General features: G+C 39.3%; 49 protein-coding genes and 1 tRNA gene (1 of these 50 only partly in view). 27 read left to right on the forward strand and 23 right to left on the reverse strand.

What is annotated here, in order from left to right; translation table 11 throughout:
• Positions 1-23: 23 nt before the first annotated feature.
• On the forward strand, positions 24-845 hold the full coding sequence (locus tag ABEA36_RS11120; RefSeq protein WP_345492153.1) for a hypothetical protein: 822 nt from the start codon (positions 24-26) through the stop codon (positions 843-845).
• 20 nt (positions 846-865) lie between these two features.
• On the opposite strand, the gene rtcR is transcribed toward ABEA36_RS11120, so the two are convergent.
• Entirely contained in the window at positions 866-2,479 is a 1,614-nt protein-coding gene (gene rtcR, locus ABEA36_RS11125) for an RNA repair transcriptional activator RtcR (RefSeq protein WP_345492155.1), read from the reverse strand.
• A gap of 318 nt (positions 2,480-2,797) precedes the next feature.
• On the opposite strand from rtcR, the gene ABEA36_RS11130 reads away from it, so the two are divergent.
• The 4 genes from ABEA36_RS11130 to ABEA36_RS11145 all read left to right on the forward strand — a co-directional run bounded on the left by ABEA36_RS11130 (position 2,798) and on the right by ABEA36_RS11145 (position 7,801).
• Positions 2,798-2,870 (forward strand) — tRNA-Leu (locus ABEA36_RS11130).
• A 727-nt stretch (positions 2,871-3,597) separates the two neighbouring features.
• Entirely contained in the window at positions 3,598-4,740 is a 1,143-nt protein-coding gene (locus tag ABEA36_RS11135; protein WP_425571944.1) for a slipin family protein, read from the forward strand.
• Between the two features lie 57 nt (positions 4,741-4,797).
• Positions 4,798-6,018, forward strand: a complete 1,221-nt coding sequence (locus ABEA36_RS11140; protein ID WP_345492157.1) for an RtcB family protein — start codon at positions 4,798-4,800, stop codon at positions 6,016-6,018.
• Positions 6,019-6,199: 181 nt separating this feature from the next.
• Positions 6,200-7,801 carry a hypothetical protein gene (locus tag ABEA36_RS11145; protein WP_345492159.1) on the forward strand — a complete coding sequence of 534 codons (1,602 nt, stop codon included), beginning with the start codon at positions 6,200-6,202 and terminating at the stop codon, positions 7,799-7,801.
• A gap of 23 nt (positions 7,802-7,824) precedes the next feature.
• Here ABEA36_RS11145 and ABEA36_RS11150 read toward each other — a convergent pair whose 3' ends face one another.
• Positions 7,825-8,613 carry a hypothetical protein gene (locus ABEA36_RS11150; RefSeq protein ID WP_345492161.1) on the reverse strand — a complete coding sequence of 263 codons (789 nt, stop codon included), beginning with the start codon at positions 8,611-8,613 and terminating at the stop codon, positions 7,825-7,827.
• 1,149 nt (positions 8,614-9,762) lie between these two features.
• Between ABEA36_RS11150 and ABEA36_RS11155 the strand changes: the two genes are divergently transcribed.
• Positions 9,763-10,743: a hypothetical protein gene (locus ABEA36_RS11155; RefSeq protein WP_345492163.1), complete on the forward strand. Its 981-nt coding sequence runs from the start codon at positions 9,763-9,765 to the stop codon at positions 10,741-10,743.
• 405 nt (positions 10,744-11,148) lie between these two features.
• Here the strand turns inward: ABEA36_RS11155 and ABEA36_RS11160 are convergent, their stop codons facing one another.
• A complete protein-coding gene (locus ABEA36_RS11160) occupies positions 11,149-11,841 on the reverse strand; it encodes a JAB domain-containing protein (RefSeq protein ID WP_345492165.1) in 693 nt (230 codons plus the stop codon).
• A 366-nt stretch (positions 11,842-12,207) separates the two neighbouring features.
• Between ABEA36_RS11160 and ABEA36_RS11165 the strand changes: the two genes are divergently transcribed.
• Both ABEA36_RS11165 and ABEA36_RS11170 read left to right on the forward strand, forming a co-directional pair.
• Complete coding sequence (locus tag ABEA36_RS11165) at positions 12,208-12,432, forward strand: hypothetical protein (RefSeq protein WP_345492167.1); 225 nt, start codon at positions 12,208-12,210, stop codon at positions 12,430-12,432.
• 65 nt (positions 12,433-12,497) lie between these two features.
• On the forward strand, positions 12,498-12,953 hold the full coding sequence (locus ABEA36_RS11170; RefSeq protein WP_345492169.1) for a hypothetical protein: 456 nt from the start codon (positions 12,498-12,500) through the stop codon (positions 12,951-12,953).
• A 3-nt stretch (positions 12,954-12,956) separates the two neighbouring features.
• On the opposite strand, the gene ABEA36_RS11175 is transcribed toward ABEA36_RS11170, so the two are convergent.
• Entirely contained in the window at positions 12,957-13,514 is a 558-nt protein-coding gene (locus ABEA36_RS11175) for a hypothetical protein (protein WP_345492171.1), read from the reverse strand.
• Positions 13,515-13,902: 388 nt separating this feature from the next.
• On the opposite strand from ABEA36_RS11175, the gene ABEA36_RS11180 reads away from it, so the two are divergent.
• The 3 genes from ABEA36_RS11180 (at position 13,903) to prfH (ending at position 16,651) form a co-directional block, all read left to right on the forward strand.
• Positions 13,903-14,295 carry a YgiW/YdeI family stress tolerance OB fold protein gene (locus ABEA36_RS11180; protein ID WP_345492173.1) on the forward strand — a complete coding sequence of 131 codons (393 nt, stop codon included), beginning with the start codon at positions 13,903-13,905 and terminating at the stop codon, positions 14,293-14,295.
• A 644-nt stretch (positions 14,296-14,939) separates the two neighbouring features.
• Positions 14,940-16,028 carry an RNA ligase RtcB family protein gene (locus ABEA36_RS11185; protein WP_345492175.1) on the forward strand — a complete coding sequence of 363 codons (1,089 nt, stop codon included), beginning with the start codon at positions 14,940-14,942 and terminating at the stop codon, positions 16,026-16,028.
• The gene (gene prfH / locus ABEA36_RS11190; protein ID WP_345492177.1) at positions 16,028-16,651 is read left to right on the forward strand and encodes a peptide chain release factor H; all 624 of its coding nucleotides are present in this window, start codon (positions 16,028-16,030) and stop codon (positions 16,649-16,651) included. The genes ABEA36_RS11185 and prfH overlap by 1 nt, the downstream gene beginning before the upstream one ends.
• A 163-nt stretch (positions 16,652-16,814) precedes the next feature.
• Here prfH and ABEA36_RS11195 read toward each other — a convergent pair whose 3' ends face one another.
• From ABEA36_RS11195 to norV, 5 genes are all read right to left on the reverse strand, one after another.
• Positions 16,815-17,822: a FecCD family ABC transporter permease gene (locus tag ABEA36_RS11195; RefSeq protein ID WP_345492179.1), complete on the reverse strand. Its 1,008-nt coding sequence runs from the start codon at positions 17,820-17,822 to the stop codon at positions 16,815-16,817.
• A gap of 3 nt (positions 17,823-17,825) precedes the next feature.
• Complete coding sequence (locus ABEA36_RS11200) at positions 17,826-18,776, reverse strand: ABC transporter substrate-binding protein (protein WP_345492181.1); 951 nt, start codon at positions 18,774-18,776, stop codon at positions 17,826-17,828.
• A 17-nt stretch (positions 18,777-18,793) separates the two neighbouring features.
• Complete coding sequence (locus tag ABEA36_RS11205; protein WP_345492184.1) at positions 18,794-19,567, reverse strand: ABC transporter ATP-binding protein; 774 nt, start codon at positions 19,565-19,567, stop codon at positions 18,794-18,796.
• 190 nt (positions 19,568-19,757) lie between these two features.
• A complete protein-coding gene (norW, locus tag ABEA36_RS11210; RefSeq protein WP_345492186.1) occupies positions 19,758-20,891 on the reverse strand; it encodes an NADH:flavorubredoxin reductase NorW in 1,134 nt (377 codons plus the stop codon).
• A gap of 10 nt (positions 20,892-20,901) precedes the next feature.
• Positions 20,902-22,326, reverse strand: coding sequence for an anaerobic nitric oxide reductase flavorubredoxin (gene norV / locus ABEA36_RS11215; RefSeq protein WP_345492188.1), 1,425 nt, complete (start codon positions 22,324-22,326; stop codon positions 20,902-20,904).
• A gap of 164 nt (positions 22,327-22,490) precedes the next feature.
• Between norV and norR the strand changes: the two genes are divergently transcribed.
• Positions 22,491-24,044 (forward strand): nitric oxide reductase transcriptional regulator NorR, encoded by a 1,554-nt coding sequence (gene norR, locus ABEA36_RS11220; protein WP_345492190.1) that lies wholly within the window; start codon positions 22,491-22,493, stop codon positions 24,042-24,044.
• A gap of 110 nt (positions 24,045-24,154) precedes the next feature.
• On the opposite strand, the gene ABEA36_RS11225 is transcribed toward norR, so the two are convergent.
• Positions 24,155-24,955: a helix-turn-helix domain-containing protein gene (locus tag ABEA36_RS11225; protein WP_345492192.1), complete on the reverse strand. Its 801-nt coding sequence runs from the start codon at positions 24,953-24,955 to the stop codon at positions 24,155-24,157.
• A 126-nt stretch (positions 24,956-25,081) separates the two neighbouring features.
• Here ABEA36_RS11225 and ABEA36_RS11230 point away from each other — a divergent pair, with 126 nt between their 5' ends.
• Positions 25,082-25,987: a DMT family transporter gene (locus ABEA36_RS11230; protein ID WP_345492194.1), complete on the forward strand. Its 906-nt coding sequence runs from the start codon at positions 25,082-25,084 to the stop codon at positions 25,985-25,987.
• Positions 25,988-26,019: 32 nt separating this feature from the next.
• Here ABEA36_RS11230 and ABEA36_RS11235 read toward each other — a convergent pair whose 3' ends face one another.
• Complete coding sequence (locus tag ABEA36_RS11235; RefSeq protein ID WP_345492196.1) at positions 26,020-26,913, reverse strand: LysR family transcriptional regulator; 894 nt, start codon at positions 26,911-26,913, stop codon at positions 26,020-26,022.
• A 188-nt stretch (positions 26,914-27,101) separates the two neighbouring features.
• On the opposite strand from ABEA36_RS11235, the gene ABEA36_RS11240 reads away from it, so the two are divergent.
• From ABEA36_RS11240 to ABEA36_RS11255, 4 genes are all read left to right on the forward strand, one after another.
• The gene (locus ABEA36_RS11240) at positions 27,102-28,190 is read left to right on the forward strand and encodes an alpha/beta hydrolase (protein WP_345492198.1); all 1,089 of its coding nucleotides are present in this window, start codon (positions 27,102-27,104) and stop codon (positions 28,188-28,190) included.
• Between the two features lie 427 nt (positions 28,191-28,617).
• Complete coding sequence (gene allB / locus ABEA36_RS11245) at positions 28,618-29,985, forward strand: allantoinase AllB (protein WP_345492200.1); 1,368 nt, start codon at positions 28,618-28,620, stop codon at positions 29,983-29,985.
• Between the two features lie 124 nt (positions 29,986-30,109).
• Complete coding sequence (locus ABEA36_RS11250; protein WP_345492202.1) at positions 30,110-31,504, forward strand: NCS1 family transporter; 1,395 nt, start codon at positions 30,110-30,112, stop codon at positions 31,502-31,504.
• A 123-nt stretch (positions 31,505-31,627) separates the two neighbouring features.
• Positions 31,628-32,902, forward strand: a complete 1,275-nt coding sequence (locus ABEA36_RS11255; protein ID WP_345492204.1) for an MFS transporter — start codon at positions 31,628-31,630, stop codon at positions 32,900-32,902.
• A 64-nt stretch (positions 32,903-32,966) separates the two neighbouring features.
• Here ABEA36_RS11255 and ABEA36_RS11260 read toward each other — a convergent pair whose 3' ends face one another.
• Entirely contained in the window at positions 32,967-33,602 is a 636-nt protein-coding gene (locus ABEA36_RS11260; protein WP_345492206.1) for an NAD(P)-dependent oxidoreductase, read from the reverse strand.
• A 144-nt stretch (positions 33,603-33,746) separates the two neighbouring features.
• Here ABEA36_RS11260 and ABEA36_RS11265 point away from each other — a divergent pair, with 144 nt between their 5' ends.
• Positions 33,747-34,079 carry a winged helix-turn-helix transcriptional regulator gene (locus ABEA36_RS11265; RefSeq protein WP_345492208.1) on the forward strand — a complete coding sequence of 111 codons (333 nt, stop codon included), beginning with the start codon at positions 33,747-33,749 and terminating at the stop codon, positions 34,077-34,079.
• A 221-nt stretch (positions 34,080-34,300) separates the two neighbouring features.
• Entirely contained in the window at positions 34,301-35,008 is a 708-nt protein-coding gene (locus ABEA36_RS11270; protein WP_345492210.1) for an outer membrane protein, read from the forward strand.
• Positions 35,009-35,193: 185 nt separating this feature from the next.
• On the opposite strand, the gene ABEA36_RS11275 is transcribed toward ABEA36_RS11270, so the two are convergent.
• From ABEA36_RS11275 to ABEA36_RS11285, 3 genes are all read right to left on the reverse strand, one after another.
• Positions 35,194-36,111 (reverse strand): PRD domain-containing protein, encoded by a 918-nt coding sequence (locus tag ABEA36_RS11275; RefSeq protein ID WP_345492212.1) that lies wholly within the window; start codon positions 36,109-36,111, stop codon positions 35,194-35,196.
• A gap of 87 nt (positions 36,112-36,198) precedes the next feature.
• Complete coding sequence (locus tag ABEA36_RS11280; RefSeq protein WP_345492214.1) at positions 36,199-37,596, reverse strand: glycoside hydrolase family 1 protein; 1,398 nt, start codon at positions 37,594-37,596, stop codon at positions 36,199-36,201.
• A 12-nt stretch (positions 37,597-37,608) separates the two neighbouring features.
• Entirely contained in the window at positions 37,609-39,477 is a 1,869-nt protein-coding gene (locus ABEA36_RS11285) for a beta-glucoside-specific PTS transporter subunit IIABC (RefSeq protein WP_345492216.1), read from the reverse strand.
• 275 nt (positions 39,478-39,752) lie between these two features.
• Between ABEA36_RS11285 and ABEA36_RS11290 the strand changes: the two genes are divergently transcribed.
• Positions 39,753-40,913 carry an MFS transporter gene (locus ABEA36_RS11290; protein WP_345492218.1) on the forward strand — a complete coding sequence of 387 codons (1,161 nt, stop codon included), beginning with the start codon at positions 39,753-39,755 and terminating at the stop codon, positions 40,911-40,913.
• A 99-nt stretch (positions 40,914-41,012) separates the two neighbouring features.
• On the opposite strand, the gene ABEA36_RS11295 is transcribed toward ABEA36_RS11290, so the two are convergent.
• The 3 genes from ABEA36_RS11295 to murQ all read right to left on the reverse strand — a co-directional run bounded on the left by ABEA36_RS11295 (position 41,013) and on the right by murQ (position 44,602).
• Positions 41,013-42,044 (reverse strand): AI-2E family transporter, encoded by a 1,032-nt coding sequence (locus tag ABEA36_RS11295; RefSeq protein WP_345492220.1) that lies wholly within the window; start codon positions 42,042-42,044, stop codon positions 41,013-41,015.
• Positions 42,045-42,230: 186 nt separating this feature from the next.
• Entirely contained in the window at positions 42,231-43,679 is a 1,449-nt protein-coding gene (gene murP, locus ABEA36_RS11300) for a PTS N-acetylmuramic acid transporter subunit IIBC (protein WP_345492222.1), read from the reverse strand.
• Between the two features lie 17 nt (positions 43,680-43,696).
• Positions 43,697-44,602 carry an N-acetylmuramic acid 6-phosphate etherase gene (gene murQ, locus ABEA36_RS11305; RefSeq protein ID WP_345492224.1) on the reverse strand — a complete coding sequence of 302 codons (906 nt, stop codon included), beginning with the start codon at positions 44,600-44,602 and terminating at the stop codon, positions 43,697-43,699.
• 221 nt (positions 44,603-44,823) lie between these two features.
• On the opposite strand from murQ, the gene ABEA36_RS11310 reads away from it, so the two are divergent.
• Positions 44,824-45,687, forward strand: coding sequence for a MurR/RpiR family transcriptional regulator (locus ABEA36_RS11310; RefSeq protein ID WP_345492226.1), 864 nt, complete (start codon positions 44,824-44,826; stop codon positions 45,685-45,687).
• 58 nt (positions 45,688-45,745) lie between these two features.
• On the opposite strand, the gene ABEA36_RS11315 is transcribed toward ABEA36_RS11310, so the two are convergent.
• On the reverse strand, positions 45,746-46,294 hold the full coding sequence (locus ABEA36_RS11315) for a YagU family protein (RefSeq protein WP_345492228.1): 549 nt from the start codon (positions 46,292-46,294) through the stop codon (positions 45,746-45,748).
• A 262-nt stretch (positions 46,295-46,556) separates the two neighbouring features.
• Between ABEA36_RS11315 and ABEA36_RS11320 the strand changes: the two genes are divergently transcribed.
• From ABEA36_RS11320 to ggt, 3 genes are all read left to right on the forward strand, one after another.
• Positions 46,557-47,078 carry a DUF6630 family protein gene (locus ABEA36_RS11320; protein WP_345492230.1) on the forward strand — a complete coding sequence of 174 codons (522 nt, stop codon included), beginning with the start codon at positions 46,557-46,559 and terminating at the stop codon, positions 47,076-47,078.
• 205 nt (positions 47,079-47,283) lie between these two features.
• Positions 47,284-47,763 (forward strand): YehS family protein, encoded by a 480-nt coding sequence (locus ABEA36_RS11325; protein WP_345492232.1) that lies wholly within the window; start codon positions 47,284-47,286, stop codon positions 47,761-47,763.
• A gap of 146 nt (positions 47,764-47,909) precedes the next feature.
• Positions 47,910-49,658, forward strand: a complete 1,749-nt coding sequence (ggt, locus tag ABEA36_RS11330) for a gamma-glutamyltransferase (protein ID WP_425571940.1) — start codon at positions 47,910-47,912, stop codon at positions 49,656-49,658.
• 179 nt (positions 49,659-49,837) lie between these two features.
• On the opposite strand, the gene ABEA36_RS11335 is transcribed toward ggt, so the two are convergent.
• The 4 genes from ABEA36_RS11335 to ABEA36_RS11350 all read right to left on the reverse strand — a co-directional run bounded on the left by ABEA36_RS11335 (position 49,838) and on the right by ABEA36_RS11350 (position 54,693).
• Positions 49,838-51,190: an FAD-dependent oxidoreductase gene (locus ABEA36_RS11335; protein ID WP_345492234.1), complete on the reverse strand. Its 1,353-nt coding sequence runs from the start codon at positions 51,188-51,190 to the stop codon at positions 49,838-49,840.
• A 271-nt stretch (positions 51,191-51,461) separates the two neighbouring features.
• Positions 51,462-51,932, reverse strand: a complete 471-nt coding sequence (locus tag ABEA36_RS11340; RefSeq protein ID WP_345492236.1) for a hypothetical protein — start codon at positions 51,930-51,932, stop codon at positions 51,462-51,464.
• 68 nt (positions 51,933-52,000) lie between these two features.
• Complete coding sequence (locus ABEA36_RS11345; protein WP_345492238.1) at positions 52,001-53,452, reverse strand: alkaline phosphatase; 1,452 nt, start codon at positions 53,450-53,452, stop codon at positions 52,001-52,003.
• A gap of 299 nt (positions 53,453-53,751) precedes the next feature.
• The gene (locus tag ABEA36_RS11350; RefSeq protein WP_345492240.1) at positions 53,752-54,693 is read right to left on the reverse strand and encodes a hypothetical protein; all 942 of its coding nucleotides are present in this window, start codon (positions 54,691-54,693) and stop codon (positions 53,752-53,754) included.
• 513 nt (positions 54,694-55,206) lie between these two features.
• Between ABEA36_RS11350 and ABEA36_RS11355 the strand changes: the two genes are divergently transcribed.
• The 3 genes from ABEA36_RS11355 to ABEA36_RS11365 form a co-directional block, all read left to right on the forward strand.
• Positions 55,207-56,247, forward strand: a complete 1,041-nt coding sequence (locus tag ABEA36_RS11355; protein ID WP_345492242.1) for a methionine ABC transporter ATP-binding protein — start codon at positions 55,207-55,209, stop codon at positions 56,245-56,247.
• The gene (locus tag ABEA36_RS11360; RefSeq protein ID WP_345492244.1) at positions 56,240-56,917 is read left to right on the forward strand and encodes a methionine ABC transporter permease; all 678 of its coding nucleotides are present in this window, start codon (positions 56,240-56,242) and stop codon (positions 56,915-56,917) included. Before ABEA36_RS11355 ends, ABEA36_RS11360 begins: the two co-directional genes overlap by 8 nt.
• A 76-nt stretch (positions 56,918-56,993) precedes the next feature.
• Positions 56,994-57,671, forward strand: the 5' portion of a protein-coding gene (locus ABEA36_RS11365; protein WP_345492246.1) for a MetQ/NlpA family ABC transporter substrate-binding protein. Its footprint extends 156 nt past the window's final position; the window shows 678 of its 834 coding nt (coding positions 1-678); the start codon lies at positions 56,994-56,996; the stop codon falls past the right edge of the window.

Consider the following 57,671-nt stretch of genomic DNA (forward strand, 5'->3'; position numbering starts at 1 on the left):
AATAGACAATATACGGTGATTAAATGGATAAAAAAGCAAAAAAGATTCTGTTTCAAACCTATTGGAAAAATGGCTGGAAAGACGAAAAAGAGGTAAAAACAGAGCCTAGCGACTTCGCGTATGCGAAAGAAAAAGGATTAATGTTTGATCCCATTACCATATCACACGATAATTGTGTCAATAAAATCATAAACATCGTCGCCACAATGACACTTGAACACGTTGCCAAGGCCTTTTTGAGCAGCTTATCAACGCGACGACTTGATTGGCGCTCTGGTATTGCGTCATACTTTATCGCCAAATTAATGACAGCGCATCAATATACGCCAGTAGTGTCTGGTCAATCTTATCAAGATGGCCAAATTAGCCATTCATCCTATACGTGTCAGGTCTGCCGTGATCTCAAATATGGCATAATAGGTAATGAAAACTACGCCAAAGCAGATTTAAATATCTTAAACTTTGAACGAATCAAGTGGGGGGGAGTGCGTCATGGTGATTTACTTTATACCTACTTTGATCTCATGCAATTCACTAAACAGGCAATCTCTGAACCGACTAAAGATGATAGAGCTATTTTAAAAGGGATATTAGCCATTATTGCATCATGTCAGCGAGATGATTATCCGGGTTCACTGAGTGATAAACTGACGGATGTGCCTAACTTTAAATCCAATCAGAATGAACGTAACACCGTTATTGAGATTTTGGCTTGTGTGGGGATTTTACAACCCGCTTCCTATGAGCGCTCAACAAGGGGAAAACACGATTGGGTATATGCCACTTATTGGCGTGGTCAGGATAAATACAATCAACAAATGGTGAAGCAATTATTTGGTCTTTAATTCATGATCTCTAATTTGGTCTAGGGGCTGTTAATCTCATCCCAACTCAGCCCAAACTTCGCCAAATACTTTTTGAGCCTGTCGGCATCATTGCTCTTTTGTTTTTTGGTTCTTGATACCGCAAACAGTTGCCTACCTGCTTCGGATAATGTCGAATTTTTTTTGCACACCTCAATCACTTTTTCCAGCTGATAGCGATCAAATTCATCGATTTCGAGTGGGATTAATGCATTATGTTGCCTATTTTGATGCCAATTAGCTTTAAGGCGTTTAATCTCTTGTTGAACTTGCTCAACCGTAATATTCCCTTGTGGTGCCAGCGTTGCCATACGGGTAATGGATGCGGTGAGTTCACGAAAGTTGCCTTGCCATAATGCTTCATGTGAGGTGGCGAACTGCAAATAGGCACTGCGCGACTCGCGATTAAAACGCGGCATTAAGCCATATTCTTTAGCATAACGCGCCAGTTCATAATCGATATTGGGTTCGATATCCTCTTTTCGTTCAGCTAATCCTGGCAAGGTATAATTCCACAGATTAATACGGGCATACAGATCCTCACGAAACTCGCCTTGGCTGATTGCCTGTTTAAGGTCTTTATTGGTACCGGCAATTAGCTGAAAATCACTCTGTATGGGTTTATCACTGCCGAATGGATAAAATTGCTTTTCTTCAATCGCTTTTAATAGCATTGCTTGTTCATCTAGCCCAAGCTCTCCGATCTCATCTAAAAACAGTAACCCACCATCGGCACTTTTTAACAAGCCAGTTCGCGCCAGATTGGCACCGGTAAACGCGCCTTTCACATGACCAAATAAGGTCGACATTGCACTATCGCCACGTAAGGTGGCGCAGTTAATCTCAACAAATTGACCGCTGATTTGATGGTTACTTTGTTTAAGTAAATAGATCTGTTTCGCTAAAAATGATTTCCCCGCGCCAGTTGGCCCACATAATAACATCGGCGCATAAGAACGGCTGGCCACTTGCTCGATTTCAGCAATTAACTGGTTAAACTGTTTATTACGTGTGGCAATGCCCGATTTTAACAGTTCGGTAGCTTCACTGGCATACTGCTGAAAACGGGTGAGAATTTGATCATAGCGATTAAGATTCAAATCAATGGTGCTGGCTTTTCCTCGAGGACTATTGGCAATCAGTTCCGCTTCATTATGATAAACTTTTTCTTCAACGTCATTTGATTTTACTGGCGGTGACGTTTGCAATAACTTAGCGGGGTAGTAACGTGATTCTGCTAATAAAAACCAACAAATTTGCGCCACATGGGTTCCGGTTGTGATATGCAAATAGTAATCTTCTTTATCTGGATCAAAAGAATAGCGTTTAGCAATATCAAATAAACACGTATAAACCTGCTCAAAATCCCATGGATCAGCAATATTGATGGCAATGGGGTTAACGTCGGTATTGGGGGATAGAATTTTGATATCATTAACAATATCACAAAGTAGCTGCTCATCATTTGCAAAATAAAGCAATTCTAAACGAGCAATCGCTAAATCAGCTTGTCGGCATAAATCAAGGGTTGGCCGCCAACGCGCCCAGCGTTTTTTACCTCTACCTCGGTTATCCAACACATTACCTAAAAAACCAAATACCACGTTATTTTTCATGATTAAGTTTATAATATTATATAAATGATTTGATAAAATTATAAAATTTATGGCCATTAAAATCTATTTATATTTCCTGTGCATAAATGATATTGATTTTTTATATTTATAAATCAATGAACTAAAAAATATTTTTATTCCTTTCTATTTTTTGGCACGCTTTTCGCAATATCAAATATACCTAAGCAAGCAAATGCTGTTTTTTATAGCAGCAAGGTACATCGCGAATCCTTTACGGGTTTATCTACGGGATAAAAGGACGGAAGATTATCAACATGTATTCCTTATTGTGTGATTAGGTGACTGTGTAAAAGTCTATTTTGAATAGTTCATCTGGTAGAACAATCGACTCAGGATCGATATGTAGTGGGTTCGAATCCTACTTCAAAAACCGTAAAACAAAAGTAGAAAAAACAAACAAACACAGTCAGTGATCGACGTTAGATAAGCTCAGTGACAAAGCACCGTACCAAGCTTATCCGCAAAAACAACCGGTTAACTTGTCAGGTCACTACGACTTTCAAGGTAAACAAACTGGATAATAGGCAGAATATTAAATACCAATAAGTGACGCTCTATTTTTCTTATTGCTTTTAACCTTCACCCTACTATTTCGTTACTTAACCCGTTTCTATTGTGCAAAACGCGGTTGCTGATTGTGCTAACAAGGAAAAGTAAAAATGATAAAAACCATTAAAGTTAAAAAACATGAAATCGCGATGTTATATAAAAACAATGAAATTGAAAAAGTACTAACCGCGGGTGTACACCGAATTTTTGACCCATTAAATACCATTGGTTACCAGTTGATTAATTTAGCGGAGACAAAAATCGCTGCCAACATGGCAGAGCAGTTAATCAACTTCTATCCGCAAATTATTAACCAACACTGTTATTTAGTGGATGTGGCAGACAACGAAATTGCCTTACGTTATGAAGAGCAAAAATTGGTGGAAGTGATTTTACCGGCAACCAAATCATTATATTGGAAAAGCTACAAAGCACATGCGATTAAAAAAGTAGTATTACAACACGGTTATGCACTGCCAACCGATATCGCACAAGCATTGATTGAAGCTAAAAATAGCAATAACGCCATTGTGAATATCGAAAAATTAGTGCTACATCACTTTATTCATGAACAAATTGGGACTTTATTTGTTGATAACCAGCTAATACAGATTATTGCGCCAGAATCGATCGTCGGTTATTGCCAATTTAAACATATGATTGTACTGGGTAAATTTAACTTACGCGACAACCGCATTGATGACCGTATCGCTGATACCATCGAACAACGTACGCCGCAGCAGTTAGCACAGTTTTGTTTACAGATGGAAGTCGGTGCAAATCAGGCTGGTTTGCGTTATGAAAATGACCTATTGGTAGAAATTTTATCACCGGGTACCAAGCGCCTTTACTGGAAAAATAGCCATAAACAGCATATGGTAACCGTGGATTTACACCAAGGCTATACCTTAAGTGATGAAATGGTACAGCAATTACTGCAACCAAAATTACGCCAAAAAGAAGTGCTCGGTGATAACAGCGTATTAATTGCTCAAGTGCCGGCTTATCATGTCGGGGTATTAAAAGTGAACGGTAAAATTGAGCAGTTATTAACGGCTGGCATTACCGCTTATTGGCGTTTTAACCGTGAAATCTCGGTGGATATGGTGGATACTCGCCTGCAAGCATTAGATGTGGCTGGGCAAGAGATTTTAACCAAAGATAAAGTCAATTTGCGGGTAAACTTAGTAGCTAATTGGCACTATACTGACGTATTAACCGCGTTTGAAAAAACAGCACAGCCAGTTGATTTGTTGTATCGTGAATTACAATTTGGCTTACGTGAAGCGATTGGTACTCGTTCATTAGATGAATTATTAGAAAATAAAAACATCATCGATGACGTGGTGACCCAACACATCAAAGCGCGTTTACACGGCTTTGGTTTACAAACCGTCTCACTGGGGGTAAAAGATATTATCTTACCGGGCGATATGAAGGCGATTTTATCGCAAGTGGTTGAAGCGGAAAAAGCGGCGCAAGCCAATGTGATCCGCCGCCGAGAAGAAACCTCGGCAACCCGTTCATTATTGAACACCGCAAAAGTGATGGAAAACAACCCAGTTGCTTTGCGGTTAAAAGAGATGGAAACGTTGGAACGTATTGCCGAACGTATCGATAAAATCTCGGTAGTAGGCGGGCTTGACCAAGTGTTACATGGCTTGGTGAATATCCAACCTAAAAACGCGTGATAAAAAGAAAATATTAAGCCGCCATGTACAATCGCATGGCGGTGTAAGGAATAAAAAATGACACAATATAATCTATTACAAGCAGAAAACGCCAAACCCATCAAAATGTGGACGAAGGGCGTGCCGGTTGAACCCGAGGCTAAAGAACAGCTAACGAAAACGGCTAAGTTACCGTTTATTTTTAAACATATCGCGGTGATGCCCGATGTGCATGTGGGCAAAGGCTCAACCATTGGCAGTGTCATTCCAACTATGGGGGCAATTATTCCTGCCGCGGTTGGGGTGGATATAGGCTGCGGTATGATAGCGGTACAAACCTCGCTGATGGCGGCGGATTTACCGGATAATTTATTGCCATTACGTACCGAGATTGAAAAAGCGGTGCCACATGGACTTACCCCAAAACACCGTGGACGGGATTATGGTAGCTGGCATGACGCCCCAGCGATTGTCGAACAGTACTGGCAACAGTTAGTCCCCGGCTTTGATAAGCTGACGGAAAAATACCCACGCTTTTTAAAAACCAATCACTACCGTCATTTAGGCACATTAGGTACTGGCAACCATTTTATCGAAATCTGTTTAGATGAGGCAGATCGTGTTTGGATTATGTTGCACAGTGGTTCACGCGGCGTGGGTAATGCCATTGGCAGTTTTTTTATTGAAATGGCTAAAAAAGACATGGAAGTGCATATCCAAAACTTACCGGACAAAGATTTAGCCTATTTGGAAGAGGGCACCGAGCACTTTCACGATTATGTTGAGGCGGTGCATTGGGCGCAAGAATTTGCCCGGCTAAACCGAGAAGCGATGATGCATAATGTGATTTTGGCAATGCGCAAAATTATCACTAAACCGTTTACCACGCACATGTCAGCGGTGAATTGCCACCACAACTATGTACAAAAAGAGCAGCACTTTGGCGAAGACATTTTTGTCACCCGCAAAGGGGCGGTATCGGCACGCAAAGGCGAACTCGGCATTATTCCCGGTTCAATGGGAGCAAAAAGCTATATTGTGCGGGGTTTAGGTAATGAAGACAGCTTTTGCTCCTGTTCGCACGGTGCCGGCCGCGTAATGAGCCGAACGGCGGCCAAAAAGCAATTTACCATTGAGGATCAAATCAAGGCCACGGCCCATGTTGAATGCCGTAAAGATGCCAATGTGATCGATGAAATCCCAATGGCATATAAAGACATTGATGCCGTGATGACCGCGCAAAATGAACTTGTCGAAATTGTGCATCAATTACGACAAGTGGTGTGTGTGAAGGGATGAAAAACATATCGAGGGGCCCCTCGCTATTAATGAAGATGGAAATATGATAAATCTTATATGGTATGCAACACGTTGGTGTGATTTAGTTATCGCATATCAAAATGACTATTACTTATTACATTTTGATTTAGATGACTAACGATTACCATAGAATATAAAAATAATAATTAAAGGAAAACAGATGAAAAAATGGCTAAAAGACTTGTTTGCCAGCAAAAAAAGAATGCAAGACGATAACGGGTTTCCTATTGTTTGGGATAAATCACTGATAAGTATTTATCAGTTTCTATTACCTTATAAAGATGCGGACAAACTTCCTGACACAGCCCAAAATTTACCCGACGAATCACATGATGACTCAAAAATAAAGTGGGCAGCGGGCGCCATGGATGGTGTGATGAATCATCATTCATCATCCTCTGAACAAGCATGTGCTGAGCAAATTTTAACATTGCTTAGAACAATAACAGCTCAACCAACTCAACAAGACATTGCAAAACTGTATACCTTAATTAAAGAGCAAGGCACTTTAAGTTATATTGATGAATTAACAGAAAAAATGGCAAAAGCTGAAGTTAACTTCAATAAATTATATGAATTTGTTTATTGGTTACTACTCAATAGCCCAGATCGCGAAGTGATTAAATTTAGTATTGCCATGCTGGGGCGTTTTAATACCCAGCAGACGGAATTATTTTTGCTATTTGGTATGCATGAAGAGTTTACGTTGTACTCGGCTGTGGCGTTACAAAATACGTTATCATCGCCGATTGAAGTCGAAAATGCCTTACTTACATTAGCCAAAAAAGTTGATGGTTGGGGGCGCATTCACTTAGTGGAACGGTTAGCAAAAAATCCTTCTCAGGAAGTCAAAAACTGGTTATTAAGGGAAGGGTATAAAAATAGCGTGATGTATGAATACCTTGCCTATACCTGCGCAACTGCGGGTGATCTGCAAACCGCATTAGCACAGCCATCTGTTGATATGGCATTACTTGTGGCAACGGGTGAGATGATTGAAGCGCTAATAATGGGTGGGCCGGCCGAGGATATGCGTGATTATGATCAAGGTGCCAGCGTTTGTTTATGTTATTTAGCACAATTACAAAAACAGCCGATAAACGATCTGAATATTCTAAGAACGCTATTAGCAATTCGTGATTTTATTGTAGATGAAGTGGATGATAGTTATCCTAATTGGGATCAGAAGATTAAAATAACATTAACTGATACTGTAAATAATCTAATCACACAAGAACACTGGTTACCATTGATTCAGCAAAGCTTACAAACAAACGATAAGAAACAGTTTGGAATAGCGATTAATCTTTATGATCGTCTTGGATTTGACGCATGGCCACTTCGTTTTGAGCATCAAAAATATAACGACAGTAGTCAATGGTATAATTTAATGCAAACTGATGATGCACAAAGAGTACAAGAAACGATACAACTCGCTAAACAAAAGTATGATTTTTTTTCTATTGCAACAGGACCAGAATTAGTAACAGGGTTTGGTACAACATTCCAAGAACATTATGTATTAGATTTTATTCTTCAGGATCTTCATCGTTTTCCTGGTGTTGGCGAGGATTTAATAGTGGTGGGTTTAAATAGCCCTGTTATACGTAGTCGAAATCTGGCATTAAATGCCATAGAAAGTTGGGATAGGCAGCTATGGTCACCTGAACTCAAGCATGCGCTTAAAAGGTTAGCAAAAATCGAACCGAATGAAGATACAAAACAACGTGTGATGGCATTATTAAATTCACTTGGTGCTTGATAAAATAGTGGGGAAACGAGAATTTACAACCGTTGACACCAAATGGCCAAACTCTCAAATCCCCACAATTGCATGGTATAACACCATCTGCGTCGCCATGTCCCGATGGTGCCACTATTCATGCAAAGCTGGCTGGCAATCGCGTAATTACTGTGTTTGGCAACCAGCAAATCAAGATAGGTTAACCATAAATCGGCATGAGGTAAGCGCATAATCGGCGTATCACGCAGTAAACTAAAACCGCGCCGGCAACGATCACAACGAAACGTAGCCCGTTGCCCGACTTTAACGGTGTGAGGCGAATGGCAATACAAACACGGGCTGTTCGTGGTGGTCAAGATCTCGCTAAGTTTTTGTTTGAATGCCTGATGTTGTGCCGAAAGGGCATCGTTGATCGGATTAGTGTTAAACTGCCCAGCCACATCATTATGCGCGCAATACCACTGATACACGTCAGGGAAATGTAATTGCATCTGCTTTTTTATCGCCTTATCACGGCGCATGATCTTTTTAATATCGCAGTCTAATGTATCGGCAATCTCTTGATAGGTTTTGCGATTGACCCGATCGCATAAAATGCGGGTTAGCCACGCCACTGGCTGTAAACGATTAAAGGGGGTATGGGTTAAAGGGTTAAAATATTTTAAGCACGCTTTACAGCGAAACGTTAACGGTTCTGCTCGGGTTTGGCTAAAGGTTTGATTTTGACAATAAGGGCAATGCGTCGGCACGTGTTGGCCTAATTGCATTAGCTCATGTAAAAACTGATTAACATCGCTGTGTAACGCCTGCGGAATCAAATCGTTTAGCATCGTTATTCCCTTTGAAAAACCATGTATTAGAGTTTAAGGTATTTTGATTTAAATGGGTAGGTTACAGTAAAGATATTTGCAAGGTTTTTTATTTGTCGCTTCGTGCGACTCACCTATTAAGATGCTATTTTAAAATGTTGCAGACATTTTTTCGCCTCTAAAAGTGTGGATGAATTTATAGCATTTGATGCTCAGGCGACCGAGGGTTTCCAACGAAACCCTCCGGCTCCCCGTTCCACTACGCGTGGTGCGTAAGGGCGAATATTTGACAGATTTAGGTTTTTTTAGTTCATCTATATGCTAATGACATGAGTTAAGAATAGAGGTTAATAAATAGTGATTTTTTGCGAGATGGCTCGCAAATTTTGATTTAAATGGGTAGGTTACAGAAAAAATATTTGCAAGGTTTTTTTATTATGTATGTGCTATTTGTTTATTCGTCGCTTCCTGCGACTTACCCTTCGGGCCAACGGGCAAGCCTTTTTCGAAAAGGTTCCGGGTATTTGTTTCGCCTTTAAATCAGTCGTGCAATATTGATGTTCAGGTGCTCAGGCGACCGAGGGGTTCAAACCAACCCCTCCGGCTCCCCGTTCCACTACGCGTGGGGCGTAAGGGCGAATATTTGACAGATTTAGGGTTTTTTAGTTCATCTATATGCTAATGACATGAGTTAAGAATAGAGGTTAATAAATAGTGATTTTTGCGAGATGGCTCGCAGAATTTGATTGAAATGGATAGTGTTCAGCAAAGATATTTGAAGTGGTTTTTATTATGATTGTGGGATATTTTTTCGTCGCTTCGTGCGAATTATCTATTAAGATGCTATTTTAAAATGTTGCAGACATTTTTTCGCCTCTAAAAGTGTAGATGAATTTATAGCATTTGATACTCAGGCGACCGAGGGTTTCCAACCAACCCCTCCGGCTCCCCGTTCCACTGCGCGTGGTGCGTTAGGGCGAATATTTGACCGGTTTGGGGTGGGTTAGTTGGTTTATATGTTAATGGGATTGTTAAGATGTTTTATAGTTATTTTGTCTTCTATTTCGTTAAAGATCAGTTTTCAGTCTTTTAGGAACATTTCATTACGCTGCTTTATATATAAATAGAAGCTAAAATATAGTTACAAAAGATAAGTTGAGAGGATAGTTAATGAAAAAATCATATAAATTAAATAATTCTATTTCACAATACCCTGTTTTATTTTGGGGATTATTTCTACCTTATATCATAAGTATAATTATTCTTACTATGACCAAAAGAGAAATGAATATTTATCCTTTTATCATCTCTTTTGCTATTGTCTGTATTGGACTAATGATTTATTATCGAATTTTTGCCAGTGACAAACAAAAGCAATTAACAATAAAATGGCTTAAGCTTGTATTTCTACTATCAAAAAACAATAAAAAAAAAGTATTACACCGAATATTATTTTTATCTGGTTGGGGAGCGACATTTGGCTCTTTAGCCTTTCTTTCATTCCTGTTTAGATTTCACTGGATCGTTAGTCTCATTCTATTTTTATTACAAATCATCATATCTATAATCATATTAGGAAATTATATAGGTAATAAAAGAATTGCGAACATGGCAGTAAAAATTCAAAGTGGAGTTATTTTGGGGGCAGTCTATATACTACTAGATTTCATTAGTCAAAATTTAGGACGTAGTTTTGTAACTGAATTTATATCAGTCCCTCCTGAACAAATTCCAACTATAACTCAGGGATTATACTGGTTTAGCTTTATTTTAATAGCAAGTATATTTTTGCAATTGATCGCGATATTTTGGACAGATCTAGCAAAGAATCGAAAACTTTCATATAAATTACCATTTATCACTTACTTTCTTGTTTTCATGAGCATTGCATTACCAAGTCAATTAATCATTTTCAATGGAGTTAGTATTATTGAAACATCAGTTGTTAAAACATACATTGCAGACACAATGATTTATTTTAAATGTAATAATAAAATTATAAAAAACGTTCCTAATACTAGTGCCCGATATTTAAAAGTCGATGAACAAGAATTTCGAGTATTTTATTTTGAAGAAGATAAAAGTTCTATTCAATTAACAACACTACTTTGTGATGGTTCAAATTATATTGAGGAAAATATTCATAAATAAAAGAATAATAAGCCTTCATTTTGTAATCATGAATGCTGAAAATATTAATGACTGATATTAAGTATTCATGATTACAATTTAAATGTATATTTCAATCCTAAATTGTATCAAAAATAGCTTTATTATTTGTTTTTATTGAATTTTTCTATTAAGTACGGTATAATAAAAGCATCAAAAAGTGATTTGATAAATTCAGTAAAATGACCATTAGAGGAGTTATAAAATATGAAAAATAAAATAGAAAAAGCGAGAAAATTTTTAAATTTAAACTTGGTTAACCATTGCTTTAGCTTAGTGTTGATAAGTTCAACCACTAAGCTAAAGCAATGGTATTAAGTGTACCATATTTTGAGGGAAAAATCAACTAAACACTGTAAATTAAATCAGTATTATCGATAGTCTCAATCACATTTGTTCTATTCGCTTTCTAACTTTTTTCTCTGGTATTTCCATTATTTTTGCGATACTTTCTATGGAAACTCCTTTATCTAGCAATACTTGAATCATTGTTTGTTCAAGTTTCTCGCGTCGTTCTTTTTCAACTTTGGCTTTATCTTGAGCTGTTTTAGTCTTATCCTTTTCAATCGCCAACTTCTCTTTGGCGATTTTCTTTTCTTCTTTGCGGATTTTTTCGATCACTTGGTAAGTGGGCACGTATTTTAGGCTTTGCTCGAGTTCGTCCATCAGGTTGATCGCACGAAAACTGACATAGTGTTCTGGGGTGATAATCAGGTGGTCGACGAGTTCGATATTTAAAATGCGGCCGACTTGGATTAGGCGATCGGTGATGTCTTTGTCGGCAGGCGATGGGGTGAGCGATCCGCCTGGGTGGTTGTGCACTAATATGACGCGTGAGGCGTTTTTCATCACGGCAACGCGAAATACATTCATTGGCTCAACATCGACCGAGCGGTACGAACCTAGCGCAATCAGTTCAATGTACAAGATGTAACCGCCCTGGTTCATACCTATGATCCAAAGATGTTCCTTTTCTTGGTCGATTTTGTTTTCACGCAGTAACACGCGTTGCATAATGCTATACACATCTTGCATGCCTTCAATATTGCGTTTGTCATGCTTAGTCAGTTTAATATCCATCGTATCACCTTGTAACATCACCCGAAAATACTATAGCATATTCCGCCAGTGCTTGGCAGTAGTTAATGAAACCGATAATGCTAGACGCGTCGCAACATCGTTTATTTTATCTCTTCTGTTTTGCAAATTTTATCAGTGAACGCTACCCATTTAAATCAAACTCTGCGCCGATATTGAACATCAAAGTACCGTATTTTATCTTTTCATAGTCTGCTTTGCATGGTTTGCTTAGCTACATCAAGTTCCAGCAAATTCTGCTGTGATGCATAAACCATTTTATGTTGAATTAGATTCTGATTTATAATAAAAGAGTTAAATTTTAGTCTATTTGGTTGTTTGGTATATTTAATCAATAGGGGATGTGTTATGAAGCATAAAACCGGTATTTTTGCCATTGGATTATTTGTTGTTTTAGGTGTGCTGTGGCTTTTTTTGAATGGGTCAAGTCAACATATGGAAAAATCAAACCAATTTAGTTTGAGTGAAATAAAATATGATGATTCCACTTACCGCTATGTTAAAGAAAAGTGTGATAGCGGCTTTTTTGAATATAATAGTGAAAATTGTATTAATCTTAGACAAGCAAGATAGCGGCTTGATTGCAGGTAGCCTTTACTTAAAAGGTATCTTAACTCGATTGATGATGAGGATAAATCATGAGTATGATGTTTTCTAAACGACGTAACGATGTCAATATTGGTCATAAAGTGCATGTTGGTAAAATGAAAATGATGGTACTAGCTAGTGTCATGGGCTTGCTCGTGGGGTGTGTTAGTGAAGCGGGTTATCAACGAAAATTAGACCGTTCTGTTGGCATGACTAAGCAAGAGTTGATTAGTGAATGGGGCGAGCCGTTAACCGTATTTGAACATGATGAATTAATAATTAAAGGTAAAGTTGTTCGAAAAGCAGAGACGGTCATTTCTTTTTATAAGGTTATGTTTGTTGATAATCCAGGAAAAGTGACGGTTAATCAAATTAATGATAATACGATAACCTATGACATCAAACCACAAACTAAAACAAAGTATTCATGTTCAACAAAATTTTGGCTTGAAAAAGATCGTGTGGTTAGCTACAAACATGAAGGCAATAATTGTGTTGCTTACTAGTGATTATCCCCTTCGCCAGATTGTCACATCACTTGATGTGGCAATGGCAATAAATTCGCCATGCCATGAAAACCCAAAGCAACGCACATCGTCAGAAAAAATACGATAACAGTCCGTTTGGTGACGTTCACTGAAAATAGATTTACCCGCTGGGCAAAAGTAAATATCATTCACAGGCCAATGTAAAGAGACTAACTCAAGGCTTTCGCCATATTGATTACACGTCGGTAATCCCCCACCGTGCAAACCCGCAATCAAAAGTGTTTCATCTGCGATGGGGCCAATTCCCTGGCAAGTTAAGTTGATAGGATTATACCAATCACCATCTTCTTCATAATCACGCGCTACTTTTTCACCATTGATACAGTTGATTAGACTACGTCCACTACTTGAAATAATTAATAATTGATGATTCACTTTAGAAAAACCGATTTCCAGCAAACCGCCAACAGCAAGGGTTGTCACTGTCTTCCAGCCGAGTGGCTGATCTTTATTTGCTATTTTATTTAATAACGTTGCTAAACGCTGACGATTGTCACTGTGTATTTTAGCCAGTTCCATGATTAATCTCATCTTAGGTGTAAAATAAAAACCATAGCCAAAAAATTAACATCAATATGATAAGGTTAATGTCGAGATTTTATTTTTTGGCTTATCTCGAACTATAATCCTAACATTAACACGATAAAAAAACGATTATTGAGAATGGAAAAGAGAATAAAACAAAATATCCCCTAAAATGAATCTCATAAAATATGAGATGAATGAATTCAATAAGAGTATACCGTTAGAAAAAGTTTATAGCATAGGGCTATAGAACGATAAAGGATATGTAAAATCAAATAATTATAAATTTTTTAAATTAAGAAAAATTAATAATTACTTAATGTTTTTTTGATTAAATAACACCTATCAAAACGAGACGTTAATTTAAGACAAGGAACTTATTATGAAAAAACTGATCCCTTTATTTTTAATTACAACCTTAGGTTTTACAGGTAGTGCCTTCGCTGAAGGCTTTAATAATGGCATCAATCAACCTGTAAACAGCGGTTTTACTGGCGGTGTTCAAAATATTACGGCCGCTGCACAAGCTAAACAAATGCATGACGATTCATGGGTGACTTTACAAGGTAATATTGTTCAGCGTTTGGGTGATAAAATGTATCTGTTTAGAGATAGTAGCGGTGATATCAATGTTAAAATTAAAGATAAATTATGGCAAGGCCGCTCGATAACGCCAAATGATACGATCCAAATAACGGGTGAAGTTGATACTCATCGATACAAACCAACTGATATCGAAGTTAAAAACCTTCAAGTCATTTCAGTTGCAAAATAATTTGTGTGATCTATCGGGATCGTTTGAATATCGCGATTCCTAAATCGCATGAGTATCTTTAATTTGCCCTTTATCTCCTATCTTTTCCTATGCGCTTAGATGAATGCAAAAAAGCAGCAATAGCGTTAACGAATGAACATCCTCAAAAAGACAAACACCATCCGTGTGAATATTGTGAGGCGTTAGAATTTTGTGAATGTTTCAAGGGCTGTGACGTTTCAAAAGCATTACCTTGCGACTGTGACTGTGATTTTAGTATCAGAAGTAAGTCTAAAAAACGCAATATGTTCTCTTTTTCGCCCTTTTTTATATTCATATGGTTATATAAAAGGCTGCGAATTAAACAGCGTCAATAATGGTCATTATGCCTAGCTTGTTGACCATTTATACGAGGTATAGCCACGATTTGATAACAAAAATAGTATAAAAAATGATTTACAATATTTAAATATACCCCTATCATGCGTGCCACTATTAACTGCAAAGGAGAATTTATTATGATTTGTTTACATCACCTTTGCAGGCTAATTGCAGAATAATTTGATATCTCATCCTTTCAATTTTCGATTCAATTCGCTTTTCTGATTTAGCCTGCCAATCTAAAAACATTTTTATTTTTAATTATTCAATTAATGGATTGGTATATGGACAATTCTATACAGATGTTGTCAGAGAAGGTTTCTTTGGTGGCATCAAAAAACACCTGGATCGATGGGCTTGCCATCGAACAGTTATTCACGACTGCAAATTTGCCGGATATGGTAAAAGTGGTCGGTATGCCCGATTTACATCCGGGGCAAGGTTACCCAATTGGAGCGGCTTATTTTTCCGCTGATTTAATTTATCCGTCTTTAATTGGCAGCGATATTGGTTGTGGTATGGCTTTATGGCAAACCGAGATCCCACTGGCCAAATTAAGTATTGATAAGTTAGAGCGCCGCATTGGTAATATTGATCAGCCAATAACGCGCGGGAAATACAATTTGGGTACAATTGGGGGCGGTAATCATTTTGCTGAGTTACAAAAAGTCAGTGAAATCTATGATCACGATTTGTTTGCACAATACCAACTGAGTAACAAAAATCTGTTTTTATTGGTGCATTCCGGTTCTCGCGGGCTGGGGCATGCGATTTTACAGCAACATGTTGCCAAGTTTGGCGAAAAGGGGCTAGCGCAAGCCAGTCCGGAAGCACAAACGTATCTAGAGAAGCATAACAATGCATTGGATTTTGCTCATTATAATCGGCAAACGGTGGCGGAGCGATTATTTGATAATCTCAATACCACCGGCCGTGAGATTTTAAATGTGCATCATAACTTTTTAGAACGAGTGAATGATGAGGGGCAGCAAGGTTGGTTACATCGCAAAGGTGCGTCACCGGCGACAGCCGGATTAGTGATTATCCCCGGTTCACGCGGTGATTATAGCTATTTGGTTAACCCGATCGCCAATGCCGATTTGTTATCTTCGCTTGCCCATGGCGCGGGCCGCAAGTGGCGACGCGCCGATTGCAAAGCAAAATTGGAAAATCGTTACTCGACTGATCAAATGCTGCGCACTAAGCTCGGTGGTCGCATCATTTGTGAGGATCGTGATCTGGTTTATGAGGAAGCGCCACAAGCTTATAAATCGATCGACAGTGTGATTGAATCGATGCAGCAAGCGGGTTTAATCCAAATCGTTGCACAATTAACGCCGGTACTGACCTATAAAACGCAAGGAGGTGACTAATGTTACTCTTTCAGTTTTCTGCGGCGAAAGGCCCAGATGAGTGTTGTTTAGCAGTAGCAAAAGCACTGAAACGATTTTTACAAGACGCGATAAAGTACAGCCTTGAAGTGGACATCTTAGCGTCGCAATCCGGCGATAAGCAAGATACGCTGCATTCTGTGCTGCTTTCGATTAAGGGTGAACATACTGAGTTATTAACTAACCGCTGGCAAGGTTCGATTCAATGGGTGTGCCAAAGCCCTTATCGACCGAGCCATAAACGTAAAAACTGGTATATTGGTGCGATGTGCTTACCGGATTTACAACCGATAGGTGAGAGTGAAATTCAGTTTACCACCACAAAATCATCGGGAGCCGGTGGACAGCATGTTAATAAAACCGAGTCAGCAGTTAGGGCTACGCATATGGCAACAGGGATTTCAGTTAAAGTGCAATCACAGCGTAGCCAGCATGCCAATAAACGATTGGCGGCAATATTGTTGGCGCATAAGTTAGCTGACTTGAATGACAACCACTATCAGCAACATAAAGCGGCAAGGCACCAATTTCATCAGCAGATTGAGCGAGGAAGCGCTAAGTTAGTATTTTATGGCGATCAGTTTGTTGAAAAAGAGTGCCAATGAGTAAATCGTCATTATTCGCAGCACAAGTATTATCTTGTGCTGTTTATGTTATTAAGTCATAAACATAATCCAACGTTTGCGTTTCACTCCCCTATATCGTACATATCCGCTAATTATCCATTGCAATCATCAAATAATCATGACGTTTGTTTTCTAAGTCGGGCTACCAACTGCGTTTGATCTGTAAGCCAATCACAAAAATTCCGCCGATACCTGCGGTGATGACGCCAATCGGTAACTCTTGATTTTCAATCACCGTTCGGCTAATGATATCGCCGATACATAACAGTAGTGCACCAAATAGGGCCGATAACGGGATTAATAAACGGTGTTTGACACCGACAAAAAAGCGGGCAACATGGGGGACTAATAATCCCACAAAGCCAATCACGCCGGTAATTGAAACCAAACAGGATGTTGCTAATGCACAACAAAGGAACGTCTCAATCCTTAATCTTGCAACATGAATACCTAATGAGATTGCGGTCTGCTCTCCAGCAAGGAGTCCATCGAGCCATTGCCAGCGTTTGATCACAAAACCACTTAATAAACCAAAACTCATCAGTGGAATAAGTAAATTATCCCATCGAGCAAGGCCAAGTCCGCCCAGTGACCAAAATATAACGGAGCTCGCTGCTCGCTGATCGCCTGAAAAAATAAAATAGCTGGTTAATGCACTAAAAAGAAATGATACAGATAGGCCACACACGATTAGGTGTTCAGAACGGTGTGATTTGCTCATATAAAACAGCATTAAAACCACTATCGCAGATAAAATACCCCCACTGAACGCCGCGAGTGGTAAGGTGAATTCACCAAAATGGTTTCCAAAACGGGTGATCACAAAAACAGCACCGGCAGATGCGCCAGAAGAGAGGCCAAACAAGAAAGGATCGGCAAGTTCATTTTTGGTTGTTGTTTGCAGTAAGGTACCAACGATAGCTAGGCTTGCCCCGCAAAGTAGGGCGAGTAGCGCGCGAGGGATGCGTAAGTCGATAATAATGATTTTAAGCATTTCAGGGATCGGTTTAGAGGTAAACCCCAAGGCGGATAACACTTGATCATAAGTGATTAACACATTGCCTTGCATGATCCCCCAAAACATTAATCCTAACAGCAACAAAACTAACGCGATAAAAAATAGCATAAAACGGCGTATTGAGTGGCGCATGCTTTAGTCCTTTAAATATAAAGCATTGGCGAGTTTTTCAATCGCTTTTATATTTGCTGGACCCGGTGTTAATTCTGCATATTGAAGTTTTAGATATCGATGATTCCTCACTGCGGGGGTTAATTTCATTAAAGGGTGTGATTCAAGAAAAGCCTGTAAATGGTTGGCACTTAAACCGTCTTGATAATCCAACAAAATAATAAAATCAGGTTCAGCCATCGAGACTGATTCCCATGTGGTGGTTGTCCAACTGGCCTCAAGTGAGTCCATAATATTTCGGGCACCGGCGGCTTCAATTATGGCTGTCGGCATAGCATATTTACCGCTGGTAAACGGTTTATCTTCCCCTGAATCATAGACAAATACCTTTATTTTATCGGATGGATTGGCTGATTGAGGCAACACAGAGAGTTGGTTTTTCCATTCATTCACAAGTGTTAAGGCTTCGTGTTCTTTATTGAATATTTTACCGAGCGTGACCATGTCGTGATAGAGTAAACCCATACTGGCTTTATTGGTGTTGTGATTCACTACTGCGCAGCTTTCACTTAAAACTAAGGTTGGTATTCCATATTGCCGTAATTTGCTCGGTGTCACCTCACCACCAACGGTCATGCCATAATTCCAGCCAGCAAAGAAAAAATCCGGATTGGCGCTGAGTATGGTTTCTAATGATGGGTATTTGGGTGCAAGTTCGGGAATGTTGCCCATTTTTTGTTGAAATTCAGGCGTCATTTTATACCAACCACTTATCCCAGTCAGTCCAACAATACGATCTTGCAGATTTAAGGCAAACGCCATTTCAGCCATATTGATATCATGAATAATGGCTCTTTGTGGCGGGTGTTCAAAATAGAGCGGTTGGCCGCAGTTCTCGACGGTTATAGGCGACCCAGCGCTGTAGTGAGAAAAAAAGAGTAAAAGGCTAAATATAAATAGGCTTGTTTTTTTCATGTGGCATTTACCTTACGTTATATCTGGATTGGTGTGTCAAAAATCTTCATTGCTTTACCTGTTTTGGGATGGGCTACCGAGTAGCATTCCAGTCCGAACAGCGGGAATATTATTTCACTTTGTAGTACCTTATCAGGGCTATCGAAAATGATTTGATGACCTTCATTCAACATGAGCACTTTATTGGCAAAGGACGCGGCAAGTTGTAAATCATGTAAAACCGCAATGATCGTGGTATCTTGTTTTTTTACTAAGGATAACAGTTCGCTACGTGCCAGTGGGTCAAGGTGATTCGTCGGTTCATCTAATAATAAAAGATGCGGTTTTTGTGATAAAGCCCGCGCTAATGCGGCGCGTTGCCTTTGCCCTCCCGAGAGTTTTTCTAAGGGGACATGTTTAATTTTACTTAACCCTAAATCTTGAATCGATTGCGTGATGATATGTTTGTCTTTGCTATTTACGACATGTGGCAATAATCCTAAAGCAACATATTCTTCTAATGTTAAACGTAAATCGGGGACATCAATTTGTGACAGTAAAGCAATTTGCTTAGCTCGCTCTTTGGCCGGTATGGATTCAATCGGATTTTGTTTAAAATAGATTCGGCCTTGAGTATGTTTTAACTCCCGAATGATGGTACGTAATAGTGTCGATTTGCCACAACCATTAGGGCCGATTATCGCAATGCGATCGCCATCATTGACCGTAAAGTTAATGTTATTCAGCAATTTGATGTTCTTATTATTAAGATATACGCCCTCAAAGCTTAATACAGTTTGTTTTCTTTCCATGGTGATCATCATTGCTGAATTAATGTTATGTTATAACGTAACATTGTTTAATGGGAGGGTCAATACAAAGGCAAAAAAGAGCGAAAATTAGCCCGGTTGATTCCGTGCAGCATTGCTTGCTTTTGCAGTATCGTTAAACGGCTAACCGATACTGCAAATGCGTACTATTTGTGACGTTAGATGAGATGAGCTAATGAGTGAGCTCACGCAGTAACATAAAGGCTTGTGGGGTCTGTTCTTCACTGGTGATGAAAGCGCGTAGCTGCTTAAGTGGATCAAATCCTTTCGCCACCATTCCATCCGGGTTTAACGTAATTTGCCATTGGAGATCATGACGATGCGTTTCCCCTGCTAAAAACAGCGGTAGGTCGGGGGTTTTTACTTTAACTAACATTGCTGGTAGTGTTAAGGTTTCTGTCGCACCCAATACATTTTTAGCCAAAACAATCGCACCAAGTTGGATCGGTTGTAAAAATGATTGCACCTTACCCATCACTTCAGCACAATCACCTAAGGCATAGATATTGGCATCTGTAGTTTGTAATTGCGGATTAACCTCTATGCCACGATGGGTCGATAATCCAGCCGCTTTTGCCAAGGAAATATTGGGTTTTAGGCCTATGGCTGAAATGACGGCATCAACATCCGTCACCCAACCATTACGCAGTGTGGCTTTTAACCCTGTCACGGTTTTTTGCAGGTCGAGTAATTCATTATTCAGTGCTAGCTCGATCCCGATTTGGCTGAATTTTTCAGATAAGCGGCTGCTGAGCTCGGCTGGCATCAACAGTGACAAAATGTGGTGGGCACGATCGACTAATATCACGTGTTTTCCTGAACGTTGCAAATCCATGGCTAATTCACTACCGATTAAGCCTGCCCCAAGCACCATAACGCGTTTGGCGGACTGCAATGTTTCTTGATGGCGTTGATACTCCTCTTGGCTATTGAGCGTTATCATTAAATCGTTTTCCGGTATAACGGGAATCATGGGGGTTGCACCAGTGGCAATCACTAATTTTTGGTATCCGATAGACTGTTTGTCACAAATAAGCTGCTTCGTTTGGCGATCTATCGCCATCACGTGAGTATTGGCGTAGACGTGTACGTCATGCTCTTGGGCAAATTGGGCAACAGTTTGCCGAGTTAAATCTTCAGCGCGTTGTTTTAAGCTAAAAACATGGCTTAAATCAGGCTTATTGTATTCAGCGCAGCTATCTGCAGCGACTAATGTTATCGGCACTGCTTTATCGAGTCGACGCAGGCTTTTAACCAGTTGGCGGGCCGCGAAGCCAGATCCAATGATGACAATATGATTTTCCATGTGTCCTCCATTACATTGGGTCAAAGACTGATTTACCCAATGCACATCCCGGGCAAAGAAATGAATCAGGCACATCTGACCATGCCGTACCCGGCGCAACATTTTGTAATGGTTCACCCAGTGCCGGATCATAAACCCATTGGCAAACATTACAGATCATCGATTGACTTTGGGTCTCTGTTGCGCCTGTTGTCGGTTTGTCATTGATTGTTACCGGTATGGTTGGTGTGGTTAATGGGTGCAGTGCCCATTCGCGTGCAATTTTGCGGCCATGTTCGCGGCAGTCTGCTAACGCGTCACCGTCAGGGCGCCACTTTGCTTTAAGGGAAAGTGAAATATCAAATCCGGCATCCATTAAACGCGTTTGGATACGATCGACTGCTCCACCCGTCCAACCAAAGCTACCAAAAGCAGAGGCTCTTTTATTACGAAAACGCAGCCCAGTCAGTTCTTCCAGCATTCCAGCAATTTTTGGCATCATCACATTATTCATGGTAGATGAGCCGACAAGTACCCCTTTTGAACGAAATATCTGTGTTAAGATTTCATTTTTATCATGACGTGAAATATTGTAAATCTTGACCGCCACCGCCGGGTCAGTATCGTGAATCCCTTGTGCTATAGCATCAGCCATCATTCGCGTGTTGGATGACATGCTATCGTAAAAGATAGTAATGCGGTCTTCTTGGTAATCATTTGCCCATTCTAGATATTTCTCAACGATTTGGGTTGGGTTATCTCGCCATACAATGCCATGTGATGTGGCAATCATTGAGACCGGTAAGTTAAAACCGAGAATTTCATTAATCTTTGGTGTAACCAAACGACTAAATGGCGTTAAAATATTGGCATAATAGCGAATACATTGTTCATAAAGCTCAGTTTGATCCACTTCGTCATTAAACAGGTGTTCATCGCAGTAGTGTTGCCCAAAAGCATCATTACTAAATAGTACGGCATCTTGTGTCATATAGGTCATCATGCTATCGGGCCAGTGTAACATTGGCGTTTCGACAAAAATAAGCTGTTTACCGTTGCCAATATCTAACGTATCGCCGGTTTTGACGGTGATAAAATGCCACTCAGGATGGTGATGATGGCCATTGATTGAATCAATCGCGTTTGCGGTACAGTAAATAGGGGTATTAGGGATACGAGCCATTAATTCACTTAATGCTCCCGCATGATCTTCCTCAGCATGATTGATAATGATGTAATCAATCGTGTTAAGGTCAATCTCTTGTTCTAAATTCACAATAAAGTCTCGACTGAATTTTTTGTCTACAGTATCAATCAGGACATTTTTTGCTTCACGAATCAGATAGCTGTTATAGCTACTTCCTTGCAGGGTTTTATATTCTGTACCATGAAAATCGCGAACTTCCCAATCGCGTTGTCCTACCCAACGAATATTATTTTTAACATGAATTGCCATTGTTGTTCCCTCAATTGAAATAAAATGATAACGTTAATGTGTTATAGCAAACACCATGCCAATACTTAATGCTTTGATTTTAAATAAAATAAAAAATAATATTGTCATTTTGACAATGTGCTATAATTGTCAAAATGACTAACAGTGTGTCGAAATGACAATATATGAAACTTTCAATCCAATCCTTGGCCAACATTGCTATTGAGTTACAACATGGCGTATCAGGGCGTGACCGCTTTCAACGTTTAATCAGTAGTGTTAGGCAGCTATTACAGTGTGATGCTTCAGCTTTACTGCGTTATGAAAATCAACAATTTCGTCCATTGGCGATCGATGGTTTGTCACCCGATGTGTTAGGACGACGATTCGCATTATCATCTCACCCACGATTAGAGGCGATTGCGCGGGCTGGCAATGTCGTGCGTTTTCCTGCAGACAGCCTGTTACCCGATCCCTATGATGGGTTAATTCCCGGTCATGATGAACTTAAAGTGCATGCTTGTATTGGACTACCGCTGTTTGCTGATCAAGAGTTGATTGGGGCATTGACATTCGATAGCCTGAATCCGGCCCAGTTTGATGTGTTTAGCGATGAAGAGTTACGTTTAATTGGTGCCTTAGCATCATCAGCATTGAATACAGCATTGTTAGTGTCAATGTTAGAGAAAGACGCGTTACCAACCTATGATCGCATTGTGCCAAGAAAACGCAGTGTGTCACGTGCTAACGAAGAGATGGTCGGACTTTCCGCATCAATAAAACAGCTTCAACATGAAATTGACGTGGTTGCCAGCTCAGACCTTAATGTGCTTATCACCGGTGAAACGGGCGTCGGTAAAGAGTTAGTTGCCAATGCGATACACCAATTATCACCTCGCGCAGACAAGCCAATGGTATATTTAAACTGCGCCGCATTACCCGAAAGTGTTGCTGAAAGTGAACTGTTTGGCCATGTAAAAGGGGCCTTCACCGGGGCCATACATAATCGAACCGGTAAGTTTGAGATGGCAGATAACGGCACGCTATTTTTAGATGAGATAGGCGAGCTGTCATTAATTCTGCAAGCAAAGTTATTACGGGTGATTCAATATGGTGATTTACAACGTGTCGGCGAAGACAGTACCAAACGTGTTAATGTCCGAATTTTAGCCGCGACAAATCGTGATTTAAAGCAAGCAACGGTTGAGGGGCATTTCCGAATTGATTTATTTCATCGTTTAAGTGTGTTTCCGTTACATGTGCCGGCTTTAAGGGAAAGAAAAGGGGACATTATTTTGCTTGCTGGTTTTTTTGTGGAACAGATAAAAAATAAACTTAACGTGTCTCAGATAAGTCTTCCTACTGAAACGCTCACACTGCTTGAAACCTATTCTTGGCCTGGTAATGTCCGTGAAATGAAACATGCTATTGAAAGGGCTGCGGTGTTGGCGCGTGCGGCACAAAATCAAAATGAACTTATCTTGTATCATTATTTATTTCATTTACCGTTATCAGATGTTGCATCACACATTGAGCCTGAAAATCGCCATAAAGTTGGGACTGTTGGCGTCGCTAATTCATCTTCATGTAATCTACGCCAAGCTACCGAGCACCTGCAACGGCAAATGATTCGCAAAGCCCTTGATGAAAATAAGATGAATTGGTCAGCAAGTGCACGGACTTTAGATCTTGATGTCGGCAATTTACATCGGTTAGCAAAGCGCTTAGGGCTGAAATGATTTAATAAATGGTCTATTGAGGGTGCCTTGATAACCGTCACCAAGCATGACTGTTATCACCGGTCTTGGCCTTTTTAGCGCGTCTTAGTAAAGGCGTCACTTGTGATTTATTATGACGTATTTTTACGCATATTCACTGCACTTGCATTGTGACGATAGTAATCAGGTGTAACGCCTGCAATCTGTTTGAACATCGTGATAAAGGCCGATACGGAGCTATAGCCAACATCAAAAGCAATATTTTGCACTGTTTTGCCTTGTTCAAGTAATGACACGCTATATAAAAATCGTAAACGCTGACGCCATTGACTAAATGATAAGCCCAATTCGGTTTGACAGCGGCGTGCTAGGGTACGTTCTGTGGTGTAAACCTTGTCAGCCCATTGGGCAAGGGTTGAATTATCCGCTGGGTTGCGTTCAAGGGCTTTTAAAATCGGTGCTAAGTACTTATCTTGACTGCTTGGCAAATAAGTGTGTTGCCATGGTTCACTCAATAGCTGATCAATCAGCACCTGACAAAGTCGTAAGTCCTCAGGTGATTGTGGAACTTTTAATTTTCGATTAAAAAATGAATCAATAATCGCATGACTAATCGCACTTAAACTCAGTAAACACGCTTGCTGTGGCATCATTTGGCACTGGTTAATATTAATTGAGCGAAACCAAGTGGGTTTATGGTTATGGCTCGAGTGAGCAATATTGGGGGGGATCCATAAAGCAAACCCAGAAGGGGTTAAAAAACGTTGCTGAGCCACATCAAGGACAAAAATGCCCGATTTGACGCAAATAATTTGCCCCCAAGGGTGGCTGTGTGGCAAATATTCCGTATTCGCATTGACCGCTTCACTACGGAAAAACAGCAAACTTTCAGGGTAAGCTTCTAATGATGCATGGCGGAGTTCTTGAGGCATTGTCGGGACTTTCGTTAAGTAAGATTGTCTGATTATAGTACATTTTGTCTGATTTTAGTGATATATATTAAATGAGACAGGCTATACTAGCGATAATTTATTTTTGCTATGGGTTCGAGACACAGTATGGCGTATTTATATCCGTTAATCGCAGTCATTATTTGGGCAGGCAATGCCGTTGTCAATAAGTTGTCAGCAGGTGCAATCGATCCTGCGGTGATTTCTTTGTACCGTTGGTTGCTGGCCCTGTTATTGCTAACGCCATTTGTTTTAAAAGGGGTTATTGCTAATCGTCAGCAAATTTACCCTTATTTAGCCAAATTGGCGTTGTTGGGATTACTTGGCATGGCACTGTATCAAAGTTTGGCTTATTACGCCGCTTACAGTATCAGTGCATTGACCATCGGCATTTTTATTTCAGTTATTCCCCTTTTAACGATTTTGTTGAGTCTTTTTATTTTACGGGTACCGCCTACATTAGGGGTGTTAATTGGTAGCCTATTATCGTTTATGGGGTTGGTATGGCTTATCAGTGGTGGCCACCCAATTAAATTACTTGAAATTGGTGTGGGTCAAGGTGAGCTGATGATGTTTACCGCTGCGCTCTCTTATGCATTATACGGTGTTCTGACGAAAAAATGGGTCATGCCGATTCCTAGTTGGCAGGCCATTTATGTGCAAATTACGTTTGGGTGTTTAATTCTTTTACCTGGTTTTTTAATGGCCGATGATATTAGCTTAAATTCACATAATATTTGGTTGGTTCTTTATGCTGGTATTCCTGCTTCGGTGATAGCGCCCATCGTCTGGGTATTAGGGGTTTTAAAGCTCGGCGCAAATAAAGCATCACTTTTTTTAAATTTATCGCCCGTATTTACGGCAGTGATTTCAATATTACTGCTCAATGAACAGTTATGCAGTTACCACATTATTGGTGGTGGCGTGTCGTTATTTGGGGTGATTTTAGCGCAAAATTTAAAATACCCATTGGGCCGAAAACGTGCAGTGATTGCCGATGTTCAGCCTAAATAGGCTCGTGTCATTAAGTCTAACAGTATGACACATTAAGTAGAATACCGTTTTAAACTATCAATCACCACACGCAGTGCAGATGACACATTGCGATGTGGGTAGTAGAGGTGTAAGGCGGGTAAAGGCGGAATTTTTTCCTGAAAAATGGCAATAAGCTGATCACGTTCAAGTTCATGGGTAATCAAGTCAATCGGTAAATAGCCAATGCCTAAGCCCAATTTTACTGCTGTCAACGTTGGGTAATCATCATTAAATATCCATTGCCCCTGAGGTTTAATCTTTATGATGGTATCGTTATCATTAAAATGCCATTGGAATATTTGGCCATTGGTCAGCCGATAACAAATGCATTGATGCTGGGTCAACTCACTGATATTAGTGGGGATGCCATACCTGTCAAAATAGCTTGCTGATGCAACGACGGCCATTTTCATGGGGTCACTAATTGGTATGGCCACCATACCGTCAGCCACATCACTACCAAAACGAATGCCAGCATCAAACCCATCATGAATAATATCGACAAAACGGTTTTCGCTGATGAGTTCTAACTGAATATCGGGATATTGCAGTTTGAAATGGGCGAGTTTAGGTAGCAGTAAGGTTTCAATCACTTGTAAGCCGCAGTTAATTTTGACGGAACCAGACGGGGAATTTCGATGGTGTTCAAGTAATGTCAATTCATTATCAAGCTTGCTAAAACTGATTTGTACAGTACGCAACAGCTGTTCCCCAGCTTGTGTTAGCGCCACTTTGCGAGTGGTTCGATTAAAAAGTTGGATGCCCAGTTGCCGCTCTAATGCATGAATTTTTTTGCTTAATGCAGGGGAGGAGATACCGATTTTTTGGGACGCTTTATTAAAACTCTTTTCGAGTGCAACTTGTAAAAAGGCATATAAGTCATTGTAATTGGTATTTTTAAACATGGTCAAACCTCACTAATAAGAGCGCCTAAATATGATATCTGTCCAGTTAATCGAAAAAACGGAGTAATATCATTATTAACTTGTAGTTAATAGTAAATGAACCTTTCACTATCTTATCATCCAATTGTTAACCTATATAATGTTTTATCTCAGTCTGGCAATCAATAGAATTTAACAAAGGCATGACAATGAAATTAAAAACCCTGACCTATGCGTTATTACTCAGTTCAACTTTATTTGGAGCAACAACTATGGCAAATGAGCGATCGGCAACCGTCATTCAAATTCCAGCACAAACAATTCAATTAGAACAATCATGGGACAAAATTTTTCCACAAAGTGATAACGTCGAGCACCGTAAGGTCACCTTTAAAAATCGTTATGGCATCACATTAGTGGGTGATTTGTATATGCCCAAAGGAGCACAAGGTAAATTATCTGCCATCGCTGTAAGTGGTCCATTTGGTGCAGTAAAAGAGCAATCATCAGGTTTGTATGCACAAACGTTAGCTGAACGTGGTTTTGTGACACTGGCTTTTGATCCGTCTTTTACAGGGGAAAGTAGTGGTTTACCGCGTAATCAAGCTTCATCTGATATTAATACGGAAGATTTTAGCGCGGCAGTCGATTTTTTAGGTTCACTCGATAACGTTGATCGTGACAAAATTGGTATTTTAGGCGTGTGTGGTTGGGGCGGGATGGCGTTAAATGCCGCGGCGATTGATACTCGCATTAAAGCGGTTGCCACAAGCGTAATGTATGACATGAGCCGTGTTGTTTCAAAAGGCTATAATGACAGTATGACGAAAGACGAGCGCGTTGCAATGAAACAAGCCTTAAACCAAGCGCGTTGGGATGACATGAAAAATGATTATGCCACTTTGAGTCCACGTAATAATTTGACCTCGGATCACATTACGGCTGATACACCAAAATTTATTGCTGATTATTCTCAATTTTATACCACTAAACGAGGCTTTCACCCGCGAGCGGCTAATTCAAATCCGAACGGTTCTTGGGTGGTGACGATGCCGCTTTCATTTGCGAATATGCCATTATTAAGTTATGCCAATGAAATCACAGCACCAACGTTGATTGTCGCAGGTGAAGTGGCACACTCTCGTTATTTTTCAGAAGATGCCTTTAAGGCGGTTGGTAGCAAAAATAAACAACTGCTTATTGTACCGAATGCGAGTCACACTGACTTGTATGACAATACAACGCATAAAATCCCATTTGATCAGTTTACGCAATTTTTTAAAACTCACTTACAATAAATAAGTCATATCTCACGTGATGAGGCTCGTTTGGGCTTCATCACATTATGATAAGAGCCCCATCTCAATACTTTTTCTATCGTGGCTAGGCTATCTCTCCGCTTTGCTGACGGGATAATTAGCGCTTTCCCCCATTTTTAATGATAGGCAATTTGCACATAAATGGTGATATTTTACTCATTTTGCACCATCGAGGTTCATTCAATTGTGCATCATTGAACCATCATGTATCATATCGATTATTAAAAATTTTATATGCTTTATAAATCAGATAATTAAATTTTTTTTAAGTTAAAGCCTAAATTGGCACTATTATTGCAATAATTCTTATTATCAAAAATTATCAGCAATGATTACCAAAATTAGGTAATAACGTGATATAAGAAAGAACTGATGTTTTTTTATAACTCAATTTTGGGAACGAATTATGCAGTATGATCGTATTATTAAAAATGGTGTTGTTATTTTAGAATCGGGCGATGTTCAGACTGATATTGCTATCAAAAACGGCAAAATTGCCGCGATTGGACCGAACCTTAATGGTGCAAATGAAATCATCGATGCTAAGGGCTATATTGTCAGCCCTGGTATGGTTGATGTGCATGTTCATATTTCTGAACCAGGCGGTATTCGCGCTGAATGGGAAGGTTATAAAACCGGTACGAGTGCCTGTGCTAAAGGTGGTGTGACCACGTTTGTTGAAATGCCACTTAACCAATTACCGGCAACAACAAGTGGCGAAACAATTCGTCAAAAGTATGCAGCCGGTGAAGGTAAATTACATGTCGATGTGGCATCGTTCGGTGGGCTGGTACCCTATAACTTAACCAGTGGTGCCATTGAAGAGCAAGCCAAAGAAGGTGTCACCGCATTTAAATGTTTCATGGGAACCTGCGGCGATCCAACATTGGATGGTGACTTCGCGAATGTGAACGATTATGCTTTATGGGAAGGGATGCGTCAAATTGCCAAAACAGGCAAATTACTGGCGATTCATGCCGAAAATGCACCCATTACCGATATGCTAGGTAAACTGGCTAAAGAACGTGGTGAAACCAAAGTTTCCCAATATGTGGCAACGCGTCCTGTATTTACAGAAGTTGAAGCCATTCGCCGCGCTATCTTTTTTGCTAAGCTCACCGGATGCCGTATTCATATTTGCCATGTCGCGTGTCCAGAAGGGGTTGAAGAAGTCATCAAAGCGCGTAATGAAGGCGTTGATGTCACCTGTGAAACGTGTATTCATTATCTGTATTTTACCACGGATGAATTAGATGCAATCGGCCCATTAGCGAAATGTTCTCCGCCGATTCGTGATAAAAGTGCACAAGATGGTTTATGGAAATACTTATTCTCCGGTCATGTGATTACGGCGGTTTCTGACCATTCGCCTTGTACGTTTGACTTAAAAGATAAACCCAATGCATTTGACGCATGGGGCGGGATTGCCGGTGTACAAAATAATGTGGATATCTTTTTTGATGAAGCGGTTCAAAAACGCGGAATGTCATTAAAAATGTTTGCAGATATTATTGCTAAAAATCCTGCTGAACGTTTTAATTTACCAACAAAAGGGTCTATTACGGTTGGTAAAGACGCTGATCTAATTTTCATTAAACCACATTCACATTATGTCTTAAAGACAGACGATCTTGAATATCGAAATAAATTTAGTGCGTATGTTGGGCGTGATATTGGCGCGCAGGTTGTACGGACTTTTTTACGTGGCGAAACGGTGTATAGCTTAGAAAGCGGTGTTGTTCAATCACCGATAGGTCAGTTTATTCGTCGCTAAATAGGCGGTTATGCCAAGCATTTTGCAGTAGGAGCGTTAAGCAAATCATCTATTGTTTAACACTGCTTAATGCTTGAATCACGCATATCCGCTTTCATCATTTGTTTAATTTAGGAAAAGAGTTATGACAAATAACAATAATACTAGCCGTGCTCAAGTTGAGACGTTAAAAATCGATGAATCGTTAGTCCCAAAGACGCAAGCACAGCGGACGGTGAGTCCCATTGCTTACGCGTTTATGTGGATTGGTGATGGGGTCAATCTTGGTAATATGACGTTAGGTGCCAGTTTAGTGGTTGCCGGACTTGCTACGATGAATATCATCCAAACGTTTGTGGCGGCAATTATTGCGATTTTAATTATCTCTATCGTCTTTACGTTAAATGATCGCTTAGGCTATCGAACCGGTATTCCTTATGTTGTTCAATTAAGAATGTCATTTGGTATTAAAGGGTCCGTTATTTCATCCTTATTGCGAGGCATCCCCGGTATCGTTTGGTATGGTTTTCAAAGCTGGATCGGTGGTACGGCATTAAATGAAATCATTAAAGTCTTATCGGGTGGTGCATTTGATAATATTTTTGTCTGTTTCGTGATTTTACAATTTGTACAAATTGCGCTTTCACTTTATGGTTTCCATGCGGTTAAGTGGGTTGAAATTCTGATCTCAATTGTCATTTTATTGGCACTGATTTACGTATTTGCGATTTTATTAATGAACCATAAAGAAGTCATTGCCCAAAAATGGGTACGCACTGAAGGCACATGGGGCCTACCATTCTTTGGATTTATTATGATATTTTTAGGTAACTATGCCGCGATTTTCTTAAGTGCAGCGGATTATTCACGTGAACTTAAATCAGGCATCAGCAATCGTAAAAGAGGACTGCTTTATTTTGTGCCGATTGTTATTGCTTACGGTTTCGTTCTGACTATTGGTGCCATGTTAGCGTCTGCAACCGGTAATTCAAATCCTGTAAAAGCGTTTGCGATCGTGGTTGAGAATGACTATATCACGGTTGCCGTATCGGCATTTATCGTATTAGGCGCAATTGCGGTGAACATGGTTGCAAACATTATTCCGCCAGCTTATGTGATAACGTTATTAACCAAAGTCAAATATAAGCCCGCTGTCACCATCACTGGGTTATTAGCCATCGCCTCTTTCCCTTGGGTGTTAGTGCAAGACTCATCAGCTAAAGGATTGGGTTTATTTATTCTCATCTATTCTGCTTTTTTAGGGCCGATTGTTGCCATTTTATTAGTCGAATATTACATTTTGCGTAAACAGATAGTGGATGTAATGGAGTTATATAATGAAAAAGGACAGTTTACTGGTTTTAATAAAGCCGCCATTATTGCCATGCTAATTGGTGCGGGCGCCGCATTTTGTGAAGTGAGCTTATCTTGGGTTATTGGCTTTTTTGTGGGTGGCATTAGCTACCTGATTTTAACGAAATATGCTTTTAAAGATTCGCCTTTCCGTAAAGGCACGATATTTGATACCAAGTCAAAATAGTTTTAATTGACTGCTATAAATCAATTTTATTGAAACAGAGTACCTATTTAGCGTCATTAATGGGTACTCATTCACTAAGATTACTATGATTAATCTATTATTTGTTTAAGATTGAGAATATAAATGAAACTATTGGTCAGCTCACCACTGCTCTATTGGAAAAAGCTCATCTTTATTCTAACGGCTGGTTGGGCAATCATTTTTGTTTATCGCGCCTTATTAGTCCCCATTTATCCTGTTATTAGTCAATATTTTGGTGGTGTCACCAATGCGCAGTTAGGTTACATTTCCAGTTGTTATTTTCTTGGCTATGTTTGTATGCAAATCCCGTCGGGTTTATTAGTTGATAAAGTCGGGCGTAAGCAGATATTAATCCCCAGTTTTATGATTTTTGCCGTCGGCGCAGCAACGGTTGCTTTATCATCTTCTTTGTTTACGGTTTATGTTGGCAGCTTAATTGCGGGTATCGGATGCGGTACATTTTATGGTGTGGCGTATTCATTTACGGCGCAATATGTACCAGCAAGCAAAAAAAGTTTAGCAACCGCTATCGTCAATAGTGGTATTGCAATTGGTAGCAGTTTTGGGCTGATTTCATCGAGTTTTTTAGTGGGTCGCGGATTCTTGCCGTGGCAATATCTGATCATGATTGTGATTGGGTTCATTTTGATCATGATGTTTATTTTTCATCGGTTTATTTTGTCTGAAATCAAATTATCCAATGAGAGCACATCGGTTGATACGAAAAGCCCTGCAGAATTAACATCAACAGCCAGCGCGACGCCACAAGTGGAAATGAGTTTACTGCGCTCACTGTGCCGTCCCCAGATGATAGCAGCCTATATCCTTTATTTTTCAACACTATACACGTATTATTTGATCGACACTTGGTTACCCAATTTTTTAGAGGTTGAAAAAGGGGTGAAAGCAACATCAGTGGGCTTTATGTCATCCTTAGCCTTTTTTTCCGCTATCCCAGGAGCGCTATTTTTTAGTTATATTGCTGATGTCTTTTTCAAGAAAAAAATCCAGATTATTATTGCGTTAGAAGTATTGGCTGCACTGTGTTTATTTATGGCGGTTTATAGCGTTAATACAACTGTGATCGCCATTAGCATCATTGCTTATGGTTTTTTTGGTAAGTTGGTGGTTGAGCCGATTATTATTGCTTGGCTCGGTCAGTTTGCTTCACTAAAACGCTTAGCCACAACCTATGGTGTATTTAACTTTTTTGGGATGTCTTCTGCGGTTATCGTGCCATCGTTGACAGGGTATATTTCAGATATTATGCACAGTAAAAGTTATGCATTTTATTTAGCCATCACGATCACCTTAACCGGAACATTGATCTTTTATTTGATCACCAAATCTACTGGTGATTTAAAAAAGTCTAACTAATTGTTCTATTATCTGATAAGCCCTCAAACAGGTGTTTAAGGGCTTTTTACTGACACAACGAGCTTTATTCAGCAGCAACCGTAAAACGTTGTTGTACATGTTTTGCCGCTTCGGCTTCATCAATCATGGCGATGGCATAATCCGCGTAACTAATTTGACTTTGCCCTTGGCTATTTAGCAGTAGTGTATCGCCACCCGTAAGGTAATGTCCTGTTCTAACCCCGTCAGCAATAAACTCAGCAGCAGGACTTAAATAAGTCCACTGCACATCATCACGTTTTTTTAATGCATCAAACGCGATTGCCATACTTGAGGCTAGTGGCTTATATTCATCGGGAAAACCATCAGAATCGAGTAAACGTAATGTGTGTGCATCATCAACATATAAGCTACTTGCACCACCCACCACCAATAATCGGTTAGGTTTATGGCTGAGTAGATCGGCAAGATGTTTTAAACTGGTTTGATGAAGTGGTAATGATTCAGGGGCCCAAGTTCCAAATGCATCGATAATGACATCATAGTCTTTTAGATCGTTGTAACTTAATTGAAATAAATCTTTGATCACAACATGTGCTTTTTTGTTAACTGCTTGGTTTTCTCTACGCATCATCGCGGTTACGTCATGGCCTCGGCTTAGTGCTTCGTTGACTAAAAACAGGCCCGCTTTACCGTTTGCGCCAATGATTGCAATTTTCATCTGTAATTCCTCTTATGTTGGGTTGATTAAATACGATTTAACGTTATACTCAGCTTAATCTTGTCAGTATCTATTGTAAAGTAGGTACCCATTAGTACTATAGTTTCCTATTAGAAACTATTATTGATTTTAAAGAGGTTAGTGATGTTACAACAAAATGAAAAACTGCCTGCGTGTCCCGTGGAAATGACATTGATGTTGATGGGGGACAAATGGAAAGTGTTAATTGTGCGTGATTTGCTAACGGGGACTAAACGATTTGGTGAACTCAAAAAATCATTAAATGGCATTTCACAAAAAGTGTTAACCCAGCATCTTCGAATCATGGAAGAAAATGGCTTAGTCAGTCGTAAAGTGTATGCTCAAATTCCCCCTAAAGTCGAATACAGTTTAACCGATGTTGGAGTAAGTTTAAAAAACGTACACGATGCAATGTGCCAATGGGGTGAGCAGTATAAACAGCAATTTGGCTGCTAGGACGGATAACTCAACCGATAGTATATAAATCAGACACGATATGTCGAATTATATACAAATCAATGCATTTCATACTTATTTTTTGAAATTTATACATGATTTGTGTAACATGTGCCTCTCTATAATAATAGATAATCTGGCAATGTGTTTAGCGGTATGTTATTTATGCAAAACGCTGAAACTTGTTACAAATCAATTAACTAAAATAGGAAAAAGAGACGATGAAATTAAAACATATTGCAATTGTTACTGGATTAATGACGATGTCAGCGATGGCATTAGCCGATAATACGGGTTTTTATATGGGTGGAAAACTGGGTGCTAGCATCATTCAATCAAAAGATGTGCAATCAAATGGCCACTTTTACGATGGGCAAGGTTATGATTACAGTTCAGCTAAAGATAAAAATAAAACTGTTTTCAATATTGGTTTAAATGCAGGCTATGACTTTAATGTTATTTATGGTGTTCCAGTTCGAACTGAACTTGATTACACATATCGTACTAATGCGGATATTACCACATCGGATTATGTTTTTTCATCAATGCCGGCTCCTGGAGGTGGTGTTAGTGAAGGTGGGGAATACGATTCATACTCGTTTAAAGTGAAACAATCAACATTGATGGTAAATAGTTATTATGATTTTTATAACAGCAGTGATTTTACACCATATGTTGGTGTTGGCTTAGGGATGGCATTTGTCAAATACAGTTCTGAAGATGAATCTTATTCAAAAACAAAATTTGCGTGGGCGGCGATGGCTGGCGTTAGCTATCAAGTTACCAGCAACTTAACTGCAAACCTTGAATATCGATACCTTGATAGTGGTAAAATTAAAGATGAGTCAAATGATGGTATTTGGTATGAAGAAAGCTCAGCAAAATTAAGCTCACATGATTTAACGATTGGTTTACGTTACGCATTCTAATATCAACATCAATGAGATATATCGGGAACGTTATAACATCAATTACGTTCCTAATTCAGGCACTGTGTTTACTAAGCATTTAGTATTATCAGTGCTTTTTTATGTGCACTATTTTTGTATTAAGAATAAAAAATTCACTTTCTAAAAATCAATAAACATTTAACAACTCAATAAGTTAAATTTTACTAACGCGTCTCGCTAATAATCCGGTGAAGATGAATCAGTAAATAAAACTGCTCTTGTGATGATAAAGTGAGTTGATGTTGTTGTTGAATAAATCGTTCAATCGCTTCAACCACTGATTTTTCTAAGGTTAAATTGGCCGACATCTGTTGATATAATGATGTTGATTTGTCATCATTAAAGGGATTGCGCTGAATAATACGTTTGGCAAAGTAATTGAGATGGGTTAAAAAGCGTGAATAAGAAAAGCTGTCCCGGTCAAAAATTAAATGGGTAGAACGGCTAATCACGGTTTCAATATTTTTAACTAACTGGCTGACTTGTAGGTGTTCTTCTTTAGGCGAATTAAGGGCTGCATTGACAAAATGTAAGGCAATGGCAGATGCTTCGCTTTCTGGTAAACTCATCGCTAACCGTTCATTAATCAAATTAAGTGCAAACTTACCGATTTGATATTCATCTTTATAGCATTGGATCACATCGAGGTAGCTGAAGTTTTCATCTAAGTGACCGTCATAAAAACGTTTAACCATAAAAGCAATATGATCGGTGAGCGACAGATAAAGAGAGTCCATCACTGATAACTGATAGTGTTGCTGTGCATAAGCGACAATGTCGCGAACAATATGAAAGTAGGTTTCATCTAATTGATTGGCAAGATGGACAAAATCGAGCAAAAATTGTTTATCTTTTAGCAGAAAAATTTTTTCGACTTGCGATAGCTGCACATCATTGCCGATCGCTTGATTATAGCCAATCCCTTTGCCCATTAAAATGCACTCATTACCCAGTGAATCCACCGCAAGAATTAATGAGTTATTCATGACTTTAATGACCTGCATCGAGACTGACTCCTTATCCATAAATCCGCACGAATGACGGATTGATTGATGAACATGCGGCAACATAGTATAAGGCATTTTAGTGTTCTCACTAAAATCCCTTTATGACTTCAATTCTGTGCTCAGTAATCTATCAGTGATATTGCGTACCGTGCAAAATCATATTTAAAGTCCATGATTTTTAATCACATTTTGATACCAATAGAAGCTATCTTTTTTAATACGAGCCAGATCTTTAAGGTCATGATCATCGCGGTTAATATACACAAAACCATAACGTTTTTTAAATCCTTGATGTGAACTCAGCAGATCAATTGCCGACCATGGACAATAACCAAACAATTCAACGCCATCTTCCATGGCATCATAACATGCTGCAATATGTTGTTGGATATAATCAATACGGTAATCATCATGAACTTTGTTGTCAGCCGTTAATTCATCAGGCGTGCCTAAACCGTTTTCAGTAATGATCATGGGGAGACGATATTGATGATAATATTCGTTTAAGACTAATCGTAAACCCATCGGATCAATTTGTGCACCATATTTTGATGACGGCAAGTGTGGGTTTTTCTCTATTTTAAAATAGCCATATAAATCAAAATCAATATCTTTCTCTTTGGTACCAATTGGATGGCTAGCATCTGCGGGTAGGTAGCTTGCAACCAATGTGCGATAATAATTAACAGCAATAAAGTCTGGCTTTGCTTGTTTGAGTATTTGTGCATCACTTGGCTCAGTATGTGGATAAATACCGCATTGCGTTAAATATGTTTTGTAGTAACCTGGATAATCACCAAAACAGTACATCTCTAGAGCATAATTGGTTTTAAAGTTATCATTCATTTTTGCCGCCCAGACATCTTGCGGCTTATTGCTGCTTGGGTAGGTCATCGTTGATGATACAGCAGGCCCAATTAGACTTCCTTTAATCATATCATGGCAATCGTTTGTTGCCATCGCATGCGCGACAAACATATTATAATCCATTTGTGCACGGACTTTTTCGACATTTTCAGGTTGAACATGATACATATTCATGCGTTCATTCACCCGAATCATTAAGTTCTGCTCATTATTGACTTGCCATTTTTTGACGCGGTCACCAAACGCACGATAACAGGTTTGTGCATAACGTCTAAATGCCTCAATACAGCGTCGATCTTGCCAACCATTGTATTTATCAACTAACGCAAACGGCAAATCAAAATGGTAGAGTGTCACAAGGGGTTCAATATCATGTTCGATTAATAAATCGATCACATTATTGTAAAAATCGATACCCGCTGGGTTGATGTCACCATCACCATCAGGAATAATTCTGGCCCAAGAAATGGAAAAACGATACGCTTTTAAACCGAGTTCTTTAAATAATTTGATGTCATTGACATAATGGTGGTAAAAGTCACTGGCCACTTTACTATCTGCTTGCATATGCGAGCGTTGAAATGAGTTATAATCGGCGACAGTCATGCCTTTGCCACCCTCATCCCAGCCCCCTTCAATTTGAAAAGCCGAAGAAGAGGCGCCCCATAAAAAATCGTGTGGAAATTTTTTCATTTTATCAAACCCCTATGCTTGTATTTGTAATAATTGGTTGTTGGTCTCAATTTGAGTCTGTGCCGTTGGTGCAATTGTTGCATATTGCTGTGAATTTACGACAATGATCGATGTTGTTAAATCATACCCAGCCTGTTTAATTTTTTCGATATCAAAGCTGACAATTTTGGTGCCTTTTGTAATATGCTCGCCAGCTTTAACATGAGCGGTAAAATACTGCCCTTGTAAGTTAACCGTATCAATACCAATATGAATTAAAATTTCGATACCGCTGTCTAATTGCAAGCCGATGGCATGCAGTGTCGGGTAAAGAACGCTGACCGTACAATCTTCTGGAGCAACAATTTCCCCTTTATTTGGGAGTACCGCGATACCTTTACCCATTGCCCCAGAGGCAAACACATCATCTTTAACATCGGCTAAGGCAATCACTTTCCCACTGACCGGTGACATTAGTGCATGGTCAAGATCATGGGGGGGCTGTTTATCTGTCTCTTTTGGCTTATCGGCTTGTTTGTCATCATTTGGGATATCGGTAAAACCTAACACGACAGTCATAATACATGCACCAAAAAAGGCGATAGCACAGCCAAGTAAGTAACAGACAAAGGCTTTGGTTCCCGCGTTAGCGTAGACAGGAATAGTTAATACACCTTGATTTGCAAAGGCTGTACCATAAGAGCCACCCCATCCCATTAGTCCACCACCGATGGCACCGCAAATTACCGCGTAGATCATCGGTTTTTTTAAACGTAAATTCGCGCCATAAATTGCCGGCTCGGTGATACCAAATAGTGCAGTAACGGTTGCTGATGCCGCAACGGTTTTTAAATTTTTGTTTTTAGTTTTAAAAAATACGCCCAACGCTGCGCCAGCTTGTGAAAAGTTAGCCGCGCCAGCAAAGGCGAGCAGATTTTGGCGACCAGTTTGTGCAACGTCATTAATCCCAATCGGAACAACCGCACGGTGGGCCCCAAAGATAACTAGCACACACCAGATACCGCCAATAAACGCACCAAGCAAAATAGGGCTAAAATCCATGATGTAGTAATAAATCCAATTGACGAACTCACCAATATAAATCCCAATAGGTCCGAACACAATTAATGTTAATGGCACCATCACCAGTAGTGACAGCGTTGGCACCATAATGATTTTGAGCACTTCGGGCACATATTTATCAAAAAAGCGTTGGACATAACTTAAGATAAATACGGCAATAATAATGGGAATCACGCTTGAGACGTAATTGGCTTTTGTAATGGTAATATTAAATAGGCTGATGGAGTTTTGTCCTAACATCAAGGCGACTAATGCTGGGTAACACAGCGTCGCCCCTAGAATCATCGCTATAAATTCATTGGTTTTAAACACCCTCGCTGATGCATAACCTAAAATGATTGGCATAAAATAAAATACGGCATCTGAGGCAGCATTTAAAATAATATAGGTATCACTTTTTTTGATATCTGTTGCATAAAACGAGGTACCCATCATCACGGCAACCGCAAGAATCCCTTTTAGCATACCAGAGGCAGCAATCGCGGGAATCATCGGGGTAAAGATGGCCGTAATCACGTTTAAAATGCGGGTACCTAAGGCCACTTTTTCTTGGCCTTGTGCATTATTGGCAAGGTCACCAAGTAGCGGCTGCAACGCTTCATACACTTTGGTGACTTTATTGCCAAGTACGACTTGATATTGCCCATTACTCTCAACAACGGATATCACGCCTTCGGTTTGGAGTAATTTATCTTTGACAGCTTTGGATGTGTCAATGAGTTGAAAGCGTAAACGGGTAAAACAGTGTGTTAATCCGCGTACATTTTTTTTACCACCAACGAGCTCGAGTATCTGCGAGGCTATGCTTTGATAATCCATACGCTATCCTTTTGTTAACTAAAATAATCGGAAAAATTATTTCCAAAAAAAAAGACCAAACGCGCTTAACGAGTTCATTGCTGATGCAATGAAAACCGGTTAAGTACATTCGATCTTGCCTGCTATATCAGTAACACGTCAAAATGTAACAAATATCAATTTTCAATAAAAATAACATGATTTGAAATGTCAAACAAGCACAATTGAGGACTTGCAAAATATTTTTTTTAGATATATTTTTAAAAAAAGGCGGCTGCAATAAGGCAAGATCGTTTATGAAAAAAACAACAAAAAAGTCGTATTTATTGCTGATTATTGTCATATTTTTTTGGTATGCTCAATATGTTTATATTCCTTTTCAAACGCCTTACCTGATTGGTATTCACGTATCTGTGAATATGATTGGGATTATCATGGGGGCTTACGGTATTTCCCAATTTATTCTGCGTTTTCCAATGGGAATACTTGCTGACATTAAGCAGCGTCATAAAATTTTTATTGTCACGGGCTGTGCATTAACCGCGTTGGCTTCCATTGTGCGGGTCTTTTTTACCGATGGTATGGGCTTTTTAGTCGGTAATATTATTTCAGGTTTCGCGAGTGCCACGTGGATCTCGTTTATGGTGTTATTTTTAAGCTTTTACCCTAAATCACAGCGCACCGTTGCTACTTGCCGAATCATAATGGCCAATAATTTGGGCATGTTTTTGGCTTTTTTATCTAGTACATTACTATTTGAATATGGTGGCATGGTTTTTATTTGTGTACTGAGTGTAATCAGTGGTGTTGTAGCCACGGGATTGGCGCTAGGGCTGAGCTATCCCCATAAACTGGCTAAACCAACGCCAGTGAGATTATTGTTGACGGTATTTTCTAACCGTAAATTGCTGTTTTTTGCTTTTTTAGCGCTCATTCAGCAAGGGATTCAAATGTCGACCACGATGTCGTTTACCAATCAAATCATTAAAGGGCTTGGCGCCAGTGCTTTTGTTATTGGATTATCATCGTTAATCTATATGCTGTCATCTGTCTGCTTTGCAAAAATAGGTTCAAGCCCTTTATGTAATAAGTTTTGTAAAGCGACATGGATTACCTTGTCATTTGTGTTGCTCGCGGCTTACTGTTTCTTTGTTCCGATGGCGACGACATTTTGGTTGATTCTTGGGCTGCAAATCATACCAGGTATCTCAACAGGCATTTTATTTTCCTTTTTGACGGCAGAAGCGATGCAAGGTGTATCTCGCAGCGTTAATTCAACCGCAATGGGGCTTTTCCAAGCAATTTATGCGATCGGTATGACACTTTTCCCTATCGTTGTCGGCTACCTGAGTAAAATTTACTCACTGGGTTTTGCTTACGCGGTATTAGGGGGGATTGCGCTATTCGCTAGTGGTTTATATCTGGTTTCACTGAAAACGTCAGCGGTGCTGGATTAGGTTTTTACACTAGAATTAGCCATTATGATAAAAAAATAACGAAAATAAGTGAACAGTCCGACTCGTCATGCGCCAACATCACGAGTCGACTTAATATCATTAAATGAGTTTGGTCTCTTTCAATGATAATTTGAGGAAAGCATAAAAAATCGGGGCAAAGACTAAACCAATAAAACCAAATAGCGTTTCTAAAAACAACATGGCAATTAATAATTCACAAATCCCCGCTTGAATTTTTTTACCCACGATTCGCGCATTGAGAACATATTCAAACTTATGAATCACGATGAGGTAAACAATCACCACAATGGCCACTTTAAAGGAGACCGTGAAGGCCACAAAAAACATCAATACATTGACCACTAAATTACCAATAATAGGGATCAAGCCAAAGACAAACGTTGCCAAGACTAAGCTTTTGCTAAAGGGCAAAGAGACCCCAAAAATCGGCAGTACAACAAATAAGAAGATGGCCGTCATAATGGCATTAAATAACGAGATTAAGACTTGTGAAATTGCCACATATTGAAAGACTAGCACTAATCTATCAAGGCAGCCACTGAGGGCTTTAGTGAGTTTAGTTTGGTTTTGGCGTTTTTCCTCAATATTGCGTTTATTGGCTTGGAACCCAAGGATTAAGCCAATAATCATCCCCACAATAATGATGATTAAAATATGAAACATACGCGCAATCATATTTTGTAAATAAAAAATATGTTCTTTCAGGTAGGCAATTAAGCTATTTTTAATCTCTTCTGTATTATCAGGCAGATAGCTTCGCAGTGCATCGGGTAAGGTTGTTGACAGTTTATCAACCAGCAGTTTGATACTGTCCATGGTTTCAGCCGGATGTTTTGCTAGCCCGACAAACCAAGTAAATAAATACCAAAAACCGCCAGCAAAGATGACGAGAATCAGACTTGATAATAGCAATACGGATAGCAGTTTTGATTTATTACTAAACCGCGCCATTTTTTTTGATAAAAAATCATCTAATTTGATTGTTAATGTGTAGGTAAGCAATCCAGCTATCACCGCTGACATTAAATGGACCTGCATAAGGATTAAAAAAAAGATTGAAAATCCGACGACACAAAAAATATCCATTTTTTGATTATCATTAAGTAACATGGTAGTGAAAGTCCTTATTTTATGGTTAAGTGGCTATCATATAGCTGACGTTGATCACTATCAATGTGATTTTGTGTCATTCTTGCCGACACGTTGGCGATGAGGCGTGATTGAATTGAGCTTGGTAAGTAACGAAAACAGGTACGCTATGTTTAACATGTCACATAGCGTAACGCGAAAATAGTATTAACTGAGATCGATATTTTTACAACCACAAAAATAGGTCACAATAAATCCAGTCAGGTAGGTAATGATAAGACCCGTAAAATAAACTAACATTGCAGGCATGACACCATCATGTGATGTCATAAACGGAATTGCAATGATGCCAGAAGGGCCAAAAACTGAATTGAGTCCCATTGGTAAACCCAGCATTGCCACTAAGCCGATAAAAAATCCCCCAGCAGCACCACCAATACACGCGGTAATAAACGGTTTTATGCGTGGTAATGTTACGCCATAAATTAAGGGTTCGCCAATGCCTAAAAAGCCAGGAATGATCGCACCACTAATTTGTTTGCGTAACAAGCTCCCTTTCGGCGAACGAACAAATAAAGCGATTGCGGCACCGACTTGCCCGCCTCCTGCCATCGCAAGGATTGGGAAAAGTGAGTTAAACCCCTGATCGGCAACAAGTGCAATATAAACGGGAACAAAGCCTTGGTGAATCCCAAACATCACTGCGATTAAAAATAATCCGGCTAAAATTGCAGCCCCGATAGGGTTACTGTTTAAATGCTTAAACAAAAACGACATGCCATCAAATAAGTAAACACCCATTGGCATAATGACTAAATAGGTTATTATCCCCATAATTAATAAAGTGAAGGTGGAGGTGAGTAACATATCAAAGTTATCAGGGACTAAACGGCGAATGCATTGTTCAACTTTTGCGCCTAAAATTGTCGCAATTAAGATGCCGATAATATTCCCTCTGGCGTCGATAGCAAAACCAAAAAACTCAGTCATGCCTGAATAATAACCGACGGTGCCGGTTGCGTTATAGGTAAGTACAAACAGTGAAGCCAATATTGCACCATTAACACCTGAGCCACCAAAGGCTTGCTGAGCATTATAACCGACTAAAATACCTAAAAACGTAAATAACCCTTTGCTAAATACTTTAATATAACTGACTGAATCAACTAACAGTAAATTGGGTGACGTATCGGTTAAGATAACATTTTGTTCAATTAACGTTGCAATGCCTAGTAGCAGTCCTGCAGCAATAAAACCTGGAATCAGGGGCGTAAAAATGGTGGCAAATTTGGCAAAGAACCCTTTAATTGCACCATTTTGTCTCGATTTGATCTGGTCTTTATTGGCTTTGGTGATGTAGGATAAATCGTTATTCTGTGCGCTATCGCTAGCCGATGGGGTATTATGCAACTGCACTTCAACAAGGTCCTTGGCGGTTTGCGCTTTACCCGGACCTAAAATAATTTGTAATTGATTATCGCCATCCACGACGCCCATCACACCGTCAATCGCTTTAAGCGTCGCATAATCGGTTAGGCTATTATCAAACAAACCAAGCCGTAAACGGGTCATGCAATTCCCATTGCTGCGAATATTCTGCGTTCCCCCTACGGCGGCAATAATTTGGCTGATCATGTGCTGATTTATTTTTGACATAGATACTCCGCATCACATTAAGGTTTAATGGCTTGGCGAATAAAGCCACCGTTTTGATCGAGTAAAGCTTTCGCGTCGTTGGCATTGAGATGACCGAGGATCATAACAATTGCTGTTTTACAATGGCGTTGGCTCTGACTTAACGCTTGTTCTGCTTGCTGGCGATCGCAGTCGGTGGCTTGCATCACAATATTAATTTGGCGCTCAATGAGTTTTTGGTTAGTGGCTTCAACATCGACCATTAAATTACCGTAAACTTTGCCCATTTTGATCATCGCACCGGTAGTCAGCATATTTAAGACCAGCTTTTGTGCGGTGCCAGCTTTCATACGTGATGAGCCAGTGACAACTTCCGGCCCAACAACTGGCGTAATGGCAATTTTGGCAATACGGGCAATTTCACTGTGTGGATTACAACTAACCGCAACGGTGACGGCACCAAGTTGATTGGCATACTCAAGGCCACCAATGACATAAGGGGTGCGGCCACTAGCGGCAATCCCCACTAACACATCACGTTGATTAAAATCAATCGCATTTAAGTCATCAATACATAATTGTGTGTTATCTTCTGCATTTTCAACCGCTTTAAAAATTGCAGCATGGCCACCAGCAATTAGCCCCATCACCATTTCTGGCTTTGTGCCATATGTTGGTGGGCATTCACTGGCATCTAAAATTCCTAAGCGCCCTGATGTACCCGCACCACAATAAATTAAGCGTCCACCGTGTTTAAACGCATGACTAATTGCTTCAACGGCTTGTGCGATAGGTTCTAATTGTTGTTCAATAGCGAACGCCACTTTTTTATCTTCATTGTTAATCACTTTTAGCATGTCGAGGGTGGATAGATTATCAATCTGTTCACTATTGGGATTACGGCTTTCAGTGACCAGGTGGGTTAGATCGATGGTTGATTGCATTTTTTATTCTCTAAAAGGATGGGTTTGGAATATATTATTCCGTTTATTTGAAATTTAGAAATAAAATATCGTTTAATTTGTGACTAATATCACAGAAAAAATGCGCGCGACGTCGTCTTGAAACGGCGCAATGTGAGTTCTGTTGTCAGTCATTTTAATGTCAGGTATGATGAGCTTATTGTGCAAAATAGACGATGGTTTACCGATAAATTGAGGATATAGTGAACATTATTGAAAATATCAAAGCCAATCTTAATGGTTTCTCTGATGGGCAAAAAAAGATTGCTAGCTATATCGTGCAGCATAAAGATCGGATTGCGCAATATTCTTCGCAGCAACTTGCACAAAAAATTGGTGTGAGCCAATCAAGTATCATTAAATTTATCCAATTTTTGGGCTTTGATGGTTTTGCAACCTTTAAGTTGCAATTAGCGGCAGATATATTACGTTACCATCTCAATACCAAGCCAGATTTGCCGTTACATAATCAAATTGAACGAAATGATTCCCTTGAACTTGTTGCCAAAAAATTGTTGCAGGAAAAGCAGCAAGCGCTCATTCAAACAACCCAGAGTTTGAATTTTGCCATACTTGAACAATTAATTGAACAGATGATACATTGCCGACGTATCCAAATTGTGGGCATTGGTAATTCAGCCTTAACCGCTAAAGATTTAGCCTATAAGCTCCAAAAATTGGGATTGGCGGTCACAGCAGAAAATGACACACATATTCAACTTGCCATGGCGCAGTCATTAACCGCGCAAGATGTTTTGATTGTCATATCATACTCAGGCATGCATCGCGAAGTGTGTTTATCTGCTAAAACGGCTAAGCAAAATGGTGTCCCCGTTTATGCAATTACGTCGCTACAACGCAGCACATTACGCAAGTTAGCTGATTTTTGTTTAGATACCATTGCCGACGAAGTGCATTGGCGTAGTTCATCCATTTCTTCACGAACAGCACAAAATACCATCAGTGATTTAATTTTTATGGGGGTGGTACAGCAGTTAGGTGATCTGGCTGAAACGAATATAAAAAATAGTAGTCAGATGATTAAAACATTACAAAATAAGAATTAGTTGATGGATTTGCTGACTCCCCAAGCCAATTATAAACTTGGGGATAACAATGACATGACTAGCTACGCCATACCCCACGAATTGGTCGACTAAAGTGGGCAAGCACGGCAATCATACAGACTTCGATTGAAACAGCCCAATAAATATGACCTAAAATCTCACTCCATAACTCATAACCATTAAGATTCCATAACCAGCCAGTTGCTCCATTATCATAAACAGGGTTTCTAAAGCCAAGTAATGGAATTAAAAAGCCATGCATGACAACGGTAATGACGAGACCATAGAGTGCACCATACCATAATCTGACTTTGTTGCAGTAGTAAGAGCCAGCAGCGTACACAAATGCAAAGGCAAAGCTAAATAACCAGTGATAAAGGGTTACCGCGCCGAGTACCGTTGCGCCTTGGTAGACATAGTCGAGTGAATGGGAATTGATACCAAGCCAGCCAAACCAGGCATCAATATGTGCCGCTGGTGGTGAAATTTCACCGGGTACACGTGGGGGCATGTTGACTTCAGAGCCCCATTTGACTAATGAGCTAAAAAATCCACCAATGATGGTGGTCCAGATGATGATTTGACGATTACCTTTATTACCAAACATGAATAACTTCCTTAGTGAATATGGATGACCGATTAAATTGTATTTTAAAAAAGCACAGGTTAAAAGGGGGTTATATCAAGAATGATAAAAATAAATCTATTTTATCAATTGGTTAATTTACATGGTTTCGGCTTTTTAGTTATCTGTTCTTCGTCGTATTTCGCTGCAGTTAGACGCTATTAATGAAAAATCTAATACTTTAATAAGCGTATTTAACTTGTTATGATGAGTGTTATGAACATAAAAAGATAAAGGATGAGATATGCAGTGGATTATCAGTGATGAATTTAAAACCGATCTAAAAAAACTGGTGTCGCTCCTGACGAACCGGCCGGATCTTGAGTGGGTATATCAACTTATCGACAATTATACCATTGAAAGTGGTCGTGGTGAGCCACTAGCAGAAGCGAATCGATCTCCCTCAAATGTCACGCTCGATTTTAATCCCACGGAAGTGTTAGCTGACATCTTGCAACCTGAGTTTATGTTAGAACTTGATTTAAATGATGACGTGAAGCTGCTTAAAGAAGGCATTGAGGACTTATTGCTGAGTAATTTTGGCATACCGCGTGTTTCACTCCCCAATTTACGCCATTATGATAATCGTACCACGATTTCCAGTGATCTCGTGTTGAGTGATTTTAATCGTGAATTGAAGAAACAAGGCTTTAGCCTTGCAAATATTGAATCTGACGATGATTATTATTGGATTATTGTGTTTCCAAGCAGTTATTACAGTCAAATTGAACAATTAGTGAAACAATTGGGGGCTCAATTACGATGATCGTGATTAAATATGTGGTAATGATAGGCGTAACATGATGTTGGCTATTGAGCTTGCAATAAGATACAAATAAAGTAGGGATCTTATTGATCCGCATCGGTTTATCGAGTTTTTACACTATAATTATAGGTTATGACAATTTTTTAACGAAAATAGCGACGATGCTTCAATATGATCAATACACATAATGAAAATAGGAAAAATAATGGTTAATAATGATATATTACGCAGCATGCGCTATATGCTTAATCTCAGTGATGAGGGAATGGTCGACATTATCAAATTAGTCGGGCTTAATGTAACCAGTGCCGAGGTGAAAGCGTGGTTAAAACGTGACGATGATGCAATGTATCAACCCTGCTCAAACTATGTCATGGCTCACTTTTTAAATGGTCTGATTGTGTCTCGTCGAGGCCAAAAAGAGGATGTCACCATGGTTGTCGAAACGAAACCCACCATCAATAATAATATCGTGATGAAAAAACTACGTGTCGCATTTGCGTTAAAAGATACCGATCTAATCGATATTTATGCCTCCGTCGATTTCCGTGTTTCAAAACCTGAGTTGAATGCGATTTTTCGTCATGCTGATCATAAAAATTATCGGCAATGCGGTGATCAATTGCTGCGTTATTTTTTGAAAGGGTTAACGCTAAAAATGCGTGGAGAGAACTGCGAACACTAAAAAAGCGTTATGCGTGTCGATTCGTTTTGTGCCGCTAACACTGAATTGATTGATGCGTCATTTCACATCATATCTGTTTGAGTGGAGTTAATGGCATAAAATATGCATTCCTTAAAATTGACTATTCAATTTATAAGGAATCAACGATGATGAGACAACATTATTATCTGGCTATTTTATTGTTCACGCTGTGCTTTAATCCCTTATCTTACGCGACTTTTTCACCAAATCAGACGGTCGGCAAATACTGTGATACACCTTCACGTTGCTTAAATCCAATGACGACCAATGCAATGGTGACATCACCTAATTATTTAGCAACACAAGCAGGCGTTGACGTGCTGCGAAAAGGTGGCAATGCCGTTGATGCCGCGATTGCCATTGCATCAACCCTTGCTGTTGTTTACCCACAAATGAATACCCTTGGTGGGGATAATTTTTGGTTAATTTATAATGCTAAAACGCAAGAATTAAAAGGCCTTAATGCCAGTGGAAGGGCGGGTCATATGGCAACAATGGCGTTTTATAAAAAGCAGGGTTTTGATAAAATCCCAGCACGAGGGTATTTATCGGCCAATACCGTACCTGGTGCCGTTTCAGGCTGGGATGAAGCCTATCAATATGCCGCAAACAATATGCATAACGCTTTAGCGTGGCAGGATTTATTTAACGATGCAATCGGCTATGCTCAACAAGGATTTGCGGTTTCACACAGTTTACATCATTGGTCGACGATCAATACCGATAGTCATGATAAAATATTTCGTGATTTACAGCGTTTTCCTGAATTTAATCGTGTTTTTTTGAAAAATAATGCTGAAGTTTACCAAGTTGGTGAAATTCTCAAGCAACCAGACTTAGCGAAAACATTGACCATGATTGCCCAAAATGGTGCTACTGCATTTTATCAAGGCGATATTGCTAAAAATATTGTCAAGGATTTACAGCAAAATGGCGGGCTATTGACGCTTGATGATTTTACCAATCATCGTGCGACATGGGTGAAGCCGATTCATGTTAATTATCGAGAATATACTGCATATAATCTACCGCCGAATACGCAGGGTATGGCTTCACTTGAAATCCTCAATATTCTTAATAACTTTGATGTTAAGTCACTGGGTGAAGGTAGTGCTAGTTATTATCATTTAATTATTGAAGCCACAAAACAGGCTTTTGCTGATCGGGATAAATATTTAACCGATCCTGACTTTCATGATATTCCGTTAGATGACTTATTATCGGTTGAGCATGGGAAAGCTCAAGCCACACAAATTAATCTGCAAACCGCGCAAGTCGATATTAAGCCACTTGATCCTAAAGGGGATACGGTATGGTTTGGTGTCGTCGATGCCTATGGTAATGCCGTGTCTATTATACAAAGCATTTATCATGATTTTGGTTCAGGCATCGTGGCAAAAGACACGGGGGTTTTATTACAAAATCGTGGTAGTTTTTTCTCATTGGATCCCAATAACGTTAATCACCTTGAACCCAATAAACGAACGTTTCATACACTCAACCCGGCAATGCTATTTAAAAACAATGTGCCATATTTAGTTTATGGCACTATGGGGGGAGAAGGCCAGCCACAAACACAAGCTGCGATTGTGACACGCATTGTTGATTTTGACATGACACCACAAGACGCGATCAATGCACCAAGATGGCTACATGGTCGCACGTGGGGAGCATCCTCGAATGATCTGAAAGTTGAAGGTCGTGTCAGTCAAGATATCATTAAGGCACTGATTGCACTTGGGCATCCGGTAAAAGTGGTTGATGATTATACGGATACTATGGGGCATGCCGGTGCGATATTAATTGATTCACCACGCAACGTATTATTTGGCGCCACCGATCCCCGTGGTGATGGTTTAGCTGCCGGTTATTAGTCTCGTTGGTGACAGACTATCGTGGATTAATTTTGAGCTGAATGATAATGCCATAAGTGGATGAAGCGTGGTAAGAGAGTGAGGCATAACACACCTGACCAAGATAAGGTTTACGGGATGTTCAGTAAAAAATAAACCTTGTGGGCGCCAATAAGGGCACTCACAAGGTTTATGGGGTTTTACTTGCTAGCGCTGATCTGCTTTAAGGCCGCTTGAGCCAATAAATTCAGATAGTTCCATGGGCGATTAAAATGGGGTTGGAAGAAGAAGTCAGTTAAGGCAAGATCTTCAACCGTCATTTTATTCTGAATCGCTAATGATAATGTGTTGACCGATTGTGTAATATCATATTTTGACATCAGTTGGGCTCCCACAATTCGATGGGTTCCCTTTTCATAAACCAATTCCATAAATACTTTTTCAGTCGTTGGCATGAATTCAGGGCGATAATTATCTTCTAAATAAGCAGACTCTACATCAAGTTGATAACTTTTCGCATTGGCATACGTCACGCCTGTTGAACCAATCTTCCAACCGAATAAGTATAAGCCGGATGTACCTTGTGTACCACGATAAGCCAGTTTATGTTCCGTTAGATTATAGCCAATTAACAGACCTTGGCGTACCGCATTTGTCGCAAGGGGAATATAACTGCTTGTATCACTAGGATTATAATGGACCACTGTACTATCACCTGCCGCAAAAATATCCGGATTACTGGTTTGCATATACGCATTGACCTCAATGGCGCCATTTGGCAACATATCGACTTTGCCTTTCAGTAATTCTGTACTTGGTTTAAAGCCAATACACATAATCACTAAATCCGTGGATAGCTGTTGGTTAGGAGTAATTACTCGATTAACAGCACCATGTTGGTCTGCTTCAAACGCGGTAACCGTTTCACCTAACACCAGTTTAACACCACGTTGGACAAGCTCGCGTTCCAGAATTTGGCTAAAACGTGTATCGAGGTATTTGCTCAAAACATTATTTAGACCATCGATTAAGGTGACTTTTTTGCCCGATTCAACAAATGCTTCAACGAGCTCTATACCAATATAACCCGCACCAACAATGGTCACATTTTTGGCATGCTTAGCCTGTTCGATGATGACGTTAGCTTGGTTATAGTTTTTGCATAACAAAATATTATTATGATCAATACCATCAATGGACGGAATAATGGGCCATGATCCCGTTGTCATCACTAATTTATCATAACTGACGGTTTCAGATTGACTCGTATGTAAATCTTTTGCGGTAACGGTTTTATTAACGGTATCCACATTGATGACATCGTGTTCCATTTTTACATTTGCACCAAGTGAGCTGAGCTCTTTTGGGTTTGAGTAAAACAGACCCGCAGGATCACGAACAACACCGCCGACGTATAATGCAATACCACATGATAAGAAGGAGATATTATCATTTCGTTCATAAACCGTTACCTGTGCATCAGGGTGATTGGCTAAGATACTTTTTACGGCTGATGTGCCTGCATGGGTACAACCAATAACAACAACTTTCATAATTTACGACCTCGTTTAAGTTTAAATGTTTCATATTTATAAATCTAAAAATTGCAAAATTATTGGATTCAGTATATCGCTGTTTTTAGTAAAAAATATGCTTATAAACGCGGTAATAGCTATTTCAATGGTCGGTTTTTCTGATAAAATTCATTAATAAAAGTAAGGGTTTAGGTGAAAATCTGTTGTTTTTTAAGGCTGTGACAAGGCGACCGATTATCTGGCTAGATAAGTCGATTTTATGGTGGCAAAAAACCACCATCATCACAATTTAGTGTATTTGGCTTACTGGCACATTTTGGATTAATGGCAAGTTGGGTAGAGCAACGTTGATGGTATCCACCGCTGAATTAGGGCCAGTAAATATTCCCCGCCAGCTGCCAACACGAGGATTTTTTTGTGTATTGTAACAAAATGTCAGTTTTAGGCTTTCGGGGGCTTGGTATTTCCCTTCACTATCGATACTCAGTGGGTAACGTTTTCCGTTGATTTCCACATAAAAATCTTGTTGCCAAGATGTTGAGGATGGACTTTGGTAAATGGTTTCACCACTATACCCATCAACTTGAGCTTCAAATCGAAGATCCACTTTAATCATATTACCTTGTTGGGTCGCACGTAGCACATACCCATCTGCGTAACCACTTGCCGTGGTGACGGATTGCGCGTAAGTACTGGCTGAGAATACTGTCATTATGAATAAAACAAAAGATAACCATTTATTTTTTAAGATCATAAACATCCTACTACTTCTTATACAATGAATAAAAACGCCCCAATCGGTTGATTAGGGCGTATCAAATAGTGTGATTAGTTACTGCTTGTTGTAATTCCTAATGCTTTCGCTGCTGCATAGAATACATCGGTATTATCAACATAAAGTTGGCTTTCTTTAGGCGCATGGTAGTAAACCCCTAAATTGGCATCTTCTTTTGCTACTGATAAGAAATAGTCTGCACCCGCACCTTTTGCGTAAACAGGGACTAGTTCGCGTGTATGGGTATCTGAGTGCCAACGAACAAGAGGTAAAGCCCCTGCACCTTGATTGATAATATCAGAGTAGATCGCTGTATTCGAATCAGGTCCTTGCAATAAACCATTACCGTGGTCTGTTGTCACAATCACTAACGTTTCATCCCATGAGCTATTTTTTTCGACCCAGTCACTAACGGCTTCAACTGCTAGGTTAAAATCTATTTGCTCTTCGATTAAGCGTGGTAAGTTATTAGCATGTGCAGCCCAGTCAACGGCACCACCTTCAACCATGAGGAAGAATCCTTTTGGATTTTGGCTAATAATATTAAGTGCACCTTTTGTCATCGTTGCTAAATCGGGTTGATTATCTAATAATTGACCCGCAGCTACACCATTACGGTTAAACTGTAATGTGGCATTGTTTTGTGCAGTCCCGACGACTTTACTTTTACCTTTTAGGTCAAGTTTGCCATCGGCCAAGGCAATAAAGTCAGCCTTGCTTTCAACATGAGCATAGTCGGTTTGGCCTTTGATAATTTTATTCCATAAATCTTTACCACCGACATAACGAAATGCTTTATCATTGGCCGGCTCTGTATAAACGCCATTGCTGTTGTAGTAAGGATGGCCAGAACCCATAATCACTGAAGCTTGGCCTGAGTTGATGGCTTCTTGAGCAATGGCTTCATATTGGTTACGGCTGGCATTATGAGCTAAAAAGCCAGCTGGGGTAGCATGACTCCATTGCACAGACGTAATGACGCCTAAAGCACGACCGCTTTCCACGACATAATCACCAATATTTTTTAATTTTGTATCATCATTTGACCAGTTAATGGCATTGTTATAGGTCTTATGGCCTGATGCTAACGCCGTCGCTGCTGCGGCACTGTCGGTATAGTCTGCACGGGTGTAATCGTAGCCTTCAAAATAACCAGGATAGTTCCCTAAGCTGCCTTTAAACGTGGTGTTGACTTTTTTATCTTGCCATAGTGATTTTGAATCGAAGGTCACCGCATCTTTATTGCTGTGAGTCGGTACATTCGAGGTATTTAAGGGATAGGTTGAGGCAAAGACTTTGACATCAAAATCATCATAAACTTCATGACCTAATGCACCATGGCGATAATAGCTCGCAGCGTGCCATGTATTGATGCCAGCACCATCACTAATCAATAGGATAACATTTTTTGCTTTTGGGCTATTTGCGGGGGTATCCGCTAAGGCGAATTGATTTACGGTGGTACTTAATAAAATGGTTAAAGTGATTGCACTCAATCTTTTCATTATGGGGTCTCCAAGGGTTATCATCAGATATAACGTCGATAACAATACGATATTTTCATGACAACTTTATGACAGTATTCAATGATGATGAGTCGCAATCTTTGAATTGTGCTTGATGGGGAGATTGGTCTTTTGTGCATAAAATAAAAATGTATTTTATCGAATTTGAACCAACCAAAGACGTCTTCACCGACAGATCTGTCGCGTGGTTTGTGTGATGGTGGATTTCGCCAACCTATTAGGCAGAACCCTCCGTTTGATCGCTTGACGGCAATGCTACCGCCAAGTGTTTTAAAGCGTTATTTTTGGATGATGAAGAGATCATTAAGTTTATTTAGTGTGTCATCACAGGTCTGTTTAAGGTAGTCGAGATTAATATAATAACCATCGGCTAAATTAAATTGATAAACCACAGAATAGTTAACGATACCGATTTCATTACCGCCCACTTTTTTGGGGTTCTCGGTCACCACCAGCTTATTATTTCGCGCCTTACAGATATAAAATTCATGATCTGTTGATAAATCAAGCCTTTTTTCCAGTGTCAGATTCACCGTATTAATGAGATTTTTAACTAATATTTCCACATCTTCATAAAATTCACGAATACTTTCATACACAATCGGTTCACCTTGTGATTGTGCAATGCCATTAATGTGTTTCATAATATGGATTTTTTTTAATTTTTCGGTGATATCAAGTTTGATTTTGAGTACATCAGGGATATTAATGACGATATCGTTAATATGGCCTAAGCACCATATTTGCACATCTCTTTTAAAATTATTGAGTGTTTTATCAAACTCAAGATTAGTATGCTGCGTTTTATCACGCTTTTTGAATGGTGTTAAATCTAACAATGCATAGGTGAACATGGTATTGATTTTTGCAAAATCGTCACTTGTTTTCACAAAAATAACATTAAATTTATCATTTTCGAAGCCAATTAATGCTACATCATAGTCATCTAAAGCACGATTTTGGGTTAATTCCAATCTTAATTTATTAATGATATTAGTAAATTCTTCTGCTTCACGCATTGCCCAGCGGAATCCGTCGTCACGACTTCGAAATCCATCAGAGGTGACCTTAATAATATGACTGCAATTCGCTGAATTTTGGCCCACTTCACTAAAGCCGTAATCAGCACTCATATAATTTTGGTGCTCATTATGGGTTAACGTTAAAGTGACTTTGCCCGTTATTGAAGTATTAAGCTCAAAGGTTTTGTTTGTTATCATAATAACTCTATTAATATTATATGGTTATATATATTTTACCTAAATGGTAAAACGTTCACGATTTTTATCGCTTTAATATTGGCTGTTTTGATGTCAGTCTTACAGACATAATTTGCCAATATCCTTTCTCAAATAACATGACTAAAGGTTCATGACCTTTGTGCTTAAGGCATCTTCACCACATCATTGATAGGTATGTTTACAATACCGTATTTACAGAAATTGCGCTTATGACAAATCGTTATATGAATATGAGAATTTATTGTTATGCTCATTTTACAGTGCATTTTATACTGTAAGTAAAAAATTAACGATAACTACAATTGCTATTTATGTGTTTTAATTCGATTTTATATATCATTTAATACGTTATAATCAATGGGGAAAATAAGTATTGTGGCTAGCTCCACACAACATAATTTAAACGTAAATAACAAGGTTAAATAAACGATAAGTCTAACTTGAATGATGGTGAGCCACCATGTTGGTTAGGATTAAAATAAGCAGAACGTTATGATTGAATTTAAAAATGTAAATAAAATTTTTTACAAAAATGATCAGGAATTTAAAGTCCTCGATAATATTAATCTGTCGATTAATGATGGTGATATTTTTGGTATTATTGGTTACAGTGGAGCAGGTAAAAGTACCTTAATCAGACTCATTAACTCACTTGAAAAACCCACCTCGGGTGAAGTGTTAATTGATGGCCATAATCTTGCAAATTACAGCGCAAAAGAAATTAGACAAGTTAAACAAAAAATTGGCATGATTTTCCAAGGATTCAATTTGTTAGAAACCAAAACCGTCGCCGAGAATATTGGTCTACCATTATTGTTGACTGGGGTTAAACAAAAAAAACGCGATAAGATGATTGATGAGCTACTGGAGTTTGTTGAGTTATCTGATAAGAAGCATGCTTATCCTAACGAATTATCTGGTGGTCAAAAACAACGGGTCAGTATTGCTCGCGCACTGATTAATAAGCCTACAATTTTATTGTGTGATGAAGCAACATCAGCGTTAGATCCACAGACTACTCGCTCAATACTTGACTTACTAAAACGTATCAATAAAGAACAGAATGTTACCATTGTGCTTGTCACCCATGAGATGAGTGTGGTGAAACATATTTGTAATAACATGTTGGTGATGGAATTAGGTAAAATTATTGAACACGGCCCAGTGCTTGATATTTTTCAAAATCCGTCATCACCCGTGACACGTAAATTTATTAATTCTGTCATCTATGACAAATTGCCAACTAAGATCTTAAAAAATATGGCGCAAAATGGCATCACCAATATTTTTCGATTTGAATTTTTGGGATCATCTTGTAAACAGTCGGTACTCAGTGATGCGATCTTAAGGGCACAAGGCAAAGTCTCTATTAATATTTTATTTTCAAACATGATCGATGTTAAAGAACATGTTATTGGTTATATGTTTGTCAGTATTGAAGGCAATCAGGATGATGTTGACGACACCATTAACTATTTAAAAGAGCAACATGTGCGTATCGCAAAATTAGATGAGGATGGTAATTATGTTTGATTTTAGTACGACTATGACATTAGATCTATTTTTAACATCGATCTATCAAACGCTGTTTATGGTTGCTGTGTCATTATTTTTTGGTGCAATCATTGGTACTGTAATTGCGATTATATTAGTTGTTTGTAAACCTGATGGCATCAGCCCTCATGCGGTGGTTTACAATGTGTTAAATACCATAATCAATATTATTCGTTCCATTCCCTCATTGATTTTATTGGTCACGGTATTACCGCTATCAAAATTTATTGTTGGCACCTCGTTTGGTACCACTGCGGCAATTGTGCCATTAATCTTTTTTGTTAGTCCTTATGTGGCAAGGTTAGTTGAAAATTCATTGTTAGAAGTGAATGATGGGATTATTGAAGCAGCCGATGCGATGGGAGCAACAACATGGCAGGTAATCCGATATTTTTTGCTGCCTGAAGCAAAATCATCCTTAGTACTCAGTTTTACAACTGCAACGATAGGTTTAGTTGGGGCAACAGCCGTGGCTGGTGCAATAGGCGCCGGAGGTATTGGTGATCTTGCTTTAAATTATGGGTATCAGCGGTTTGATAATGTTGCAATGGTATCAACCATTGTTATTTTGATTATCTTTGTTCAAATTATTCAATCGCTCGGTAATAAAATTTCCAAATCAATGCGTAATCGTTATCGACGAAATTAGGGATAACGGTTTTGGTTGTGTATTGTTAGTTAATAAAAATATTGTGAATTAATCACATAACATTTGAGGAGTCAATATGAGAAAATACCTTTACTTGCCTGTTTTATTGTTGCTGAGTTTTATATTGATGGCGTGTGATAACTCATCCGATAAGTCTTCTGCGTCCAATACGGCTGATAAAAAAGAGATCGTGGTTGGTTTACCACCAAGTATGCATAATATTATGATGGAGCGCTTAGTTAAACCGGAATTAGAAAAGATGGGGTATAGCGTAAAATTGATGAATTTCAGTTCATTACGTGATTCGGATACCGCTATTGTTGAAGGTGCGATTGATTTAAATGCTGCTCAACATCAAGCTTATTTAGATGTGTATAATAAAGAAACCGGTAATGATTTAGTGTCATTAGTGCATATCCCATCGATCTCTGCGGCCGTTTTCTCAAAAAATCATAAATCGATTAATGACGTGGCTAATGGACAAACTGTGGCGATCCCTAATGATCCCTCTAATACATCAAGAGCTTTGATTTTATTAGAAAAATTAAACTGGATTACCTTTAAACCCGATACAAATTTAGGTACCGCAAGTTTACTGGATATTGCTGAAAATAAATATAACTTACAATTTAAGGTTGTATTATCTGAATTGATTCCAAGAATGCTTGATGAAGTCGATTTTGCGGTTATGCCTGGAGGCGTTGCTTGGATGAGTAAAGTCCCTGCTGAATATGCGTTATACCAAGAACAATTA

It is taken from the genome of Orbus sasakiae (assembly GCF_039542345.1).
Classification (GTDB): Bacteria; Pseudomonadota; Gammaproteobacteria; order Enterobacterales; family Orbaceae; genus Orbus; species Orbus sasakiae.

Excerpts from the sequence above, each read along its gene's own strand:
- ABEA36_RS11185 (WP_345492175.1), top strand. The coding sequence starts at position 14,940 with ATGGACAATTCTATACAGATGTTGTCAGAGAAGGTTTCTTTGGTGGCA.
- ABEA36_RS11340 (WP_345492236.1), bottom strand. The coding sequence starts at position 51,932 with ATGTTTATGATCTTAAAAAATAAATGGTTATCTTTTGTTTTATTCATA.
- ABEA36_RS11225 (WP_345492192.1), bottom strand. The coding sequence starts at position 24,955 with ATGCCTCAAGAACTCCGCCATGCATCATTAGAAGCTTACCCTGAAAGT.
- ABEA36_RS11205 (WP_345492184.1), bottom strand. The coding sequence starts at position 19,567 with ATGGAAAGAAAACAAACTGTATTAAGCTTTGAGGGCGTATATCTTAAT.
- ABEA36_RS11345 (WP_345492238.1), bottom strand. The coding sequence starts at position 53,452 with ATGAAAAGATTGAGTGCAATCACTTTAACCATTTTATTAAGTACCACC.
- ABEA36_RS11260 (WP_345492206.1), bottom strand. The coding sequence starts at position 33,602 with ATGAAAATTGCAATCATTGGCGCAAACGGTAAAGCGGGCCTGTTTTTA.
- ABEA36_RS11295 (WP_345492220.1), bottom strand. The coding sequence starts at position 42,044 with ATGTTACTTAATGATAATCAAAAAATGGATATTTTTTGTGTCGTCGGA.
- ABEA36_RS11235 (WP_345492196.1), bottom strand. The coding sequence starts at position 26,913 with ATGTTTAAAAATACCAATTACAATGACTTATATGCCTTTTTACAAGTT.
- prfH (WP_345492177.1), top strand. The coding sequence starts at position 16,028 with ATGTTACTCTTTCAGTTTTCTGCGGCGAAAGGCCCAGATGAGTGTTGT.
- ABEA36_RS11195 (WP_345492179.1), bottom strand. The coding sequence starts at position 17,822 with ATGCGCCACTCAATACGCCGTTTTATGCTATTTTTTATCGCGTTAGTT.
- ABEA36_RS11160 (WP_345492165.1), bottom strand. The coding sequence starts at position 11,841 with ATGGATATTAAACTGACTAAGCATGACAAACGCAATATTGAAGGCATG.
- ABEA36_RS11140 (WP_345492157.1), top strand. The coding sequence starts at position 4,798 with ATGACACAATATAATCTATTACAAGCAGAAAACGCCAAACCCATCAAA.
- ABEA36_RS11355 (WP_345492242.1), top strand. The coding sequence starts at position 55,207 with ATGATTGAATTTAAAAATGTAAATAAAATTTTTTACAAAAATGATCAG.
- ABEA36_RS11255 (WP_345492204.1), top strand. The coding sequence starts at position 31,628 with ATGAAACTATTGGTCAGCTCACCACTGCTCTATTGGAAAAAGCTCATC.
- ABEA36_RS11335 (WP_345492234.1), bottom strand. The coding sequence starts at position 51,190 with ATGAAAGTTGTTGTTATTGGTTGTACCCATGCAGGCACATCAGCCGTA.
- ABEA36_RS11285 (WP_345492216.1), bottom strand. The coding sequence starts at position 39,477 with ATGGATTATCAAAGCATAGCCTCGCAGATACTCGAGCTCGTTGGTGGT.
- ABEA36_RS11265 (WP_345492208.1), top strand. The coding sequence starts at position 33,747 with ATGTTACAACAAAATGAAAAACTGCCTGCGTGTCCCGTGGAAATGACA.
- rtcR (WP_345492155.1), bottom strand. The coding sequence starts at position 2,479 with ATGAAAAATAACGTGGTATTTGGTTTTTTAGGTAATGTGTTGGATAAC.
- ABEA36_RS11145 (WP_345492159.1), top strand. The coding sequence starts at position 6,200 with ATGAAAAAATGGCTAAAAGACTTGTTTGCCAGCAAAAAAAGAATGCAA.
- ABEA36_RS11290 (WP_345492218.1), top strand. The coding sequence starts at position 39,753 with ATGAAAAAAACAACAAAAAAGTCGTATTTATTGCTGATTATTGTCATA.
- norW (WP_345492186.1), bottom strand. The coding sequence starts at position 20,891 with ATGGAAAATCATATTGTCATCATTGGATCTGGCTTCGCGGCCCGCCAA.
- ABEA36_RS11170 (WP_345492169.1), top strand. The coding sequence starts at position 12,498 with ATGAGTATGATGTTTTCTAAACGACGTAACGATGTCAATATTGGTCAT.
- ABEA36_RS11175 (WP_345492171.1), bottom strand. The coding sequence starts at position 13,514 with ATGGAACTGGCTAAAATACACAGTGACAATCGTCAGCGTTTAGCAACG.
- ABEA36_RS11165 (WP_345492167.1), top strand. The coding sequence starts at position 12,208 with ATGAAGCATAAAACCGGTATTTTTGCCATTGGATTATTTGTTGTTTTA.
- murP (WP_345492222.1), bottom strand. The coding sequence starts at position 43,679 with ATGTCAAAAATAAATCAGCACATGATCAGCCAAATTATTGCCGCCGTA.
- ABEA36_RS11350 (WP_345492240.1), bottom strand. The coding sequence starts at position 54,693 with ATGATAACAAACAAAACCTTTGAGCTTAATACTTCAATAACGGGCAAA.
- ABEA36_RS11320 (WP_345492230.1), top strand. The coding sequence starts at position 46,557 with ATGCAGTGGATTATCAGTGATGAATTTAAAACCGATCTAAAAAAACTG.
- norV (WP_345492188.1), bottom strand. The coding sequence starts at position 22,326 with ATGGCAATTCATGTTAAAAATAATATTCGTTGGGTAGGACAACGCGAT.
- ABEA36_RS11230 (WP_345492194.1), top strand. The coding sequence starts at position 25,082 with ATGGCGTATTTATATCCGTTAATCGCAGTCATTATTTGGGCAGGCAAT.
- ABEA36_RS11360 (WP_345492244.1), top strand. The coding sequence starts at position 56,240 with ATGTTTGATTTTAGTACGACTATGACATTAGATCTATTTTTAACATCG.
- ABEA36_RS11200 (WP_345492181.1), bottom strand. The coding sequence starts at position 18,776 with ATGAAAAAAACAAGCCTATTTATATTTAGCCTTTTACTCTTTTTTTCT.
- ABEA36_RS11325 (WP_345492232.1), top strand. The coding sequence starts at position 47,284 with ATGGTTAATAATGATATATTACGCAGCATGCGCTATATGCTTAATCTC.
- murQ (WP_345492224.1), bottom strand. The coding sequence starts at position 44,602 with ATGCAATCAACCATCGATCTAACCCACCTGGTCACTGAAAGCCGTAAT.
- ABEA36_RS11280 (WP_345492214.1), bottom strand. The coding sequence starts at position 37,596 with ATGAAAAAATTTCCACACGATTTTTTATGGGGCGCCTCTTCTTCGGCT.
- ggt (WP_425571940.1), top strand. The coding sequence starts at position 47,910 with ATGATGAGACAACATTATTATCTGGCTATTTTATTGTTCACGCTGTGC.
- ABEA36_RS11270 (WP_345492210.1), top strand. The coding sequence starts at position 34,301 with ATGAAATTAAAACATATTGCAATTGTTACTGGATTAATGACGATGTCA.
- ABEA36_RS11155 (WP_345492163.1), top strand. The coding sequence starts at position 9,763 with ATGAAAAAATCATATAAATTAAATAATTCTATTTCACAATACCCTGTT.
- ABEA36_RS11250 (WP_345492202.1), top strand. The coding sequence starts at position 30,110 with ATGACAAATAACAATAATACTAGCCGTGCTCAAGTTGAGACGTTAAAA.
- ABEA36_RS11275 (WP_345492212.1), bottom strand. The coding sequence starts at position 36,111 with ATGCCTTATACTATGTTGCCGCATGTTCATCAATCAATCCGTCATTCG.
- ABEA36_RS11150 (WP_345492161.1), bottom strand. The coding sequence starts at position 8,613 with ATGCTAAACGATTTGATTCCGCAGGCGTTACACAGCGATGTTAATCAG.
- ABEA36_RS11120 (WP_345492153.1), top strand. The coding sequence starts at position 24 with ATGGATAAAAAAGCAAAAAAGATTCTGTTTCAAACCTATTGGAAAAAT.
- norR (WP_345492190.1), top strand. The coding sequence starts at position 22,491 with ATGAAACTTTCAATCCAATCCTTGGCCAACATTGCTATTGAGTTACAA.
- ABEA36_RS11180 (WP_345492173.1), top strand. The coding sequence starts at position 13,903 with ATGAAAAAACTGATCCCTTTATTTTTAATTACAACCTTAGGTTTTACA.
- ABEA36_RS11240 (WP_345492198.1), top strand. The coding sequence starts at position 27,102 with ATGAAATTAAAAACCCTGACCTATGCGTTATTACTCAGTTCAACTTTA.
- ABEA36_RS11315 (WP_345492228.1), bottom strand. The coding sequence starts at position 46,294 with ATGTTTGGTAATAAAGGTAATCGTCAAATCATCATCTGGACCACCATC.
- allB (WP_345492200.1), top strand. The coding sequence starts at position 28,618 with ATGCAGTATGATCGTATTATTAAAAATGGTGTTGTTATTTTAGAATCG.